Source organism: Halopenitus persicus (assembly GCF_900107205.1).
In the GTDB taxonomy this organism is placed as follows: Archaea; Halobacteriota; Halobacteria; order Halobacteriales; family Haloferacaceae; genus Halopenitus; species Halopenitus persicus.
In genome coordinates this window covers 139402-194560 of the sequence record NZ_FNPC01000001.1, presented here as the reverse complement: position 1 = coordinate 194560, position 55159 = coordinate 139402, and the positions used below count along the sequence as shown (strand labels likewise).

At 66.9% G+C, this 55159-nt stretch carries 56 protein-coding genes, 1 tRNA gene and 4 pseudogenes (2 of these 61 running past the window's edge); 28 read left to right on the top strand and 33 right to left on the bottom strand.

Going from position 1 to position 55159, the window contains the following annotated elements; all coding sequences use genetic code 11:
* From BLV25_RS01040 to BLV25_RS16615, 3 genes are all read right to left on the bottom strand, one after another.
* Positions 1-1886: the 5' portion of an AAA family ATPase gene (locus BLV25_RS01040; protein ID WP_092730323.1), read on the bottom strand. Its footprint begins 556 nt before the window's first position; 1886 of the gene's 2442 nt are visible here — the first part of the coding sequence; the start codon lies at positions 1884-1886; the stop codon falls past the left edge of the window.
* On the bottom strand, positions 1864-2085 hold the full coding sequence (locus BLV25_RS01035; RefSeq protein WP_092730321.1) for a hypothetical protein: 222 nt from the start codon (positions 2083-2085) through the stop codon (positions 1864-1866). The genes BLV25_RS01040 and BLV25_RS01035 overlap by 23 nt, the downstream gene beginning before the upstream one ends.
* 259 nt (positions 2086-2344) lie before the next feature.
* Positions 2345-2650, bottom strand: coding sequence for a hypothetical protein (locus BLV25_RS16615; RefSeq protein ID WP_143114367.1), 306 nt, complete (start codon positions 2648-2650; stop codon positions 2345-2347).
* A gap of 521 nt (positions 2651-3171) precedes the next feature.
* Between BLV25_RS16615 and BLV25_RS01030 the strand changes: the two genes are divergently transcribed.
* The 3 genes and pseudogenes from BLV25_RS01030 to BLV25_RS17725 all read left to right on the top strand — a co-directional run bounded on the left by BLV25_RS01030 (position 3172) and on the right by BLV25_RS17725 (position 5810).
* Positions 3172-4434 carry a chloride channel protein gene (locus tag BLV25_RS01030; RefSeq protein ID WP_092730319.1) on the top strand — a complete coding sequence of 421 codons (1263 nt, stop codon included), beginning with the start codon at positions 3172-3174 and terminating at the stop codon, positions 4432-4434.
* Positions 4435-4577: 143 nt separating this feature from the next.
* A pseudogene (locus tag BLV25_RS17730) lies at positions 4578-5108 on the top strand (PAS domain-containing protein); the annotation flags it as partial.
* A gap of 129 nt (positions 5109-5237) precedes the next feature.
* Complete coding sequence (locus BLV25_RS17725) at positions 5238-5810, top strand: sensor histidine kinase (protein WP_256335637.1); 573 nt, start codon at positions 5238-5240, stop codon at positions 5808-5810.
* Positions 5811-5885: 75 nt separating this feature from the next.
* On the opposite strand, the gene BLV25_RS17190 is transcribed toward BLV25_RS17725, so the two are convergent.
* Complete coding sequence (locus BLV25_RS17190; protein WP_176819408.1) at positions 5886-6032, bottom strand: hypothetical protein; 147 nt, start codon at positions 6030-6032, stop codon at positions 5886-5888.
* Between the two features lie 191 nt (positions 6033-6223).
* Here BLV25_RS17190 and BLV25_RS01020 point away from each other — a divergent pair, with 191 nt between their 5' ends.
* Entirely contained in the window at positions 6224-6547 is a 324-nt protein-coding gene (locus tag BLV25_RS01020) for a DMT family transporter (protein ID WP_021073517.1), read from the top strand.
* A gap of 67 nt (positions 6548-6614) precedes the next feature.
* Here BLV25_RS01020 and BLV25_RS01015 read toward each other — a convergent pair whose 3' ends face one another.
* From BLV25_RS01015 to BLV25_RS01005, 3 genes are read right to left on the bottom strand one after another with little or no spacing between them, the layout of a single operon-like run.
* A complete protein-coding gene (locus BLV25_RS01015) occupies positions 6615-7379 on the bottom strand; it encodes an amino acid ABC transporter ATP-binding protein (RefSeq protein ID WP_021073516.1) in 765 nt (254 codons plus the stop codon).
* Positions 7379-8095, bottom strand: a complete 717-nt coding sequence (locus BLV25_RS01010) for an ABC transporter permease (RefSeq protein ID WP_039402062.1) — start codon at positions 8093-8095, stop codon at positions 7379-7381. Before BLV25_RS01010 ends, BLV25_RS01015 begins: the two co-directional genes overlap by 1 nt.
* Before the next feature lie 2 nt (positions 8096-8097).
* A complete protein-coding gene (locus BLV25_RS01005; protein WP_021073514.1) occupies positions 8098-9024 on the bottom strand; it encodes a substrate-binding domain-containing protein in 927 nt (308 codons plus the stop codon).
* Between the two features lie 327 nt (positions 9025-9351).
* Here BLV25_RS01005 and BLV25_RS01000 point away from each other — a divergent pair, with 327 nt between their 5' ends.
* Positions 9352-9759 (top strand): GIY-YIG nuclease family protein, encoded by a 408-nt coding sequence (locus BLV25_RS01000; RefSeq protein ID WP_092730315.1) that lies wholly within the window; start codon positions 9352-9354, stop codon positions 9757-9759.
* Between the two features lie 141 nt (positions 9760-9900).
* Here BLV25_RS01000 and BLV25_RS00995 read toward each other — a convergent pair whose 3' ends face one another.
* The 3 genes and pseudogenes from BLV25_RS00995 to BLV25_RS00985 all read right to left on the bottom strand — a co-directional run bounded on the left by BLV25_RS00995 (position 9901) and on the right by BLV25_RS00985 (position 12011).
* On the bottom strand, positions 9901-10338 hold the full coding sequence (locus tag BLV25_RS00995) for an acyl-CoA thioesterase (RefSeq protein ID WP_021073512.1): 438 nt from the start codon (positions 10336-10338) through the stop codon (positions 9901-9903).
* A gap of 310 nt (positions 10339-10648) precedes the next feature.
* Positions 10649-11098, bottom strand: a pseudogene (locus tag BLV25_RS17720) (bifunctional nuclease family protein); the annotation flags it as partial.
* 82 nt (positions 11099-11180) lie between these two features.
* Positions 11181-12011, bottom strand: a complete 831-nt coding sequence (locus tag BLV25_RS00985) for an ArsR/SmtB family transcription factor (RefSeq protein WP_092730311.1) — start codon at positions 12009-12011, stop codon at positions 11181-11183.
* A 139-nt stretch (positions 12012-12150) separates the two neighbouring features.
* Here BLV25_RS00985 and aroC point away from each other — a divergent pair, with 139 nt between their 5' ends.
* Positions 12151-13335 (top strand): chorismate synthase, encoded by a 1185-nt coding sequence (gene aroC / locus BLV25_RS00980; RefSeq protein WP_021073509.1) that lies wholly within the window; start codon positions 12151-12153, stop codon positions 13333-13335.
* Between the two features lie 15 nt (positions 13336-13350).
* Here the strand turns inward: aroC and BLV25_RS00975 are convergent, their stop codons facing one another.
* The 4 genes and pseudogenes from BLV25_RS00975 to BLV25_RS00960 all read right to left on the bottom strand — a co-directional run.
* Positions 13351-15450, bottom strand: coding sequence for a class I adenylate-forming enzyme family protein (locus tag BLV25_RS00975; RefSeq protein ID WP_092730309.1), 2100 nt, complete (start codon positions 15448-15450; stop codon positions 13351-13353).
* Positions 15451-15533: 83 nt separating this feature from the next.
* Complete coding sequence (locus tag BLV25_RS00970; protein ID WP_021073507.1) at positions 15534-15968, bottom strand: universal stress protein; 435 nt, start codon at positions 15966-15968, stop codon at positions 15534-15536.
* A 54-nt stretch (positions 15969-16022) separates the two neighbouring features.
* A complete protein-coding gene (locus tag BLV25_RS00965; RefSeq protein ID WP_021073506.1) occupies positions 16023-16373 on the bottom strand; it encodes a hypothetical protein in 351 nt (116 codons plus the stop codon).
* Between the two features lie 48 nt (positions 16374-16421).
* Positions 16422-17243 (bottom strand): annotated as a pseudogene (locus tag BLV25_RS00960) (polymer-forming cytoskeletal protein); the annotation flags it as partial.
* A 240-nt stretch (positions 17244-17483) separates the two neighbouring features.
* Between BLV25_RS00960 and BLV25_RS00955 the strand changes: the two are divergent.
* Positions 17484-18806 carry a UbiA family prenyltransferase gene (locus BLV25_RS00955; protein ID WP_256335619.1) on the top strand — a complete coding sequence of 441 codons (1323 nt, stop codon included), beginning with the start codon at positions 17484-17486 and terminating at the stop codon, positions 18804-18806.
* Between the two features lie 31 nt (positions 18807-18837).
* Positions 18838-19515, top strand: coding sequence for a phosphoglycolate phosphatase (locus BLV25_RS00950; RefSeq protein WP_021073503.1), 678 nt, complete (start codon positions 18838-18840; stop codon positions 19513-19515).
* A gap of 18 nt (positions 19516-19533) precedes the next feature.
* Here BLV25_RS00950 and BLV25_RS00945 read toward each other — a convergent pair whose 3' ends face one another.
* Genes BLV25_RS00945 through BLV25_RS00935 form a run of 3 tightly spaced genes read right to left on the bottom strand, consistent with a single transcriptional unit; the run spans position 19534 to position 21825 of the window.
* A complete protein-coding gene (locus BLV25_RS00945) occupies positions 19534-21063 on the bottom strand; it encodes a cryptochrome/photolyase family protein (protein WP_092730305.1) in 1530 nt (509 codons plus the stop codon).
* A 37-nt stretch (positions 21064-21100) separates the two neighbouring features.
* Positions 21101-21457 (bottom strand): growth inhibitor, encoded by a 357-nt coding sequence (locus tag BLV25_RS00940; RefSeq protein ID WP_092730303.1) that lies wholly within the window; start codon positions 21455-21457, stop codon positions 21101-21103.
* Entirely contained in the window at positions 21454-21825 is a 372-nt protein-coding gene (locus BLV25_RS00935; protein ID WP_021073500.1) for a MarR family transcriptional regulator, read from the bottom strand. The genes BLV25_RS00940 and BLV25_RS00935 overlap by 4 nt, the downstream gene beginning before the upstream one ends.
* Before the next feature lie 141 nt (positions 21826-21966).
* On the opposite strand from BLV25_RS00935, the gene BLV25_RS00930 reads away from it, so the two are divergent.
* From BLV25_RS00930 to BLV25_RS00920, 3 genes are all read left to right on the top strand, one after another.
* Positions 21967-22959, top strand: coding sequence for an alpha/beta hydrolase (locus tag BLV25_RS00930; RefSeq protein WP_092730302.1), 993 nt, complete (start codon positions 21967-21969; stop codon positions 22957-22959).
* 170 nt (positions 22960-23129) lie between these two features.
* Positions 23130-24152, top strand: a complete 1023-nt coding sequence (thyA, locus tag BLV25_RS00925) for a thymidylate synthase (protein ID WP_092730300.1) — start codon at positions 23130-23132, stop codon at positions 24150-24152.
* A 7-nt stretch (positions 24153-24159) separates the two neighbouring features.
* The gene (locus tag BLV25_RS00920; RefSeq protein WP_092730298.1) at positions 24160-24717 is read left to right on the top strand and encodes a dihydrofolate reductase; all 558 of its coding nucleotides are present in this window, start codon (positions 24160-24162) and stop codon (positions 24715-24717) included.
* Positions 24718-24841: 124 nt separating this feature from the next.
* Here the strand turns inward: BLV25_RS00920 and BLV25_RS00915 are convergent, their stop codons facing one another.
* From BLV25_RS00915 to BLV25_RS00905, 3 genes are all read right to left on the bottom strand, one after another.
* The gene (locus BLV25_RS00915; protein WP_256335618.1) at positions 24842-25861 is read right to left on the bottom strand and encodes a hypothetical protein; all 1020 of its coding nucleotides are present in this window, start codon (positions 25859-25861) and stop codon (positions 24842-24844) included.
* 94 nt (positions 25862-25955) lie between these two features.
* On the bottom strand, positions 25956-26258 hold the full coding sequence (locus tag BLV25_RS00910) for a DUF7521 family protein (protein WP_039402049.1): 303 nt from the start codon (positions 26256-26258) through the stop codon (positions 25956-25958).
* A gap of 2 nt (positions 26259-26260) precedes the next feature.
* Positions 26261-26659: a winged helix-turn-helix domain-containing protein gene (locus BLV25_RS00905; RefSeq protein WP_256335617.1), complete on the bottom strand. Its 399-nt coding sequence runs from the start codon at positions 26657-26659 to the stop codon at positions 26261-26263.
* 504 nt (positions 26660-27163) lie between these two features.
* Between BLV25_RS00905 and psmA the strand changes: the two genes are divergently transcribed.
* From psmA to BLV25_RS00880, 5 genes and pseudogenes are all read left to right on the top strand, one after another.
* Positions 27164-28024 (top strand): archaeal proteasome endopeptidase complex subunit alpha, encoded by an 861-nt coding sequence (psmA, locus tag BLV25_RS00900; RefSeq protein WP_092730296.1) that lies wholly within the window; start codon positions 27164-27166, stop codon positions 28022-28024.
* Positions 28025-28059: 35 nt separating this feature from the next.
* Positions 28060-29667 carry a DUF7343 domain-containing protein gene (locus BLV25_RS00895; RefSeq protein ID WP_143114366.1) on the top strand — a complete coding sequence of 536 codons (1608 nt, stop codon included), beginning with the start codon at positions 28060-28062 and terminating at the stop codon, positions 29665-29667.
* 121 nt (positions 29668-29788) lie between these two features.
* On the top strand, positions 29789-30991 hold the full coding sequence (locus BLV25_RS00890) for a redox-regulated ATPase YchF (protein ID WP_021073491.1): 1203 nt from the start codon (positions 29789-29791) through the stop codon (positions 30989-30991).
* Between the two features lie 109 nt (positions 30992-31100).
* Positions 31101-31334: pseudogene (locus BLV25_RS00885) on the top strand (DUF5822 domain-containing protein); the annotation flags it as partial.
* Positions 31335-31467: 133 nt separating this feature from the next.
* The gene (locus BLV25_RS00880) at positions 31468-33384 is read left to right on the top strand and encodes an acetyl-CoA carboxylase biotin carboxylase subunit (RefSeq protein WP_092730292.1); all 1917 of its coding nucleotides are present in this window, start codon (positions 31468-31470) and stop codon (positions 33382-33384) included.
* 70 nt (positions 33385-33454) lie between these two features.
* Here the strand turns inward: BLV25_RS00880 and BLV25_RS00875 are convergent, their stop codons facing one another.
* The 4 genes from BLV25_RS00875 to BLV25_RS00860 all read right to left on the bottom strand — a co-directional run bounded on the left by BLV25_RS00875 (position 33455) and on the right by BLV25_RS00860 (position 36768).
* On the bottom strand, positions 33455-33865 hold the full coding sequence (locus BLV25_RS00875) for a DUF5820 family protein (RefSeq protein ID WP_092730290.1): 411 nt from the start codon (positions 33863-33865) through the stop codon (positions 33455-33457).
* A 51-nt stretch (positions 33866-33916) separates the two neighbouring features.
* Positions 33917-34351, bottom strand: a complete 435-nt coding sequence (locus tag BLV25_RS00870) for a disulfide bond formation protein B (RefSeq protein ID WP_092730288.1) — start codon at positions 34349-34351, stop codon at positions 33917-33919.
* Between the two features lie 174 nt (positions 34352-34525).
* Positions 34526-34600: transfer RNA gene (locus BLV25_RS00865), tRNA-Glu, on the bottom strand.
* Positions 34601-34770: 170 nt separating this feature from the next.
* Complete coding sequence (locus BLV25_RS00860; protein WP_092730286.1) at positions 34771-36768, bottom strand: 3-hydroxyacyl-CoA dehydrogenase/enoyl-CoA hydratase family protein; 1998 nt, start codon at positions 36766-36768, stop codon at positions 34771-34773.
* A 205-nt stretch (positions 36769-36973) separates the two neighbouring features.
* Between BLV25_RS00860 and BLV25_RS00855 the strand changes: the two genes are divergently transcribed.
* Complete coding sequence (locus tag BLV25_RS00855) at positions 36974-37576, top strand: DNA-3-methyladenine glycosylase family protein (protein WP_256335616.1); 603 nt, start codon at positions 36974-36976, stop codon at positions 37574-37576.
* Positions 37577-37759: 183 nt separating this feature from the next.
* Here the strand turns inward: BLV25_RS00855 and BLV25_RS00850 are convergent, their stop codons facing one another.
* The gene (locus BLV25_RS00850; protein WP_092730283.1) at positions 37760-39109 is read right to left on the bottom strand and encodes a RimK family alpha-L-glutamate ligase; all 1350 of its coding nucleotides are present in this window, start codon (positions 39107-39109) and stop codon (positions 37760-37762) included.
* A gap of 182 nt (positions 39110-39291) precedes the next feature.
* On the opposite strand from BLV25_RS00850, the gene BLV25_RS00845 reads away from it, so the two are divergent.
* Together BLV25_RS00845 and BLV25_RS00840 are read left to right on the top strand one after the other, a co-directional pair.
* Positions 39292-40317, top strand: coding sequence for a succinylglutamate desuccinylase/aspartoacylase family protein (locus tag BLV25_RS00845; RefSeq protein WP_021073483.1), 1026 nt, complete (start codon positions 39292-39294; stop codon positions 40315-40317).
* A gap of 59 nt (positions 40318-40376) precedes the next feature.
* Positions 40377-41519: a site-2 protease family protein gene (locus tag BLV25_RS00840; protein ID WP_021073482.1), complete on the top strand. Its 1143-nt coding sequence runs from the start codon at positions 40377-40379 to the stop codon at positions 41517-41519.
* Between the two features lie 78 nt (positions 41520-41597).
* Here BLV25_RS00840 and thiL read toward each other — a convergent pair whose 3' ends face one another.
* Positions 41598-42554: a thiamine-phosphate kinase gene (gene thiL / locus BLV25_RS00835; RefSeq protein ID WP_092730726.1), complete on the bottom strand. Its 957-nt coding sequence runs from the start codon at positions 42552-42554 to the stop codon at positions 41598-41600.
* Between the two features lie 252 nt (positions 42555-42806).
* Between thiL and BLV25_RS00830 the strand changes: the two genes are divergently transcribed.
* The gene (locus BLV25_RS00830; protein WP_039402041.1) at positions 42807-43262 is read left to right on the top strand and encodes a 30S ribosomal protein S19e; all 456 of its coding nucleotides are present in this window, start codon (positions 42807-42809) and stop codon (positions 43260-43262) included.
* Positions 43263-43661: 399 nt separating this feature from the next.
* Here the strand turns inward: BLV25_RS00830 and glnA are convergent, their stop codons facing one another.
* A complete protein-coding gene (gene glnA, locus BLV25_RS00825; RefSeq protein ID WP_021073476.1) occupies positions 43662-45029 on the bottom strand; it encodes a type I glutamate--ammonia ligase in 1368 nt (455 codons plus the stop codon).
* Positions 45030-45155: 126 nt separating this feature from the next.
* On the opposite strand from glnA, the gene lrp reads away from it, so the two are divergent.
* Positions 45156-45617, top strand: a complete 462-nt coding sequence (lrp, locus tag BLV25_RS00820; protein ID WP_021073475.1) for an HTH-type transcriptional regulator Lrp — start codon at positions 45156-45158, stop codon at positions 45615-45617.
* A gap of 110 nt (positions 45618-45727) precedes the next feature.
* Here lrp and BLV25_RS00815 read toward each other — a convergent pair whose 3' ends face one another.
* Together BLV25_RS00815 and uppS are read right to left on the bottom strand one after the other, a co-directional pair.
* On the bottom strand, positions 45728-46813 hold the full coding sequence (locus tag BLV25_RS00815; RefSeq protein ID WP_092730281.1) for an aminopeptidase: 1086 nt from the start codon (positions 46811-46813) through the stop codon (positions 45728-45730).
* Between the two features lie 86 nt (positions 46814-46899).
* Positions 46900-47829 carry a polyprenyl diphosphate synthase gene (uppS, locus tag BLV25_RS00810; protein WP_021073473.1) on the bottom strand — a complete coding sequence of 310 codons (930 nt, stop codon included), beginning with the start codon at positions 47827-47829 and terminating at the stop codon, positions 46900-46902.
* Between the two features lie 86 nt (positions 47830-47915).
* Here uppS and BLV25_RS00805 point away from each other — a divergent pair, with 86 nt between their 5' ends.
* The 3 genes from BLV25_RS00805 to BLV25_RS00795 all read left to right on the top strand — a co-directional run bounded on the left by BLV25_RS00805 (position 47916) and on the right by BLV25_RS00795 (position 49710).
* Positions 47916-48191: a 4a-hydroxytetrahydrobiopterin dehydratase gene (locus BLV25_RS00805; RefSeq protein WP_021073472.1), complete on the top strand. Its 276-nt coding sequence runs from the start codon at positions 47916-47918 to the stop codon at positions 48189-48191.
* 26 nt (positions 48192-48217) lie between these two features.
* Positions 48218-48670 (top strand): LWR-salt protein, encoded by a 453-nt coding sequence (gene lwrS / locus BLV25_RS00800; RefSeq protein ID WP_176819407.1) that lies wholly within the window; start codon positions 48218-48220, stop codon positions 48668-48670.
* Between the two features lie 155 nt (positions 48671-48825).
* Positions 48826-49710: a hypothetical protein gene (locus tag BLV25_RS00795; RefSeq protein WP_039402034.1), complete on the top strand. Its 885-nt coding sequence runs from the start codon at positions 48826-48828 to the stop codon at positions 49708-49710.
* 55 nt (positions 49711-49765) lie between these two features.
* Here BLV25_RS00795 and BLV25_RS00790 read toward each other — a convergent pair whose 3' ends face one another.
* The 3 genes from BLV25_RS00790 to sfnG all read right to left on the bottom strand — a co-directional run bounded on the left by BLV25_RS00790 (position 49766) and on the right by sfnG (position 52323).
* A complete protein-coding gene (locus BLV25_RS00790) occupies positions 49766-50386 on the bottom strand; it encodes a CinA family protein (protein ID WP_081758178.1) in 621 nt (206 codons plus the stop codon).
* Between the two features lie 134 nt (positions 50387-50520).
* The gene (locus BLV25_RS00785) at positions 50521-51168 is read right to left on the bottom strand and encodes an NADPH-dependent FMN reductase (RefSeq protein WP_092730279.1); all 648 of its coding nucleotides are present in this window, start codon (positions 51166-51168) and stop codon (positions 50521-50523) included.
* On the bottom strand, positions 51169-52323 hold the full coding sequence (gene sfnG, locus BLV25_RS00780) for a dimethylsulfone monooxygenase SfnG (protein WP_092730277.1): 1155 nt from the start codon (positions 52321-52323) through the stop codon (positions 51169-51171).
* 157 nt (positions 52324-52480) lie between these two features.
* On the opposite strand from sfnG, the gene BLV25_RS00775 reads away from it, so the two are divergent.
* From BLV25_RS00775 to BLV25_RS00765, 3 genes are all read left to right on the top strand, one after another.
* Positions 52481-52780, top strand: a complete 300-nt coding sequence (locus tag BLV25_RS00775) for a ubiquitin-like small modifier protein 1 (RefSeq protein WP_092730275.1) — start codon at positions 52481-52483, stop codon at positions 52778-52780.
* Between the two features lie 171 nt (positions 52781-52951).
* Positions 52952-53197 carry a hypothetical protein gene (locus BLV25_RS00770; protein ID WP_021073465.1) on the top strand — a complete coding sequence of 82 codons (246 nt, stop codon included), beginning with the start codon at positions 52952-52954 and terminating at the stop codon, positions 53195-53197.
* 109 nt (positions 53198-53306) lie between these two features.
* Positions 53307-53867 carry a hypothetical protein gene (locus tag BLV25_RS00765; RefSeq protein ID WP_155982166.1) on the top strand — a complete coding sequence of 187 codons (561 nt, stop codon included), beginning with the start codon at positions 53307-53309 and terminating at the stop codon, positions 53865-53867.
* Between the two features lie 28 nt (positions 53868-53895).
* Here the strand turns inward: BLV25_RS00765 and BLV25_RS00760 are convergent, their stop codons facing one another.
* Positions 53896-54618 carry a triose-phosphate isomerase gene (locus BLV25_RS00760; protein WP_092730273.1) on the bottom strand — a complete coding sequence of 241 codons (723 nt, stop codon included), beginning with the start codon at positions 54616-54618 and terminating at the stop codon, positions 53896-53898.
* A 166-nt stretch (positions 54619-54784) separates the two neighbouring features.
* Here BLV25_RS00760 and BLV25_RS00755 point away from each other — a divergent pair, with 166 nt between their 5' ends.
* Positions 54785-55159: the 5' end (the start) of an aspartate aminotransferase family protein gene (locus tag BLV25_RS00755; RefSeq protein WP_092730271.1), read on the top strand. Its footprint extends 987 nt past the window's final position; 375 of the gene's 1362 nt are visible here — the first part of the coding sequence; the start codon lies at positions 54785-54787; its stop codon lies off the right edge, out of view.

Here is a 55159-nt window from a genome sequence, read left to right as displayed (position 1 = left end):
AAGCGAACCTGTTTATCGAACTCTTTCGTGAGTTGGAGGTGACGGTCCCACGTCTTGTCGTGCGTAGTCAGTAGAATCTGGTAGCGATTGGAGATGTCCCCAGCGAGGAGATTCGCGATGTTCGATCGATGACCAGAGTCAATCGACATCATCACGTCGTCGAGTAACAGAATATCGATCGCCTCGCCACCAACGTCCGACATTGCCAAGAACAGCGCCAATCCCATACTGTCCCGATGTCCTTCGCTATGGACTGCACTGGGATGGTGATGGCCTTGGTCGTAGAATTCGGGCTCGAACTTAACACCGGTGTCTGTCGGTTCGAGAATTGCTGAGAAGTCTTTAGCTTCGTCGTCTTGGTGCATCTCCTCGTAGTACTTCTCAAATTTCTCCCGAATATCACCAAATGCGTCCGTTAGAACCCGACTACGGGCATCCAGGAAATGCTGTTTAATGCTCCCGAGTACCTCTTGAACTCCTTCTGCTTCTTCCAGTTCCCTCTCTCTGATCACCAAGTCGTCATATCGGTCGTCGGCTCTCGCTAGTAGGTCGACATTCTTGGTTGTCGATTTTAATTCGGGCTTCTCCTCCGCAATATTCGCTAATCGATGAATCTCATCTTCGAGAGCACCAGTGAAAATCGCATCCTGAACGTCAATCCCCTCAACCAGATTGGTTAGTGGTCCTTTGTTGAGTTGCGATTTCCATGACTGTGCTCTCTCAATTTCCTCGGAAATTTTGTCTTCGACTTCGGGATATTCCTCTTGCAGTTCATCCTTGAGACTCCCTAAGCTATCGGTGTATCCGACGACCAGTTCGTTCACCTCATCATAGAGCGACTCCAAATTCTCTTTTCGATCCTTCAGGCCGGTAGCCTGTTCCCTCCGCTCTTCCAGACGCTCAAGCAAACGCTCGTCCTCCCAATCAGTCAAACAGAGAGGACACTGGTCATTGTAATGATCGAAGACTGAAAGACCGTTATCCACCAATTCCAGGGTTTCTAACTCTCGTTCGAGATGCTCTGCTGCTTGTAACTCCGAGGTCAACTCTTGCAACTGATCGTATTTGCCTTGGAGCTGGTTTTGACGCCCTTCGAACTGATCTGAGACCTGTTTGAGAAGAGATACAGTAGCCTCACTCTGAAGTGGATCAACGGAGATCTCCACGTCTAAATCAATTCCCTCGGTGAAGTCTTCATCGAGGGACTCACGCTTCTTGGCACCGTGTTCTGCCCTCAACTCGTTCACTCGCTCCAGTGCTCCCGAACGAGTAGAAACACCTTGCTCAAATAAATCGAAGAACCGCTGATCTGCTTGGCTCTTCTCCTTTTTTAGGGCCTCAATTTCCTCTTTTCGATGCTTGCGCTCGGCGTGCTTCACCGATTTTCGTTTCTCGTCGACATCCTCAAGCCCGAACAGTTCGTCGATTCGGTCACCCCGCTTCCCCTCCGGGGCAGTCACGAAACGTAACAACCGGTCCCGGTCGAGAATAGAATGCCCAAGTTCTGCAGCGGCCATTTGATCATCCAACCAGTCTGGAATTTTGTTCAGGCCTGTCGGTTCGATCACCTCTAGATCGGTGGGCTCGGACACCACTCGCTTTACCGCCACGTCCTGTTCCCCCTCGTGAGCGAACGTCGCCTCAACCCAGGCGTCATAGGGTTCTGATTCCATATGTGAGGCGTACTCAGGAAAAGGGATGCCCTGTGTCCCGCTCCCACGAAGTCTTGAGATATCTCCAGTGAGAACGAATTCGACGGATTGTATCACTGAGCTTTTGCCAGAACCATTCGGGCCTAAGATACGAACGTTCTCATTCTCAAACTCTTCCTCCCAGTGCGTTATCCCTCGGATGTTCTTGATCTCAATCTTCCGAATGTGCAACATTCATCACCTCCTTCGCATTCTCGATTACTTCGGTTGCCTCGCTCAGTTCACCCCTCCGTTCAAGTTGTTCCAAGTCCTCAACGAGGTCGTCCGGAATGGAATCATCGTTAGATAGCTTCTCAAAGAACGATTCCAAAATCTCATTTTCCAAATCCCTACCGCCATTAACCATGTCCTCGGCGATGACCAGAATGTACAAAAAACCTACTACCGATGACTATCCCCTTTGATCAATCAGTCCTTTGCCAAGCACTACTTCGAGAATTTTAAGGCGTAGCAAGCGACAGATCGGCAGTTCAAGCCACGCTTATTCAAGAAAATGCAGTCCGAGGCTCTGAGAGCGGCTAGATCCTAAAAACGATAGGCCCAACCAGCACCTTTTTGGGAATTTGCACAAAGCGATTCTTGTGGCTTTTTGAGTCCTTCAGAATTGGAATTGCGTGTTTACTACAGGTGTCCTACTGACTGCACCCTTCGAACGCCGAATCGGACGGCATATCCCTGAATCGTCCGTCCGTCCCAACACGAACGGTCACCGAATAACAGTCTCCGCCCTTCGTTGGATACGTCCTCGATATCGAATCTTCCCCTCCATCAAGCGTCGCAGAAACCGTGTATTTTCGGAGTTCAGTCGGCAGCCCATCATCAGGAGTAATAACTGGCTGTTCTTCGTCTTCGCCGGGAGGTATCTCCTTGCTTGTGTCGTAGAGCGTCTCACCTGAAGACAGAACCTGCACTCGAACTGTATGGCTCCTGTCGTCCATATTCAAGAGAACGATTTCACCGATACGCGTTCGAGATTGCTGGAAGGGGGAGGCACACCCTGCGATAGCGAGTAAGCCGGGACTCAAACCGGTGAGGAAAGTACGACGAGAGGGGGACACACCTATGCAAACAGTGGTGACAGTGAAACACTTCTGGTGTGGGACAGCGCTTGGGACTATCGATAGATACGCAGTGGGCGTACAACGAACCCATCCGTCTCGTCAAGGAGGGCGTGGACTGGGATGCAATCCCCGACCGTGACCGTAGGATTTCAACACCTATGAAAGCCTGCGAGCGCAACAACCCACGTCCGCGAGACGACGTTTTTCGCCGGGATCGATCCGAGCTCGGTCACGAGAGAGAAACGACACGCAGGCACCGCGAGAGTGCAGGAATCAGTCGGCAGGCGGTCAGAACGTGAATCCGCGGAAGCAAAGATGATATCGTCGCTCCGAAGGCGGATCGTGGTCAAAGCGACATTGATTACCTACTCCATCCCGTTAGTGGAGCCTACACGGCGATGGTTGGGCTATCGAAGGACGGCTACCACGGACGCACCGTCTCACTCGCGGTTCGTAACCTCTCCCGCGTCGTCCTTCTCGCGGTCTGTTTCGCCACCGTCATCGGGCTCGTGACGGGAACGTTCCTTCGCGTTCTCCAGTGGGTTACGTTCCTCCTCTGGGAAACGGTTCCAGCGGCGATCGCAGTGGTGCCGAATCACCCGCTGTATACCGTGATCGTCTGTACCGTCGGCGGGATTACGCTCGGGCTCGGACGTCTCCATCTCGGCGATCATCCGGGTGACGTCGAGGAATTGCTGGCCGAAATACGTGCTGGAGAGACCGTTGATCACGATGAAATCTCGAAAGGGGCGATACACTCGCTGGTCTCGCTCGCCTTCGGGGCGAGTCTCGGTCCCGAACTCGCGTTACTGGCGATCGGCGGCGGAATGAGCTCACACGCTCTCGTGAGGCTGCAATATGCGATGCGTACTGCGTGGACCGGGACGATCGCAGGGACGAGCACGTCGTTCAGCGATCTCCGTTTTCATGCGACCGGCGGGCTCGATCACCCCGTCGAAAGGAACGACATCCCCCCGGTTCCCCGATGGTGGCGGTGGATACCGGGGCTTGCCGCGATCGTTCTCGGGGTCACGGCTCTCAAAGTAGCCGCTGGAAGCGGGCTACATTTCGGGTACGCCGTCCCCGAGTTTGGTTCGACGAATCCGACACGGCGTCTGGCCGCGGCGGCTCTCTTTGGGGCACTCGGAGGGTTCGTTTCCGTGCTGTACCTCCGGTTTCGACGTCGGTTGCAAGCCCATCGGGGGACGGGCGATCACCTTATGAGATCAACGGTTGGAGGGCTCGCCCTGGGGTTCGCCGGAGCCGTTACGCCCGGATTACTGTTCTCAGGACAGGAAGCCATCGGTGCGCTCTTTGCCGGGCTTCCGCTCCCGGCCGAGGCGTTGCTCGTGGCCGGGGTCGCCAAAATCATGCTGGTGGGCCTGATGCTGGAGACGGGCTGGAAAGGCGGTCCAATATTTCCGCTGCTGGCGGGCGGTGCGGCCACCGGGGCGGCACTCGCCCAAATAGTCCCCGGAGTCGGTTCTGTGGTCGGATTGACTGCAATGATGGCTGGCGTACCGGTTGGTGAATTGCCGCGGCCACTACTCATCGCCGGAACGGTAGCGTTGTTTTACTCGGGATCGCTGTTCATCGTTGCAGGTATCGGTGCCGTCGCTGGAACGATCGTCGTTCGAACGGTACGGAAAGTCGGAAAGTAGCTCGCCACGTTCCAGCGACACCCGCAACGAAGCGAGCGGGGTCTGAAACGCATCGAGCGGTCGCCAAAGGGGGACAATTCCACACTCCACCGTGACGGCGGAAAGGATCCCTTATCCCGACCAATGATTTAGGCTAGCCTAAAATGGTGGACCATACGGATCAGCTCGTCGGTACGTTGTTCCGGATCCTCTCCGAAAAAGGCCATACTGAGGCGCAACAGGCGCTTCTGAGGACCTACGAATCCCAAGCGACGGCTGACCGGAAAGATCTCACCGAGGAGCTCTTTTCGGAATTCATCACCGTGCTGCACGAACGGATCGACACGCAACTGGAGGTGGATATCCTTACGACGTCGGTCGAGCGACTGCTCAATCGGTTCGCCGCAGTCGTCGAAACCGCACCCGTCGCGATTCTCGTCGTCAACGACGACGGCGGCATACAGGTCTGGAACGACGGTGCGGAGAGGATTTTTGGGTGGCAAGACACCGAAGTTCGTCGACGGCCGTATCCGCGAGTCCTGAGCGAGCAGCCCGAGACCATCGAGGAGTTCCTCAAGCGGCTCCGGAACGGCGAGAAGCTCCACGGGATCGAGACACAACACACCCACAAAAACGGAGCCGTGCTCGACGTGCGGATCTGGGCTGCGCCGATTCACACGCGGGAGGACGCGTTCACCGGCGGCGTGTTCGTTATAAGTGACATTACGGAGCCAAAACAACGTGAGCAGCGTCTCGCCGTCCTCAACCGAGTGTTGCGACACAACATCCGGAACGACATCAACATCATTCACGGCCATCTCGAGATGCTTGCCGAGGAACATCCGGAGGAGAACGAACACATTCGGATAATGGACGATCGGCTCTCGAACATCGTCGAGTTGAGTCGGACGGCCCGAAACATCGAACAACTCCAAGACGACGAGGAGACGGACCGCACGACGATCGAGTTAGGTGTGCTGCTGCGAGAGCGGCTGAACCGACTCCGGGCCGAGTCACGGGATGCGCACATCTCGAGCGATCTGCCGGACTCGCTCACCGTGATCGCACACGAGCTGTTGCCGTACGCGTTCGACAACATCCTGGATAACGCGATCGAGCACAACGATTCGGAGACGCCACGAGTGGCGGTCCGGTCAACGGTTGACGACTCCCGAAGCCACGTGGTCGTGAGCATTGCGGATAACGGCCCGGGTATCCCCCAAGCGGAACGCGAGGTGCTCACCTCCCGAACCGAAACGCCGCTCACCCATAGTAGTGGATTGGGATTGTGGTTGACCCGCTGGATCGTTCGAAGTTCGAAGGGGTCGATAACCGTGCACGAAAGTGAGCTCGGCGGAACGTGCGTCTCGATTCGTCTCCGAGCGCGATCGGACTGAGACACTCCGTGCGTCGGGCCTCCCCTCGCTCTCGACGTTGCCTCGTGTACGGCGTCATAACGCTCGTTTTCGCCGTCAGCGAAGCCCGACCGGGCCGGATTGCTTCGGGTCACTTCCGGGGTGGTCGGCTTCTCCGGTGGCGATCGTGATTGCGCCGCCCTCGGGGCCTCCAATGTCGAGATCCGTGAACCATCCCGTGGGTTCGGGATGTGAGCCGCTCATCGGGGCCTTTGAATGCGGACTCGTCCATGTATTCGCGAACTGGTCCCGTGGACGACGTCAACCCGCATCCTCCGCGCTGCCCTCACTGCACTATTCACCGATCACGAGGATTGATTTCGACCAAAATCCACCCTCTGAGCCGGTTGACATCGGAAGGCCTAGTTCGACCGTCCGAGTAGATGAGCGTCAGGATGTCGTGGCCCCTTTTGATACTGGCTGGCGTCTTCGAGATCGGATGGGCGATCGGGCTCGAATACTCGGACGGACTCTCGAAACCGGTGCCGACGCTTGGCACCGCCATCGCCCTCATCTGTAGCATGGTTCTGTTGGCACGGGCGATCCAGGACCTTCCCATCGGCACGGCGTACGCCGTCTGGACCGGCATCGGCGCCGTCGGGACGGCTTCGCTCGGGATCGTTCTGTTCGATGAACCCGCAACCCTTGCTCGAATGGGGTTCATCAGCGTGATCCTCGTCGGCATCGTCGGCCTCCATTTCGTTTCCGGCGGCCACTAGCGAGGCGCAACGGCGCTCGCGGATCGGTCGCATCACTACCGTCCTCAGCCAGGACCGACCGACGTGGTCAGTAGACCAGCTCCCCCGAGATGAACTTCCGGGTCCGGTCGTCGTCGGGGTCGTCGAATATCTCCGCCGTCGGTCCGATCTCCGTGATCCGGTCGTCGAGCAGCACCGCGACCCGGTCGGCGATCCGCTCGGCCTGGTGCATGTCGTGCGTCGCCACGACGACGCCGATCCCGCGGTCGCGCGCCGCGGCGATCGCCTCCTCGATGACCGCGGTGTTTCGCGGGTCCAGGTCCGACGTCGGCTCGTCGAGCAGCAGGACGTCCGGGTCGTAGGCCACGGCGCGGGCGAACGACACGCGCTGGGCCTCGCCGCCCGACAACGACGCCGCGTGCTGGTCCATCTTGTCGGTCAACCCGACGATGTCGAGCGAGTCGCGGACGGCGTCGGCGGTCCCGTTCGAGCTCACGACCGAGCGGAGCTCGTGTCGCAGCCGGTCGGTCCACGAGCGACGGATCCGCAGCCCGTATTCGACGTTGCGCTCGACCGGGGCGTCGAAGAGGCTCGCCTCCTGGAAGACCATCCCGATGCGCCGCCGCAGCGAGAGGCGCTCGTCGGGGTCGACGGCCCACGCGTCCGTGCCGTCGACGGTGACGGTCCCGTCGTCCGGCTCGAACGACAGCGCGAGCAGCCGGAGCAGCGTCGTCTTGCCGACGCCCGAGGGGCCGATGACCGCGAGGACCTCGCCGGTGTCGACGTCGATCGAGAGGTCACGGAACACCGGGTCCTCGCCGTACGCGTGTGAGACGTCAGTCGCCCGGATCATCAGGGCTTCACCCCCCGGTCGCCGAAGCGAACGACGACGGCGTTGACCGTCAACACGAGCGCGACCAGGACCGCACCCAGCACCATCGCGGTCTCGTACTGGCCCTGTCTGGCCTCGAGCTGGATGGCGGTCGTCAGCGTTCGCGTCTTGGAGATGCCCGACGCGCTCGTGATGTTGCCGCCGACGATGAGCACCGACCCGACTTCGCTGATGGCGCGGCCGAAGCCGGCCAGGATCGCCGTCGCGATCCCGTACCGGGCCTCCTTGAGGACCACCAGCGCCACGTCGAACCGCGTCCCGCCGAGGGCGTGGGCGGCGTCGCGAACGGGCTCGTCCACGCCGGCGATGGCCGCGAGGCTGATCGCCGTGATCGGCGGCGTCGCGAGCACGAACTGCGACATGATCATCGCCTCCTTGGTGAAGACGAGCTCCAGCGATCCGAGCGGCCCCTGGTTGGAGACCGCGAACAGCACGACGAGGCCGACGACCACGCTGGGAAAGCCCATTCCCGTGTTGATGACCGACTTCACGAACTGCTTGCCGGGGAAGTCGGCGAGTCCCAACAGGATGGCCACGGGAACGCTGAACGCCGTGCTCAGCGCCACGGCGGCGAGGCTCACGTACAGCGAGACGTAGATGATGCTCGAGACGTACCCGTCTCTGAACGGAAGGTCGACGACGGCCGGCAACAACTGTGCGGCTGGTTCGATCGGCACGGTTACGCGTCGGACGAGCCGCTACTCCACCCTTCCGGTACGTACTGCTGGAAGTTGGGATCCTCCGAGACGGCCTCCGGGAAGAACAGCTGCTCCCCGTTCATCTCGTAGCTCGAGATGGCGTCCTGGGCTTCGGGGCTGGTGATCCACCCGATGTAGGCCATCGCGAGGTCGTAGTTGGCGTTCTCGTGGACGCCGGGATTGACCGCCATGATCCCGTAGGGGTTCGAGAGGATCTCCGGACCGCCCTCGATCGGTCCCTGCACCAGAATGGTGAGGTCGACCTCCGAGCGCTGCGAGATGAACGTTCCGCGGTCCGAGAGCGTGTACGCGCCCTGCTGGTTCGCGATGTTCAGCGCCTCGCCCATCCCGGTGCCGGTCTCCTGATACCAGTCGCCGCCGGGTTCGGTTCCGGCGGCCTCCCAGAGGTTGAGCTCCTTGGTGTGGGTCCCCGAGTTGTCCCCGCGGGAGACGAACGTCGCCCCTGCCTCCGCGATGGCGGTGAGCGCCTCGGTCGCCGAGTCCATCCCCTGGATGCCCGCCGGGTCGCTTTCGGGACCCACGATGACGAAGTCGTTGAACATGAGGTCCCGGCGGTTGACCCCGTAGCCGTTGCGCATGAACTCGTCCTCGAGGCCGCGGGCGTGAACCATCACGACGTCGGAGTCCCCGTTGCGGGCCGACTCGAGGGCCGCGCCCGTTCCCTGCGCGACCGCGTCGACGGAGACGCCGTACAGCTCCTCGAAGTCCGGGTGGATCGCGTCGAGCAGTCCCGTGTCGTACGTGCTCGTCGTCGTCGTCAGCGTCAACGTTTCGCCGGCCACCGCTGCCGTCTGTTCGTCGCCGCCGCCGAGCTGGGAACAGCCGGCCGTGCTCGCGATGGCTCCCGCGCCGACTGCCGTAATGAACTTCCGTCGATGTATCGCCATAGAAACACCGTTGAACTGATATCAAATATATATTCCGTTTCCGTACAAACGGAATCGGTTACGTGGTGAAACGGGCATCGTCGGGACGTCCGCCCGTGAATCGGAACGGAGCGCCGGGGTGACGGGACGAACCAGGACGTTGGATTCGTGATGAACGGAAACCGCGATCGACAACACGATGGCAGTTGAGCCGTCGACGTCGCGCTACCGATGAGAACCCACGCGATTTGACGTTCCTCCGCAACGACCGCGTTTTCCGACCGCGATCGCGACGGACGCGTTCGGGCTTCCGAAGCCGTATATTCGATCACCCCGTTCCCCCGATCGATGGCCGGAGGGACCTACACGCTCGTGCTTTCGGTGCCGGAACCGATCGCGATCACGGTCGGCGCGCTGGGTAGCCACCGACTGCCGAGCGGCGGCTACGCGTACACGGGCAGCGCGCTCGGAAGGGGCGGGTTCGCTCGCGTGGACCGCCACCGGGAGCTGGCCGCCGGCGAGCGCGACACGCGCCACTGGCATATCGATTACCTGCTCGGACATCCGACGGTCGGGATCGACGACGTCGTCCGGACCGACGAGCGGGACGTCGAGTGTGCGGTCGCAAAGCGACTGGGCGAGGGACCGGTTCCCGGATTCGGCGCCTCCGACTGCGGGTGTGCGAGCCACCTCGCTCGAAGAGGCGACGTTGAAGCAATGCGAGCCGCGGTCGAGAGCGCGCACGCGGCCGTCTAACCAGCTACGGAACGCTCTCGCAGCTACGGAACGCTCTCGCAGCTACGGAACGCTCTCGCAGCTACGGAACGCTCTCGCAGCTACGGAACGCTCTCGCAGCTACGGAACGCTCTCGCAGCTACGGAACGCTCTCGAAACCAGCTACGGCGCGCTCTCGAGGGCAGCATCGAGCAGCTCCTGCCCGCGGTCGGAGGAGACGGTGAGATCGGGCACCGGGATCGGGTTCCGGTCGTCGTCGATCGCGACGAAGACCATATACGACTCGGCCGTGAGCTCCTCCGTGCCGGTTTCGGGATCCTCCCGGAAGACGCGCGTTCGGATCTTGATGCTCGTCTCGCCGGTTCCGTAGACGTACGCCTTCACGACCGCGATCCCGCCGACCGGGACGGGGCGTCTGAAGTTCACCTCGTCCATATGGGCGGTGACGCAGGTCTCGCCGGAGAAGCGCATCGAGCACATCGCGCCGAGCTCGTCCATCCACTTGAGGACGTGCCCGCCGTGGGCGGTCTCCAGGTTGTTCGCCTGGTCGGGCTGGACGAACCACCGGTTTTCCAGGTAGGTGTCCATCAGGTCTGGCATACGCCGACGCACTCCCCCGAGCCGGTTGAACCGTTCGGTTCGGCGGGCGCTACTCGCGGTCGTCGCCGTCGTCCGCGTCGTCGGTCCACTCGGTCGGCAGGTCGTCCGGGCCCGCGGCGGCGTCGCCGCCGTCGTCGCCGTCCTCGCGATCCGCGGGATCGTGATCGGCGGGGGTGTCAGGGTCGCCGAACGGGCCGGCATCGCCGGAGTTGTCAGGGTCGCCGAACGGGTCAGCGTCGCCGGACTGGCCGGGATCGCCGAACGGGCCGGCATCGCCGGAGTTGCCGGGGTCGCCGAACGGGTCCTCGGTCTCCCCGGCCGGCTCGACGTCGAAGCCGAACGCCTCGGCCGGCTGGCCGGCCTCGTCGACCACGGCGTCGGCGACGACGATCGGGCACTCGACGCGGACGCCGACCGCGAGCGCGTCGGAGGGCCGGGCGTCGAAGACGAACCGCTCCGCCTCGCCGTCGTCGTACCGCTCGACGTCGACCTTCGCGTAGAAGGTGCCCTCGCTTATGTCGTCGATGCGCACGCGGTCGACCGCGCCGCCGAACTCGGTGAGCACGTCCACGAGCAGGTCGTGAGTGAGCGGTCGCTCGAAGGGCTCGCCCTCGAGGGTCATCCCGATCGAGTTCGCCTGGTCCGGCGTGACGAAGATGGGGACGATCTCCCCGCGGGCCGCGAGGAGGACCGCCGGGACCTCCTCGCCGCCGGCGCCGGTCCCGGCGCCGATCGCGACGACCTCAGCCTGATGGTTCATACCGGGGATACGTCCCCCGCCGGTTTGTACCTACCCCTGTCCGCACCGGAACCGGGGACGCGGCGGCCGGGCCTGGAGAGTGCTACTCGTCCTCGAAGTATCCCATATTGTAGTGCCAGTAGGCCCACGCGAGCGTGAAGACGAGCGCCGCTCCCAGAAAGAAGACGATGCCGGGTTCCAGCAGCGAGACGGCGTGCTCGGCGGCCGCCTCGGCGCGCTCGGCGGCGGCGCCGTCGAACATCACCTCGACGACGTCACTGCCGCCGGAGCCGCCGTCGGTCATGGTCATCGGGCCGCCCGTCGCCTCCGGGGCCTCGGTCTGCATCACGCCGACGTCCCCGCCGCCGTCGGCGGACTCGACGTCCGCGGTGCCGCCGCCATCGCTCCCGCCACCGCCATCGCCCCCGGCGCCGTTCCCGCCGGTCCCGGAGTCGGAGACCGTGTAGCCGTCGGTGCCCGGGCCGCCGGTCGGGACGGTGACCGACAGCAGCCGTTGGACCGCCAGTGCCGAGAGCCCGAGGATCCCGTACCCGCCGAGCAGCCGCTTGAGCGCGGTCTTGATCCCGTCGCTGTGGCCCGACTCGCCGGCGAACAGGACGAGCGGGTCGCTCGTGGGGGCATAGACGTTCATCTCGCGACCCTTCTCGGAGTAGACCGTGTCGGCGACCTCGACGAGCTCGGCCTCCGAGAGGTTGCTGAGGTGATACTGGACGTTCTGCAGGGACGTGTCGGTGGCCTCGGCGAGCTCGGAGGTCGTCGCCGGCTCCTCGTGGAGCTGGGAGAGCAGGGACCGGGCGGTCTCGGAGGAGAGCGCCGCGAACAGCTCGTCGGCGTTCTCGTCGTCGACGTCGACGACCCGCGGTTCCCGGTCGCCGAGGGAGACGTCGGGAGGGGAGGGCAACAGCCGGGACATACCCGACACTCATACAGCGGCCTACAAATCCCTTGTGTCGTCCGCGGACGCGCCCTTCGTTCGGGAGGGCGACCCGCGTTCGTTGCACCGCTGTGTCGAGATACAACGTATATATGCCCCCGAGCCACACGTGTGCGTAATGAACGGCAACCGGTTCGGTCGCCTCTTTCAGGTGACCACTTACGGCGAGAGTCACGGCGAGGCGATGGGCGTCACGGTCTCGGGCTGCCCCGCCGGCGTCGAGCTCGACGAGGACCTGATCCAGCGCGACCTCGACCGGCGCAAGCCCGGCCAGTCGATGATCACCACCTCCCGCGGGGAGCCGGACGAGGTGACGATCAACTCCGGGGTGCAGGACGGCTACACCACGGGGACGCCGGTCGGGATGGTGATCCAGAACAAGGACGCGCGCTCGGGCAAATACGAGCCGTACGTCACCGCGCCGCGCCCCTCACACGGCGATTACACCTACTCGGCGAAGTTCGGGACGCGCAACTGGGGCGGCGGCGGCCGCTCCTCGGCCCGGGAGACGGTGAACTGGGTGGCGGCCGGCGCGGTCGCGAAGGCCGTCCTCGACGCCTCCGACCACGACGTCGCGATCAAGGCCCACGTCAACCGGATCGACGACATCGAGGCGCCCGAGGTCTCCTTCGAGCAGCTCCTCGAGCACTCGGAGGAGAACGACGTCAGGTGCGCGGACCCCGAGACCGCCGACCGGATGCAGGAGCGCATCGAGGAGTACCAGGCCGAGGGCGACTCGATCGGCGGCTCGATCTACTTCGAGGCGCGCGGGGTGCCCCGCGGACTGGGCGCGCCCCGATTCGACGGCGTTCCGGCCCGACTGGGGCAGGCGATGATGTCGATCCCCGCGACCACGGCCTTCGAGTTCGGACTCGGAACCGGCGCGACCGAGGTGACCGGCAAGGAGCGCAACGAGGACTGGGAGTTCGACGAGGGCGACCATCCCGAGACGGTCAGCGAGGCCGGCGACCCGGTTCCGGTCGGCAACGACCACGGCGGCCTTCAGGGCGGGATCACGACCGGCGAACCGATCTACGGCGAGGTGACCTGGCACGCGCCGACCTCCATCCCCAAAAAGCAGCGCACCGTCGACTGGGAGACCGGCGAGGCGAAGGAGATCCAGGTCGTCGGCCGTCACGACCCCGTCCTCCCGCCGCGGGCCGTCCCCGTGGTCGAGGCGATGCTCTACGTCACCGTCCTCGACTTCATGCTACTCGGCGGGCGGATCAACCCCGACCGGATCGACGATCGACCCGGCGAGTACGACACCGACTACCATCCGAGCAGTCCTCACAACGAATAGGCGTCTCCGGGTCGGTCACCGGTCGTCGTCCGTGCCGTCCGTCGGTTCGTCGACGCCGGCGCCGGTTCCGATCCCGTTCGTGCCGTTCTCGGTACCGTCCTCGATCGCCGCCTCGGAACCATCACCGCGTTCCTCGCCGTCGTTCGATTCCGACCCCTCGCGGTCGGCCGCTCCCGACTCCTCGCGGTCGGCCGGCTCCGGGTCGGCCGGCTCGAACCCGGCACGGTCGAACTCGACGCTCGGGACGGACGGCTCGACGCCCTCCTCGATCAGCCGGTCGCGTGCCGCCTCCCGGTCGACCGTTCCCGAGACGGTGCGCGGAAGCTCCTCGACGTAGGCGACGGTTCGGGGCATCTTGAATCCGGACAGCCGCTCGCGGGCGTACTCGAGGAGGGCCCGTTCGTCGATCGGCGGGTCGCGCTCTCCGTCAGTCTCGGCAGCCGCTTCGCGGGTCACGTTCGATTCGGCCGCTTCGGGGATCGCGTCCGCTTCTGCCGCGTCCGCTTCTGCCGCGTCCGGTTGGGCCACGTCGGCGACCTCGTCGCCGATCGCCCCGTTCGTCTCCGCCGGTTCGTTCCCCACGTCGGTCGCGTCGACGGTACTCCCGTTCGCGTCCGCCCCGGGATCGGCCGCTTCCGCGTCCGCAACCTCGGCCGCGACCGACTCGTCGTGATCTCCATCCCCATCGGCTCCCTCGTCGCCGTCGTCGGCCGACGATTCCTCCGATGCGTCGGTTTGCTCGGCGGGGACGATCAGCGCGCCGACGCGCTCGCCCCACGTCTCGTCGGGGAGTCCGAGAACGGCCGCCTCGTGCACGGCGTCGTGGTCGGCGAGGACGTCGGCGACCTCTCCCGGATCGACGTTCTCCCCGCCGGTGACGATCCGGTCGTCGAGCCGGTTGACCACGTGGACGCGACCGTTCTCGTCGATCCGTCCGACGTCACCCGTGTGAAGGCCGTGGTCGTCGGTTGCGGCCGCGGTCGCCTCCGGATCGCCGTAATAGCCCGGCGAGACGGTCGGTCCGGAGACGACGAGCTCGCCGGTCTCGCCGCGGTCGACCGGGTCGCCGGCGTCGTCGACGACCGTCAGGTCGGTCAGGAAGATCGGCCGACCGACGGTGTCGGGATCCTTGAAAGCCTCCGCGGGCGTCGCGGTCGCGATCTGGGAGGCGGTCTCGGTCATCCCGTAGGTCGGATACACCGGGACCGAGTAGTTCTCGCACCGCTCGATCAGGCGCTCGGAGGCGGGCGCGCCGCCGAGCAGGACCGTCCGCAGCGAGTCCGACAGCGTCCCGCGGCGGTCGAGCATCCGGGTGAGCATCGTCGGGACGAGCGAGACGCCGGTGACGTCGTAGCGGTCGACGTCGTCGGCCGCCTCGCCCGGTTCGAAGTCCTCCCGGAGCACGATGGCGGTCCCGGCGAGGACCGACCGATAGACGGGCGAGAGGCCGCCGGCGTGGTGCAGCGGCAGCGTCACGAGCCACCGGTCGTCGGGGTGGACGCCGAGCCGGAACGCGGAGGCGACCGCGGAGAAGAGGACGTTTCCGGCGGTGATCTCGACCGCCTTCGGCCGGCCGCTCGTCCCGGAGGTGAACAGTACGCAGAGCCGCTCCTCGAGGTTCCACGTCGAGTCGGGGATCGGTTCCGGGTCGGAGTCGTGGAGGGCGGCGACGTCCGAGTCCTCGATGTCGGTCGGGGCGTCCGACCCGTGTGAGTCGTCGGAGTCGGTCGGTTCGTCCACCGAAAGGATCGGGATCCCGGAGCCTGCGGCGCCCTCGATCGCGGTTCGCTCCGTGTCGGCGCCGCAGACGAGCACGTCGACGTCCGCCCGGTCGAGCCGGACGCCGATCTCTCGGGGGGTGAGCCGATGACCGACCGGCACGAGCGTCGCCCCGAGCCGCATCGCGGCGTGGACGAGGCCGACGTACCCGACCCGCGGCGAGAGATGGACGCCGAGGTGCGTCCCCGCGTCGACTCCGTGGGCGGCCAGCCGGCCCGCGGTCTCCTCGACGAGCCTGTCGAGGTCCGCGTACGTCCACGCCTCGCCGTCCTCGGCCCGCACGAGCGCGGTCGCGTCCGGCGCGGCGGCGACGCGGTGGGAGAGCCAATCGCGCATACGCCGGGTATGTAACGGGGGTGACTACTGTCTTGTGATCGGTGGGGTACGGCCACAACCGACGGCCTGCCCGGAATCGGGACTCAGTCGTCGTCGTTCTTGTGAACCGTCAAAACGGGCACGTCGGCCGTGCGGACGACGCGTTCGGTCACCGACCCGAGGAGGTATCGGTCGATCCCCTGGCGGCCGTGGGTCCCCATCACGATCAGGTCGATCGCGTTGTCGTCGACGTACTCGGTGATCGTCCGGTACGCGGTTCCGTTGACGACGCTCGTGACCGTCTCGACGCCGGCCTCGGCCGCCGCCTCGGCGACGCGGTCGGTGGCCTCCTCGCCCTCCGACTCCAGGGCCTCGAGGACGATCTCCGAGCCGGCCTCCAGCGTCGAGTAGGCCGACCCGTCGACGACGTACAGCGCGTGGATCCGCGCGTCGTATCGCTTCGCGAGGTCGATCGCGTGATCGATCGCCGCGTTGGCTGCCGGGCTACCGTCGGTCGGAACGAGGATCTGATCGTACATTCCGATCGCCGATACGGGGAGGACCGTGTAAAAACTCCCCCTTGCGGGCGGTGGTCACGGCGAGGCGACGATCGCGTCGACCGCGTCGGCGACGGTCCCGTGCTCCCGGCAGGTACGCGCGACCTCGTGGATCGAGTAGGTGTTCTCGATCGACCGGCCCAGGCAGCCGGCGTAGGCGGCGAGCCAGTCGTTCAACACGCCCTCGAGCAGGGACCGCTCGACCGCCGACAGCGTCACGCCGTCGCGACGCGCGCGGGCGTACACCGCGACGATCGGCCGGATACCCTCGTCGATCGCGGTCGCGGCGGCGTCGTCGGCCGGATCGAACCGCTCGTGGCGACGGCGGGCACGCTCGACGACGGCGGCGACCGTCTCCCAGTACGCCGAGCGCGTCCCGCCACACATACCCCGAAACGGCTCGGGCAGGGATTATAAATCATCCGCCGCTCGGCGGAGCTTCAGCTCGCCGCGGGCACGAAGCGCTCCGTCGACGGTCGCGTCCTCGTGGACGTCGATGTCCCGCGCCGAGACGTCGCCGCGCACGTGGGCGCCGGCCGCGATCGTGGCCGTCCCGCCGCGGGTCGTCACGTCGCCGTGGATCGTCGTGTCGGCGCCGACGGAGACGTCCTCGCGGGCGCGAAGCGACCCGAAGATCGTGTTCCCGGTCCCGACCGCGATCGATTCCGCCCGGACGTTGCCGTGGAGCCGACAGTCGTCGCCGATGGTCGCCGGCGTCGAGACGCGCCAGGCGTCGTCGGAGACGGTGGCGCCGCGGGGAATCACCAGCGGATCCTCGACGTCCTCGTCGTCGGCGAGCGCGGCGGCGAGCTCGTCCGCCGCCTCCCGATCGCCGGCCCGCAGCAGCTGTGAGAGCACGATGAAGTAGAAGACGAGCGTGGGGACCGGGTTGCGGACGACGATCCAGCCGTTCGCGTCGAACCCCTCGTCGACCTCGACGTCGTCGCCGATGTCCAGGTCGCCGGAGACCATCAGCCGGCCGGCGACGTGCACGCGCTCGCCGAGATAGGCGTCCTCGCCGACCAGCACGTTGCCGTCGATATCACAGAGCATGTCGAGCCGGCAGTCGCCCGCCGCCTCGATGTCCCCGGCGACGGTCACGCGCTCGCCGGCGGCGACGGTCCGGCCACGGATCCCGAGTTCCACGGTCGCCTGCCCGCCGATCAGGACGTCCCCGTCGGTCACGAGGTCGTGTTCCTCGACCGTCGTCCCGTCGGGGACGGCGAGCTCGTCGAGCGGGTCCGGTCCCAGTGACACGTCCGGTCACAGACCGCGCGACGGTATAAGTTGACCGGGGCGTCCGACGATCGGCTGACGCCGCGACGGTCACGGGGTCGGCGATGGCACGGGGCGTGGCGATGTCACGGGGTATGGCGATGGCGGGAGGACGCTGCGGTGAGTGGAGGTTCGAACGTCCGGGGACCGATCGCCGACGGGGGAGGAGAGCGACGGCCGCTGCCAAACACTAAGGTCGAGTGTCACGTGATCACACACGGAATGGTGTTCGCCAGAACGGCGACCGGGATCCGGGCCGACGTCGGGGCGCTCGCCTCCCAGATCCATCCCGTCTTCATGCTGCCGCCGATCGCGGCCTCGTGGTTCGGCGCGATCGTCGCCGGCGCGCCGTCGATCCCGGCCGGCGCGGTCCACGCGCTCGCCGCCTTCTTCGCCGTGTACACCGCCCACGTGAAGGACGGCTACGTCGACTTCCACCTGCGCGGCGAGGACGACGACCATCCGATGACGGCGGACGGCTGTCGGATCGCCCTCCTCGGGGCGAGCCTGGGGTTTTGCGGCTGTCTGGTCGGCGTCTGGCTCCTGGCCGGTCCGGCGGCGGCCGCGCTCGTCCTGCCGATGTGGGTCATCGGCTACCTGCACGCGCCGCAGCTCGACACCACCCCGGTCGGCGCGACGATGGGCTATCCGACCGGCATCGCGGTCGCGATGGTCGGCGGCTACGTCGTTCAGACCGGCGCCGTCGCGAGCGTCGGGAGCGGCGGCGGGAGCGGTGGAGTGGGCGGCATCGCCGATCTCGGCGGCACCGGCGGTCCGACGACGATCCTCGCGTTCGCGGCCGTCTTTCTGGTCGTTCTCACCGGCGTGAAGGTCGTCGACGACGAGTCCGACCACGCCTACGACGCGAGCATCGACAAGCGGACCGTCGCGGTCCTTCTGGGCCCCGAGCGGGCCCGTCGGCTCGCCTACGGGCTCTTCGCGCTCGGCGGGACGATGGTTCTGTGGGGGACCGTCTCCGGCGTCTTTTCCCCGTCGGCGCCGGCCGCCGTGGCGGTCTTCGCGACGGTCGCGGTCGTCGCGTACCGGGCGCCGTCCGATCTGGCGACGATGCTGTTGATCCGCGGGACGTATCTGTTCCTCGCGCTGTTGGTCGTCGCGACGTGGTACCGCCCGCTGGATCCGGTCGGCCTGCCGGACGTCACGGCGCTGGGACCGGTCACGTATCTCGCCACGGAAGCGGTCTTCGGGACCGTGGCCTTCGGGCTCTTATACCGGGCGAACGCTCTGCGACGGGCGAGGGTCACGATCGCCGCGATCTATCCGGTCGCGTACGTCTGGGACTGGTACACCCTCGAGGTCGGCGTCTTCGCGATCGTGACCCGGACCGGCTACGACCTGTTCGGGATCCCGATCGAGGAGCACCTCTTCATGGTGGTCGTCCCCGCGTTCGTCCTCGGCGTCCACGAGACGATCCGGTCGATGCACGGACCCGCGGAAGCGGGAGGCGAGCCCGGCTCGGAAGCGGAGGCTGACGACGGAACCGACGGCGGGGCCGGATCGGAAGGACGGCGGGACGGATCGTAAGGTCGTTGTCCCGCGCGTTCGGGGTGTCGGTATGGTGCCGCCGCTCGTCCTCGACATCGACGGGACGCTGACCACGGCCGACCACCGGATCGACCCCCGTGCCTTCGAGCTGCTGCCGAGTTGGGAGGCGCCGGTCGTGTTCGCGACCGGGAAGGCGTTCCCGTACCCGGTCGCGCTCGCGCACTTTCTTGGGCTCCCCGAACACGTGATCGCGGAGAACGGCGGCGTCGTCTACGCCGACGGCGAGACCAGGTTTACCGGCGACCCGGACGCCTGCTGGGCGGTCGCCGAGGAGTTCATCGAACGCGGCGGCGATCTGGGCTGGGGCGGCCGGACGACGGTCAACCGGTGGCGCGAGACCGAGGTCGCGATCTCGATGGACGCCGACGAGGAGCTGCTCCGGGCGGTCGCCGCCGAGCACGGCCAGGCGGTCGTCGACACGGGCTACGCCTACCACGTCACCTCGCCGGACGTCTCGAAGGGCGACGCCTTCGAGGAACTCTGCTCGATCCTGGAGTACGATCCCGACGCGTTCGTCGCGGTCGGCGACAGCGAGAACGACGCCTCGACGTTCGCGGTCGCCGGCGAGTCGTACGCCGTTGCCAACGCCGACGACGCCGCGCGCGAGGCCGCCGACACGGTGCTCGCGGACGCATATATGGACGGCACCGCAACCGTGCTCGAGGCGCTGATCGCCGCGGACCGGTGACCGAACGGTATCGTCGGATCAGTCCGCCTCCCCGCGTGCCGCCTCGAAGGTCGCCAGGGCTTCCTCACGGCGCTGGGCGTGGTCGACGATCGGCTCCGGGTACTCGGGCGCGACCGCCTCGCGGCGCTCCGGGTCGAGTTCGTGCCACGAATGGATGGGGTCGGGGTCGACGCCCCGGAGCTCGGGGACGTACGTCGTGATGTACTCGGCATCGGGGTCGTAGCGTTCGCCCTGCGTCATCGGGTTGAAGATCCGGAAGTAGGGCTGCGCGTCGGTTCCGGTGGAGGCGGCCCACTGCCAGCCGCCGACGTCGTTGGCGGTGTCGTGGTCCCGCAGGTGCTCGCGGAAGTGGGCGTAGCCCGCGCGCCAGTCGAGCAGCAGGTCCTTCGTGAGGAAGGACGCGACGATCATCCGGACCCGGTTGTGCATGAACGCCTCCGCGCGAAGCTGGCGCATCCCGGCGTCGACGATGGGGTACCCGGTCTCGCCGCGTTTCCAGGCGGCAAGCGCGTCCGGGTCCTCGCGCCAGTCGATCGAGTTCTCGTACGTTTTGTAGTTCCGCGAGACCGTCTCGGGATTGTGAAACAGAACCTGGAGGTAGAACTCCCGCCAGGCGAGCTGGCTCCGGAACTCCGTGACGCTCGAGACCGGGTCGGCGTCCTCCAGGTCCGAGACGATCCCGTCGGCGCCGCCGGCTTCGGCGCGTGCCATCGCGTCCTCGGTGGCGGCGTACACCTCGCGGGGGCCGATCGTGCCGAACGAGAGGTCCTGTGAGAGCTCGGAGGTAACCGACGCCGCGGGCACGTCCCGGAGCGCCTCGTAGCGAAAGATATCGCTCTCGAGGAACGATTCCAGCCGATCGCGTGCGCCGGGCGTGCCGGCGGGTATCGGATCGGCCTCCGGCTCCGCGACCCCGAGGTCCGTGATCGTTGGGAGGGTTCCGGCGGCGATCGTCGCATCGCCCGACTGGAGATCCGACGTCACGTCGGCGACGACGTCCGCGATCGTCTCGGCATCACACAGCGTCTCCTCGGAGGGTGTCGTCTCCGGAGCCCCTTTCTCCCGATCGCGCCATTTCTTCCAGTAGTAGGTGAACACGGAGTAGGGATCCCCCTTGTTGGTCCGGATCGAGTCCGGGTCGTGCAGGACCGCGTCGTGATACGTCTCGACGTCGATCGCCTCGGGTGCGGCCGCGGCGGCGCCGTCGCCTGCCGCCAGCGACTCCTCGACCCGGGCGTCACGCTCGCGCGCCAGCCCGGAGTACCCCCGGTTCCAGACGACCCGATCGGCGTCGACCGCGTCCGCGAGCCGCGGGAGGATCTCCGCCGGGTCGCCGCGGCCGACGATCAGGTCGCTCCCGCGCTCCCGGTAGGCGTCCCGGAGCTCCGCGAGGGACGCGAGCAGGTACCGGACGCGGGGCGGGCCGGCGTGTTCGAGGACGGCGTCGTCGAGAACGAAACACGGGACGACCGGTCCACGGTCGGCGGCCGCCGACAGGCCGACGTTGTCCGTGACACGGAGGTCGCGTCGGTGCCAGAACGGGTCCATACGTCGGGCACGGACCCGATGTCCCTGAAGGTTTGTGCTACGACCGTAGCTCCTCGACGAGTCCGGAAATCGCTTCGTCGACGAGATCGCCGTCAAGACGGCCCTGCCAGAAATCGATGTCCTCGTGGTCGATCGATTGGACGCCCCACGGGACGATCCGGCTCTCAGCCGGCGTTCCACCACGAAGCCAGCTTTCCTCCGGGATGTCGATCAAGCCATCCAGCCACGACCTCGACGTGAGAGTCAGCGCGATGTACTGGTCGCCGTGGAACGGACGTCCCTCGTGGTTCGAACAAACGAGCCACGGTCGGGCATCTACATCGCGCTTGAACGGATCGTCGCCGTATACGACGTCGCCACGCTCGAAGATCGGAGCAGCCCGTTCGTCGGTCACTGACCGTCCTCCGTACTCGGATGTGGCTCGCTGGGTGCGTGTTCACGCCAGGCGTCCGCCTCCTCCGTGCCGAGTTGTTCGTTGAAGAGGGCCGTCGCTCGTTCGTACCCACTGTATCCGGCGAGTCGATCGGCATCGTCAGTCGCCGCCCAGTACGTCGCCTTGTGTTCGACGAGGTCGCGGTCCTTTAACCGCGAGAGTGCGGTACTGACTGCGCCTTCGTCGAGTCCGGTTTGGGAGGCGATCTCGCGCGCCTTGAACGCCCGATCCGTGTGCGCAACGAGAAATCCGAGAACCCGGTCCGGGACGGAGAGATCCTCGAGTTCCTCGGCACTCGTGTTTTCGAAGGTTTCCCGATCGATGGACATCGCTGCGTAGACGTATCGTATCCGCAGTTATAAGTGTTAGAGATGAAAGCAATGAAAACAGCGAGAACATATAAATAGGGTGGGATACCGCGTGAACTCCCGCACGAACGCTTATCCCGTCGGTCGAACGATCGGTTCCCCATGGCAACCGACCTGGATCCGCAAGCGAAGGCCGTACTCGACGAGCGAAGCGACGAGACGGTTCCTCGATCTCATACCCTCTCGGTAGCGACGTACCGTGAGCGGTTTCGCGACCTGTTCGCCCACCAGTCGAACGAGCCGGTGGGGCGGATCCAGGATTTCGCCATTCCCGGACCGGATTCGGACGTCCCCATCCGGACGTACCATCCCGACCGTGATCAGATCGACGGCGAGAAGCAGCTCGACGGCGAGGGGCAGCCCCCGGTCGTGGTGTTCTTCCACGGCGGCGGTTGGGTGCTCGGCGATCTCGACTGCTTCGACAACCTCTGTACGCGGGTGACGAACGAGTCGGGATGCATCGTCGTCTCGGTCGGATATCGGCGGGCGCCCGAACACCCGTTTCCGGCCGCCGTGACGGACTGCTACGCCGCCACGGAGTGGGTCGCCGAGAACGCGGCGGACTTCGGCGGCGACCCCGACCGGCTCGCGGTCGTCGGGAATTCGGCGGGCGGCACCCTCGCGACGGTCGTCTCGCTTATGGCCCGCGACCGGGACGGCCCGGACATCGACCAGCAGGTGCTTTTATACCCCGTCGTGAACGCGGAACGCCTCCGAACGTTCGAGAGCTACGAGACGGTCGGCAGCGGCTACTGGCTCACGATGGGGAGCATGCGGCTGTTCTACGAGGCGTACATCGAGGACCCGGTCGACTACCGGAACGTGTACGCGTTCCCGCTGCAGGCGGACGACCTGTCCGGGCTCCCGCCCGCGACGATACTCACCGCGGGATACGATCCCCTCCGTGACGAGGGGAGCGCGTACGCCGACGCGCTCGAGGCGGACGGCGTCCCCGTCGTCCGGCGCCACTACGGGGGACAGATCCACGATTTCCTGAGCCTGACCGACGACCTCGACGCCGCGGAGGGGGCGATCGCGACGATCGCTGACGACCTCACGGACGCCTTCACCGCGGCGTCGGGCGGAGGTGAGTGAGCCTCGCGGGTCGAGGCGGTGACGGCCAGCGACCCGACGACCTTTTTATAATCGGCGACGCTGTTGGAAACGACGACCGCCGACCGGTCGGACTCACGGGACACGCCCGGACACACCCGGAACGTGCCGGACCACGCCGCCGGTCGACGACGGACCGACCTCGATCCACCATGCAACAGTACCTCGATCTCGTCGACGAGACCCTCTCGGAGGGCGTTTATAAGCCGAACCGCACGGGCGTGGACACGATCGCGAGCTTCAGCGGCCAGTACACGGTCGACCTGGCCGAGGGATTCCCCCTGCTGACCACGAAGCGGCTCGACGGCTACCGGTGGAACTCGCTCATCCACGAGGTGCTGTGGTACCTCTCCGGGGAGGAACACGTCCGGAACCTCCGGGACCACACCGCGATCTGGGACGCGTGGGCCGACGAGGAGGGACGGCTCGACACGGCCTACGGTCGTTTCTGGCGACGGTATCCGGTTCCCGAAGGGGGTCTGGAGGGCGAGAGCTGGCCCGCGGACGCCCACCGCTGGGTGACCGTCGAGGAGGACGCCGACGGGACTCGCCGCCGGACGTTCGACCAGATCCAGTACGTCCTCGACCAGCTGGCGGAGAACCCGCGCTCCCGGCGGATGGTCGTGAACGCCTGGCACCCCGCCAACGCGGCCGTCTCCACGCTGCCGCCGTGCCACTACACGTTCGTCGTGAACGTCCAGGGCGGCCGACTCAACCTCCATCTCACCCAGCGCTCCGGCGACATCGCGCTCGGCGTGCCGTTCAACATCGCCGCCTACTCGCTTCTGGCCACCGCGATCGCCCAGCGGACGGGCTTCGAGGTGGGGGAGTTCGGCCACAGCATCGTCGACGCGCACGTCTACTGCGGGGAGGGCGACCGCGGCGCGTGGTACGCGGACAACCTCGACCGGCTGCAGGACCGACTCGCGGACGTGGAGACGACGGCCGACTACCGCGACGTCAAGGCGTGGCTCGAGCGGGCGGCGCCCGCCGAGCCCGCCGACCGGGAGGGATACGACCACGTCCCCGGACTCCTCGAGCAGCTCTCGCGGGAGCCGCGGTCGCGACCCCGCATCGAGATCGCCGACAAGCCGCTCGACGAGCTCACCTTCGACGACATCGAGCTCCACGACTACGACTCCGCGGACGGGATCACGTTCGCGGTCGCGGAGTGACCGTCGAATGGAGGACCGAACCGACCGCGATGTCCCGGCCGATCGAACCGACGTCGACGTGCCGGACGATCTCACGGTCTCGCTCATCGCCGCGGTGGCCGAGAACGGCGTGATCGGCGATTCCGGCGGGATGCCCTGGCACTATCCGGCGGACCTCGAGCACTTCAAACGGACGACGACGGGCCACCCCGTGATCCTCGGCCGGCGGACCTACGAGAGCATCGCGGCCCAGCTCGGCGGCCCGCTCCCCGACCGAGTCTCCGTCGTGCTCTCGCGGTCGGACCTCGATCTCCCGGACGGCGCCGTCGGTGCGGACGGAATCGAAGCAGCGCTCGATCGCGCCGCCGCGGCCGCCGCCGACCTGGGCGTCGGGACCGTCTACGTCGCCGGCGGCGCGACGATCTACGAGGCGTTCCTCCCGCTGGCGGACGAACTGGTTCTCACGGAGATCCACGAGTCCTACGCCGGGGACACGCGCTTTCCCGAGCGAGACGCCGACGAGTGGACGGAAACGGACCGGGACGAGCGTGACGAGCTCACGTTCCGGACGTATCGCCGCCGGTGAGCCGGATCCGGTGCGGACCGCGACTCTCTCGACGAATTCACTGCCGGAGCATCTCCGAAAAGACGGTCCGATCAACGCCCGTTGCGGATGTCCCGCTCCCGATCGAATTGATGGGCGATGTCGATCAGCGCCGACGCCGGACGACGTATCCACCCACGGCGGCAATACCGACCACGATCGCGGCTATCGACTGATAGACCGTTGATGCGGGATTCTGCCGCGAGTTCCAGTCCTCCATCCATCTCCCTTCGAGCGAGTCGGCCCGATTCTGGACTCCGTTGAAATCGAAGGCGTCGAGGCCGAGCGTCGCCGTTTGGTTTGCGGCGACGGCCGACTCGTTGTGGACGCTCCGGAAGTGCCGTGCCGTTTCGTTTCCGCGTTCGGGAACGGACGAGACGTTCATCGCGATGGCCTCGCTCGTGTTTGCCGTTTGCGCGAGCTGCTCATTGACGCCGCCGAATCCGAAATGATCCGAAACGTCGTTTTTCGCCTCGAGCGTCGTTTCGTACTGGGCGTAGAGCCGCTGGGGATCGACGTCGGTTCCGTTCTCCCGCCGTTCGAGCAGTTCGACGAGATCCGTCGCGTTCGATCGGTATGCGGTCGACGCGTTCACGAAGGAGCGAAGTTCCGGGTGCAGTTCGCGTGCGCTTTCGTTGAATTCGGGGATCCGGGGTGCCGCCTCGACCGAGGCGTTATAGACGGTCGTTCCGTTTTCACGGACCGTTTTCGTTTGCTCCAGATACACGAGCGTCTCGTTAACGGCCGTGGCCGTTGCCGAGACGTTGGATGCGGCCGTACTGACGTTCCGTGACGTCGTGCGAAGTGGAGCGGCGCTCTCCGCTTCGAGGTCTCGGACCGCCCGTCGTTTCGCGAGTGCCGTAAGAACCGTTTCGGCGGTTGACTCCGAGGTGACGCGGCCACCGTTCGTATAGATGTCGATGCCGCTGGCCCAGGAGAAGACGTTCTCGTGTTCGTAGACGCTGTACTGTTGTCCGTCGACCGTGACGTCCGCGATGTGGGTCGTGTCTTGGTCCAGCAGTACCGGCTGCGGATCCGAAGCCCCCTGTGCAATGGCGGTCGTGGGGGTTGTGCCCACCAGGAGCAGTATGACGACGAGACCAGTGGCGAGTTTCCGTCCGTTCATCGTCCGCGTGTGAGGTCACGTCGTGCGGATAAGGAAGGGGATGGAGAGTTACAACTGGCGAAACTGTCGGGAGCAACCGGAAAGCCGGCTCCCGTCAGTATCGGGACAGGGCATAGAAGATGACGACGAGTCCCGCAGTAATGAGCAGGCTATCAACCGTTTGCAGCGCGAGGGATTCACGCCCGCCAAGATGGTAATCCCGACGAATGCCGAGCTGATAGATGATGTCGAGGAGTCCTCCGAACGTGATGAGCGCGAAGCCTCCCGATGCGAGACGGAGGCTGCGTTCCTGGATGCGAAGGTAGGCTCGATAGCTGAGCGCCGTTAAGGCCCCCCCGGCGATGAACAAGAGGGAATTGGCGACGAGAAAACTCCAGAACTCCGGCGGCTCAGCCATCTTCATCCACCACTGATATCCGACGATGAACTCGTATCCGGACGGGAGTCCGCGCTTGCATCGTTCGAGACGTCCTTTGCACCCTTTTCGAGGTCGTTCCAGAAATCCGTGAACTTGTCGGAGTAGTCCTTCTTGAGCTGGATGTCGATGCTGAATTGTCCGTCCTCAATCCGGAACCGTGCCTCCTCGAGGTTCGTTCTGAACCGCTTGTAGTGGTGGCCGTCATCGTCGATTTCCATCTGCTCGTCCAGCATATCGTATTCCTGGAGCGCGTGGATCCGTCGATAGATCGTTGGCTCCGAGACGTCACAGTGTTCGGCGAGTTTGGTTGCCGAGAGGGGTTGATGGCTGGCTAACGCAAGGATCTGTCGAGCGATCTCGCTTCCGAGCACGTCGAACACGTTCTCGGGCTCCCATTCCTTGCTCACAGTTCATCCCTCCGCTGTGTCTCTGCCTCACGTACTACGAGTGCCGAATCGAGTGCCGAACCGAGTTCGAAATCCGATAGCAGGTCCCAAGCATTCGTATCGAGTTCTTGCCGCCGTCGTCGTATCAATCTTTTCCGACTATTTTTTCCGCCGACCTGTGGGATCCCGTGATGTCCGCTCCCCGTCCTGGATACCGGGAACCCATCGCTACCAACCGGACCATTGGGTTCGCTTCTTATTAATGGTGTTTCGAGCTTCGCGCTCCGAAACCGCGCCTAACGGTCATACCTTGGCGAACATATCGCGGTAGCTTTCGTCCAAGACGGCGTATCGAACCCGTCGTTTCCTCGTTGATCGCGTCGAGTGTGTCCGCTTGGTGTTTGCGTCAGTGCATCCCAATAAGGAGGGTTTTTCCCCGCCGAGACGCTATCGAGAGGTAATGATCGACGACGGAGTGCGGCGACGAGGTGGAGACCGATGAGGGGTAACGACCAGCAGGCGTACGACCGCGGGACGTCGTTGTTCTCCCCCGACGGCCGGATCTACCAGGTCGAGTACGCCCGCGAGGCGGTCTCGCGCGGCGCGCCGAGCGTGGGAATCCGAACCGCCGATGGAGTCGTCCTGGCGGCGATGAGCCGGACCTCCTCGCCGCTGATGGAGGCCGAAAGCATCGAGAAGCTCCACAAGCTCGACGACCACGTCGCGACGGCCTCCGCCGGCCACGTCGCCGACGCCCGCAAGCTGATCGACCTGGCCCGACGGCAAACCCAGGTCAACCAGCTGCGGTACGGCGAGCCGATCGGCATCGAGACGCTCACCAAACACGTCACCGACCACATCCAGGAGAACACGCAGCTCGGCGGCACGCGCCCCTACGGGGCCGCGCTGCTCATCGGCGGGATCGAGAACGGCGAGCCGCGCCTGTTCGGCGCCGACCCCTCGGGAACGCCCCACGAGTGGAAGGCGACCGTGATCGGCGACGGTCGCGACGAGATCCAGTCGACGCTCGAGGCGGAGTGGTCGGACTCGCTGACCGTCGAGGAGGGCGTCGAACTCGCGGTCACGGCGCTGAGCGAGTACGCCGACGACCTGACGGCGGCTGATCTCTCGATCGCGACCATCACCGCGGCGGACGGCTACCGGATGCTGTCGGACGAGGACGTCGCGGACGTCGTGCCGGACCTTCCGGTCGACGGGACCGAGACCGCGGACGATGACGAGACGGCCGGCGAGGAGGCTACTGACGGGGAGACGGACGGCGACGAGGAGGAAGCCGACGACGCCACCGGCGACGACGGCGATACGACCGACGACGGCGACGCGACCGACGACGAATAGCGTCGCCGGGCTCGACCGGACGTCGGCCGACGACGATGCGACCGGACGTCGGCCGACCGACCTGGGGACGCAAGCGCTTTTACTCGCCGGCGAACCCTTCCGAACGGATGCGGGGATCGACATCGGTCAGGATCGGCTGCTGTCTCGTCGTGCTCCTCGCGGGGCTTGCGGGAGCCGTCGCTCCCGCCGCCGCAGGGCCGGGAGCCGTCGGGAGCGCCGATCTCGAGGCTATCGGACCGATCCCCTACGAGCCGCAGGCGGAGTCGGGCGGCTTCGACCGAAGCGTGTTCGAGATAACGGTCCACCGCGACGGACGCGGCGTCTGGACGCTGCGCTACGAGCGCGTGCTCGAGTCGGCGGACGAACGGGACAGCTTCGAGGAGTTCGCGGCGCGATTCCGCGAGGAGGAGACCGACCTCTATCGGGGGTTCCGTACTGACGCGGGCGCGCTCGTCGCGGCCGGCGAGAACGCGACCGGTCGGGAGATGGCCGCGGACGGCTTCGCCCGCGACGCGTTCGTCCGGTCGACGATCGGCAACGACATCGGCGTCGTCGAGCTGCGGTTCACCTGGCGCGGGTTCGGCGTGGTCGCGGACGGGACCGTCACCGTCGGGGACGTCTTCGAGGGCGGCTTCTACGTCGGCCCCGGCCAGGAGCTCGTGTTCCGGCCCGGCGAGTCGCTCACCTTCCGGTCGGTCGAGCCGCCGGGAACGCGGTCGAACCCTGACTCGTTGGCCGACAGCGCGTCTGTCACCTGGGAGGGCGAACGCCAGTTCACCGACCGGCGACCGTGGGCGGTCTTCGGGCCGGCGAACGCGACCGAAGCGAACGGAACGAACGCCTCGGGCGGAACGGGCTCCGCGACCGAAACGGAGCAGTTCGGAACCGGTTCGGGGACCGTCACGCCGACCGGACCGACGAACGGCGCCGGGGAAACGGACGCCGCCGACGACGGCCCGCTCCCGTTCGTGGTCCTCGGCGCGGTGGTGCTGCTCGCCGGCGTCGTCGCGTGGCGTCGTCTCGGCGCCGGGAGTGCCGGGACGTCGGCTGGGCCCGGTGACGGTGGAACCGCCGCCGGCGAGACGCACGGCGACGGAGACGGAGCCGACGAAGTGACAGCCCGCAGCTCGACGAGGGGAAGCGGGCCGGACGGCGATGCGACGGCGGCCGGCTCGGCCGTCCCGGGGGACGGTGACGGCGCGGACGAGGCGCTCGAGGACACGGGACCCGATCGCGACGGAACGCCGCCCGATCACCGTGACGGACCTGCGGCGACCGGCGAGACGGGCGCTGCGGCGCCGGCACCGTCGATCCCCGACGAGGAGCTGCTCTCCGACGAGGACCGGGTCGTCCGGATCCTCCGGGAACACGGGGGTCGGGTGAAACAGTCCCGGATCGTCGACCGGACGGAGTGGTCGAAATCGAAGGTGAGCGTCCTGCTCTCCGAGATGACCGACGAGGGAACGGTCTCGAAGCTCCGCGTCGGCCGCGAGAACGTCGTCAGCCTCGAGGGCCACGAGCCCGACATCGCGGGGTCGCCGTTCGACGACGAGGCGGGGACTGACGACGAGGCGGGAACTGACGACGAAGGGGAGTCGGACGACTCGGACGACTCGGACGACGAAGAGTCCGTCGAGGAGTGAGGTCGTCGGGCCTGCTTGCGGCGGTCGATTCCGGCGGTCGTGGCGTTCGATCCATGCCCGCAGATCCCACACCACGAGCCGTCTCGCGCCGCTTTTAGTCCCCGAGCGTCCACCGTGGATAATGAGTTATCGGATCGGCCTGGTCGGCAAGCCCTCGGTGGGCAAATCGACCTTCTTCAACGCGGCGACGATGAACGACGTGCCCGAGGGGGCCTACCCGTTCACGACGATCGACCCGAGCGTGGGCGAGGCGTACGTCAGGGTGCCGTGTGCGGCGCCGGAGTTCGACGAGACGTGCACGCCGAACGTCGGCGTCTGTCGGTCCGGAACGCGGTTCGTCCCCGTCCGACTCGTCGACGTCGCCGGGCTCGTGCCGGGGGCACACGAGGGACGCGGCCTCGGGAACCAGTTCCTCACCGACCTGAACGAGACGGACGTGCTGGTCCACGTCGTCGACTTCTCGGGGACGACCGACATCGAAGGGGAAGCGACCGAGGGCCACGACCCGCGCGAGGACATCGACTTCCTCGAGGAGGAACTCGACCAGTGGTATCTCGACGTCCTCGAGAAGGGGATCGACAAATACGAGACCAGGTACCACGGGTCGGAGGCGGCCATCGAGGTCGAACTCGCCGAGCAGCTCTCCGCGTTCGGCATCTCGAAGGACGGGGTGAAGCAGGTCATCCTCGCCGAGGGCCTCGAGCTCGACCCCGCGACGTGGGACGACGCCGACCGCCAGGAGCTCGCCAGGGAGATCCGCAAGCGCACCAAGCCGATGATCGTCGCGGCCAACAAGATGGACACGCCGGCGGCCCGGGAGAACTGGGAGGCGATCACGACCGACCCCGACTACGAACACCTCACGTTCGTGTCCACCAGCGCTCACGCGGAGAAGGCGCTCAAGAACGCCGACGCGGCCGGCGCGATCGACTACACCGCCGGCGCGGACGAGTTCGAGGTCCGCCAGGACCTCCCCGAGGAGCAGGCCGCCGGCCTGGACCGGATCGAGGAGTTCCTCGACGAGTACGGCGGGACCGGCGTCCAGGAGTCGCTCGAGGCCGCGGTCTTCGACGTGCTCGGCTGCATCGCGGTCTTCCCGGGATCCGCAAACGGCCCGAGCGACGAGAAGGGCGTCTTCCGCGACTGCTTCATCCTTCCGGAGGGGTCGACCACCGAGGACTTCGCCTTCCACATCCACTCGGACATCGGCGAGGGGCTCCTCCACGGGATCGACTGTCGGGCGGACAGACAGGTGTCGAAGGACCACGATCTCGATCACCGCGACGTGATCGAGCTGGTCTCCACGAAGCAGGCAGCACCCTGACCCGCGAGCGGTCGAGCGAACCACGACGCGGACGTCCCCGATGCGACGGGAGCCGGGCCGCAATGTCCGTCCCGGGAGGTTCTTAACCGGCGGGACCGAACGCCGCGGCGTGCAACCGGTCGAACGGACCGAGGTCGAGGGCGTCGATTACGGCTGGGTGATGCAGACGACGTTCGTCGTGACCATCCTCGTCGGCGCTCCGCTCGTCGCGCTGGCGTCCACGCAGGTCACGCTGCCGTCGTGGGGCGCCCGCGTCGCCTTCGCGATCCGGGTCGGCGCGCCGGTCTGGTTCCTCACCGCGATCCTCGTCTTCGCGTACGCGAAACGGACGAACGCCGGCGACGTCGTCGACGCCGACTGAACGGTCCGCCGTTTCGATACGGCTTCGCGATCGTTTTCATTCGACGATCGTCGATCCGAGATTCCACGATGAACCGATAGAATGAGGTATCGGCTGGGGAAATGGCCGGACAAGGATGTTCGACAGGGTTCTCGTGGCGAACCGCGGCGAGATCGCGGTTCGGGTGATGCGCGCGTGCGAGGAGCTGGGGATCGAGACCGTCGCGGTCTACAGCGAGGCCGACGCGGACGCCGGACACGTCCGGTACGCCGACGTCGCCTACACCGTCGGGCCCGCTCGGGCGGCCGACTCCTACCTCGACCAGGAGGCGATCCTCGAGGCGGCACGCGCGGCCGACGCGGACGCGATCCACCCCGGATACGGCTTCCTGGCGGAGAACGCGTCCTTCGCCGAGCGCGTCCAGGCGGCCGACGGGATCACGTGGATCGGCCCCTCGGCGGCCGCGATGGAGCGGCTCGGCGAGAAGACCCACGCCCGTCGCGTGATGCGGGACGCCGACGTTCCGATCGTCCCCGGAACCACCGAGCCGGTCGCCGACGCGGACGCGGTCCGCGCGTTCGGCGAGGAACACGGCTACCCCGTCGCGATCAAGGCCGAGGGCGGCGGCGGCGGCCGCGGGATGAAGGTGGTCGCGAGCGCCGACGAGGCCGACGATCAGCTGGAATCGGCCAAACGGGAGGGCGAGGCCTACTTCTCGAACGACTCCGTCTACCTCGAGCGCTACCTCGACTCCCCGCGGCACGTCGAGGTACAGGTCATCGCCGACCGCGACGGGACCGTCGTCCACCTCGGGGAGCGGGACTGTTCGCTCCAGCGCCGCCACCAGAAGGTGGTCGAGGAGGGGCCTTCCCCAGCGCTCTCGCCCGAGCTCCGGGAAGCGATCGCCGAGGCGGCCCGGCGGGGCGTCGCCGCCGCCGACTACACCAACGCGGGCACCGTCGAGTTCCTCGTCGAGGAGGACCCCGACCGGGATCCCGCGGAACCGCTGGGTCCGGAGACGGACTTCTACTTCCTCGAGGTGAACACCCGGATCCAGGTCGAACACACCGTCACCGAGGCGCTCACGGGGATCGACATCGTGGCCGAGCAGATCCGCGTCGCCGCCGGCGAGGGGCTCTCCGTCGACCAGGCCGACGTCGACCTCGACGGCCACGCGGTCGAGTTCCGGATCAACGCGGAGAACGCCGCCGCGGAGTTCGCGCCGGCCAGCGGCGGCCGCCTCGAGACCTACGACCCGCCGGGCGGCATCGGCGTCCGCGTCGACGACGCGCTCAGGCAGGGCGACGAGCTGGTCACCGACTACGACTCGATGGTCGCGAAGCTGATCGTCTGGGGGAACGACCGCGAGGAATGCCTCGACCGCTCGCGGCGTGCGCTCGCCGAGTACGACGTCGAGGGCGTCACCACGATCATCCCGTTTCACCGGCTGATGATCGACGACGACCGGTTCCGCGACGGGACCCACACCACCACCTATCTCGACGAGGACCTCGAACCCGACCGGATCGAGGCCGCACAGGATCGATGGGGAGACGCGACCGACGGGACCGACGGTGGGAACGACGAGGACGGCGCGGACGGCGCCGAGACCAGCGAGCGCGAGTTCACGGTCGAGGTGAACGGCAAGCGCTTCGAGGTCTCCCTTGAGGAGCGAGGGGCTCCGACGATCCCCGCGATCGAGGACTTCGGCGCCGCCGGGAGCTCCGGTGCCGCCGGAACGCCCGGGGAAGACGGTCGCCCCCCACACGTCGGGGGCGGTGACGCCGACGGCACGGCCGGGTCGGATGGAGCCGAGGAGACGGTCGAGATCGCGGAGGGCGGCGAGGCGATCGACGCCGAGATGCAGGGGACGATCCTCTCGGTCGACGTGACGGAGGGCCAGGAGGTCGCGGCGGGCGAGGTCGTCTGCGTGCTGGAGGCGATGAAGATGGAGAACGACGTCGTCGCCGAGCGCGGCGGCACGGTCGCGAGCGTCCACGTCGCCGAGGGGGACAGCGTCGATATGGGCGACCCGCTCGTCGTCCTCGAGTGAGACGCTCGCGCTCGAGTGACACGATCTCACTCGAGTGAGTCGTTCGCCCGGCGGGATCGGGCGGGACCTCCTACTCGTCGACGACGTGATCGTCAGCAGCCGGATCTCCGGTGAGTCGGTCGAGTTCCGCGAGATATGCCTCGCGGGGAACCTGATACGGCTCGCGGTAATCGACCGCGCCGTCGGCGAACTGTGAGGCCAGATCGAGAAGCGCCTCGACGGCCGCCTCGCGCTCGTCGTACGTCCGGGTGGTGACCTCGACCTCCGGCTCGAGGAACAGGACGACGTGCCACTCGTCCGTTCGGTACTGGCCCGCGCCGGGACGAGCGGCACGCGAGCCGTTCGTCAGGTAGATCGTCGGCAGGCACGCGGCCGGAAAGTCGTCCTCGGTGAAGACGTCGGGACGGAACGCCACGATCGCGCGTCCGTTCGGCTCCTCGTTCCAGACGCGCCAGCCGTCGGGGAGGTCGGGAAGACTCATACCGGTCGTTGATCGCGAACGGTTGAAAGGTCCGCGCTCGTCGTCGCCGTCTCAGCGGCCGACGTCGCTCCGGACCGCGTCGACGATTCCGCGCTCGGCCAGCGCGAGGACGAGCAGTCCGATCGTCACGAGGAGGAAGGCGGTCAGCGAGAGTCGCGGGATCGTGAAGATGCCGAGCCCCCGCCACTGGACCGCGGTACAGGCCCCGTCGAGGCCACACGTTGCCCCCGGCGAGAGCTGGATCGCGACGTGGTACGTCGCAACGCCGACCCCGAGGCCGGCGAGCGGAAGCGCGGTTCGCCACGTCCCGATCCGGTCCTCGAGGGCTCCCACGCCGAGGACCACGACGAGCGGGTACATCAGGATTCGCTGGTACCAGCAGAGCTCGCAGGGGACCAGTCCGAGCCCCTCGCTGAACCAGAGGCTGCCGGCCGTGGCGACCGCGGCCACGACCGTGCAGGCGCCGAGGACGGAACGGGTACGCATGGCCGCCTATCGATCCGGTGGAGGGATAAAAGCTCCAGAACGACGGCGGACCGTGGCGACGATCGGGTATCGCACCGGCGGCCCGCCGAGCGGCTGACGGGTCGTCTGGGGTGGCAAGTCGGCGGCTCGGCGGATGATGGGATACCGGCGGCTCGGCGGTCGGAGAGTGGAGAATGCTCGGTCAGGGATTTGAACCCTGGTCGTCGGCTCGAAAGGCCAACATGATTGGCCGGACTACACCAACCGAGCGTCGGCGTTCGGATGGAATGCGGGGATCGTAATAAATCCCTTCACTCGCGTACGCCGTGTGGGTCGGGCACACTGCCGCGACGTCCGTGGTGGTGACGTTTGCCGGCCTCGAGCGCGTCGGCGACCACGCCGTCAACGCCGCGGCCCGGTCGCTTCGGCCTCAAGGGATCTCACTTGCCCTCGAACTCGGGCTCCTCGTCGCTCATAAAGGCGGTCAACCCGGTCATCACGTCCTCCGTGCTCATCAGCTGGCCGAACGCCTGCGACTCGACGGCCAGCCCGGCCTCGGAGTCCGTGCGCCCCGCGTGGATCGCCCGCTTCGTGTAGCGCTGGGCGATCGGCGGGCCGGCGGCGAGGTCGGCGGCGAACGAGAGCGCCCGGTCCTCGAGCTCCCCGGTCTCGGTGACCTCGTTGAGGAAGCCGTACTCCGCCATCGTCTCGGCGTCGTACCGGTCCGCCGTGAAGATGATCTCCTTCGCACGACCCTCGCCGACGATCCGCGGGAGTCGCTGGGTGCCGCCCCAGCCGGGCATGATCCCGAGGTTGTGTTCGGTCTGCCCGAACTCCGACCCCGCCGCCGCGATCCGGAAGTCCGCGGCGGCGGCCAGCTCCATTCCGCCGCCGAGACAGTAGCCGTCGATCCCGGCCACGACCGGCATGTCGAGTCGCTCGAGCGTGCCGAACGTCTCCTGGCCCGTTTTCGAGAGTTCCGTGATCGCGACCGGGTCGGCCCCGCCCGCGGCGATGCTCTGGACGTCCGCGCCGGCCGAGAAGGCGCGGTCGCCGCCGCCCGTGATGAGGACCGCTCGCGCCGACTCGTCCGCGGCGAGCGCGTCGATCGCCGCCTCGAGCTCCGCGAGCAGTTCCTCGGTGATCGTGTTCATTCGATGGGAACGGTCGAGCGTGATCCGGCCGACTCCCTCCTCGGTGACCTGTACGTCGAGCGTCTCGTAGCTTGGTTCCGAACCGGAACCGGTCGCGTCGTCCTCGTCAGGGTCGCCGACGTGGGCGTAGAACCCGCCCTGATCGGCGATCGCGACCAGCGCGTCCCGGGGCCGGTACCGTTCGGCGTCGGTGTCCGCGTACAGGTCCCGCAGCGTCTCGAGGAGGACGTCGACGCCCGCCGCGTCGGCCAGCCGTCCCGGCCCCTCGGGAAAGCCGGCGCCGAGGGTCACGGCCTCGTCGATCGCCTCGATATCGGCGACGTCCTGGTCGAGGAGGCCGGCGACCTCGTTGGCCATCACCGCGAGCAGCCGGCGACGAACCGCCTCGTCGCCGGCGTCGCTCGGGATCGTCGCCCCGCCGTCCTCGTAGTCGTAGAATCCGACGTCCGACTTTCGGCCGAGCTCGTCGGCCTCCACCTTCTCCACGATCAGCGGACACGGCCGATACGCGTCGCCGAGCTCCTCCTGGAGGTATTCGAGGACGTGATACCCGACGTCGATGCCGATCTGGTCGGCCAGTTCGAAGGCGCCCATCGGGAGTCCGACGTCGAACTTCGCCGTCGAGTCGACCGTCTCGATCGACGCGTCGCCCTCGTTCACGATCCACGCGGCCTCGTTCAGCAGCGGAACGAGGATCCGGTTCACGATGAATCCAGGGACGTCCTTCCTGACGCGGACCGGCGTCTTCCCGAACTCCTCCGCGAGGTCCTCGATCAACTCGAGGACGTCCGGTTCGGTGTGGGCGCCGGCGATGACCTCGACGAGCTGCATCCGGACGGGCGGGTTGAAGAAGTGCATTCCGCAGAACCGCTCCGGGCGGTCGGTCAGCTCCGAGAGCGCGGTGATCGAGAGGCTGGACGTGTTCGAGGCGAAGATCGCGTCGTCGGGCGCGTGCCGCTCGAGTTCGCTGTAAACGTCCTTCTTGATCTCCATCCGTTCGGGAACGGCCTCGATCACGACGTCGGTCCCCTCGACGGCCGCCTCGAGATCGACCAGCGGCGTGAGCCGGTCGAGTGCGGCGTCGGCGTCGGCCTCGTCGATCCGGCCCTTCTCGGCCAGCTTCTCGAGCGACCACTCGACGCGGTCGTACCCGTTTTGGACGAACTCCTCGTTGATGTCACGCATCCGCACCTCATACCCTGCGAGCGCGGCCAACTCGGCGATCCCGTGTCCCATATTCCCCGCACCGAGGACTGTCACTCGGTCGACGTCGGTTATCGACATACTCGACCGGTTGCGCCGCCTCCGGTTCAACGTTTCCCCGGCCCGGTGTTGTGGCGGCAGACCGAATCGCGTGTGGCGACGGTCCGGTTCGCGTGTGGCGGGGATTCGAGAGCACGTGCCGACGGTCGGAGACGCGTCCGGTACGGTTCGAACCGGCGGACGAGAGCACGAAACGGTCATTGCGGTTCGACCCCAACGGTCCCCCGTGAACACGGATCCACTCCCGCCGGCGGTCGAGGAGACGCTCCGGTCGGACCCGGTCGTGAGCCCGCTCATCGACCGGCACGGACCCCTCCACGTCACGCCCGCCGAGGAGCCCTTCCGGCGGCTCTGTACGTCGATCATCAACCAGCAGCTCTCGACGGCGTCGGCCGACGCCATCCGAACGCGGACGTTCGACGTGCTCGACGACGTCACCCCGGAAGCGGTGCTGGCGGCCGACCACGACCGGCTTCGGGAGGCGGGACTGAGCCGCACGAAGGTCGAGTACCTCCGGTCGGCGGCCGAGGCGTTCCGCGACCGGGACCTCACGCCGGCGGGACTGGCGGACGCGTCCGACGAGGCGGCGATCGAGGAGCTCACCCGGATCCGCGGCGTCGGGGACTGGACCGCCCGAATGTACCTCATCTTCGTGCTCGGCCGCGAGGACGTATTGCCGCTCGGAGACCTGGCCGTTCGGAAGGGGATCGAGCAACTGTACGCGGACGGGGACGACCTCTCGCGTGGGGAAATGCGGGAGATCGCTGACGCGTGGCGACCGTACCGGAGCTACGGGACGCGGTACGTGTGGGCCGCCTACGAACGATGAAGCGAACAGCCGGTATCGAACGGCCGCGGCGTCGTCGGGACGAGGGTCACGGTGAAACGCCGGGCCGGTGCGGACACGCGACGGGGATACCGGACACCCGCGAACCGCCGCGCGGTCGTGGTTAGATCACGCGGCGGGGTGGGTCGGTATCCGGAATAAACCTCGGGGAACGGAGGTGGAGGGCTACTCCTCGAGGAGTTCGGGATCGTCGGCGTCGGGTCGGTCCTCGTCGACGCGCTTGCGGACGTCAACGCGGTAGTGCTCCAGAATGTCGCGGCCGAGCAGCAGCGGGTACTCCATATGACCGCGGTCCTCGACGCTGGCGGTCACGGTGTGTTGGGTTCCGCCGATCCCGATCACCAGATCGACGACCGGCCGCGCCTTGCCGGACTTGACGCTCCCGGATTTGACCCGCGTCATGCTCTTTATCGGACCGGCCCCGATCTCCGCGGCGAGCTGGGTGTCGATGCTCGTCCGCGTGGCGCCGGTGTCGGACTTCGCGAGCGCCTGGACGGAGCCGGAGGTGCCCGTCGCGACGACCTCCTCGACGTAGCCGATGATCGGCGTCTCCTCGAAGGGTGATTTCGACAGCGGCGGCGCACACGAGGGGCGCGAATCGTCGAGCGTGCCGGCGAGCGTCTCGACGCGATCGTCGTCGACGGTCCCGCCGGCCTCCTCGATCGCGAGCTTGGCGATGTGAGGGGCCGGGGAGACGCCGGTCGCCTTGAACAGCCCCTTGAACCCCGCGGTCGGGTTGACCTCGAGGACGTACCAGCCGTCGTATCCCTCGATGAGGTCGACGCCGGCGTAATCGAGCCCCATCACCTCGGCCGCATAGAGGGCCATATCCGCCGCCTTCTCGGGCATATCGTCGATGGCGTTCTCGACGTCGCCGCCGAGGGCGACGTTCGTCCGCCAGTCGCCCTCCGGCGCGTAGCGGTACATCGCGCCGACGATCTCCTCGCCGACGACGTAGACGCGGAGGTCCCGGTGTCGCTCGTCGTCGCGCTCGATCAGCCGCTGGAGGAACGCCTGCCGGTTGCCGACCTTGGGGTTGACCGGCTCGGTGAGATCGACCTTCCAGGTTCCGCCTCCGTGGGTCCCGATCGCGGTCTTGTAGACGCCGACGTCGCCGAATCGCTCGCGACCCTGGTTGAGCCGCTCGTTCGAGAGCGCGAGCAGGGCGTCGGGAACCGGGACGTTCCAGTCGGCGAGGGTCGCCGCTGCCGCGAACTTGTGGATCGCGGCGAGGACGGCGTCGGGCTCGTTCAGCATCGGCCGGATCCGCTCGAAGGTGGTCGCGAGTCCCAGGTGTTCGGCGGGCTGGTCGGTGTTCGAGAGGAGCAGCCGGTTGAGCACCACGTCGACGTCGGGTTCGATGCTGACGCGTCCGTCAGTGACCTCGATCGCGGTGTTCTCCTTGCGCAGCCAGGCCGGCTCGTGGCCGAGGTCCTCGACGGCGTTCAGGATCGCCTTCGTCTCCTTGCTGTTGTGTAGCGACAGTACCCCGACACGAGCGGTATCCCCGGTCATCGATCGACCGGTCGACGGGGTCCGGGTAAAAACGTCCGGTATCGACTCCGGTATCAGTGCTGATATTTTGACGGCTCGCGGAACCGTGACATCGAGGCGTTCTGCGGAAATACGCCGGCGGAGGCTGCACGACGACGTTCCCACGACGGCATATATATACCGCCGCCGGCGCTCGGGAACGTATGAGCGACGACGAGGCCTTCACCTATAACGGAGGGCGGGTCGGGCCGGGCGAGCGGCAGAACATCCGGTACGGGATCAGCGAGACCTACCTCGGGGACCCGGTTCGGATCCCCGTGACCATCATCAACGGCGAGCGGCCCGGAACCACGGCGTTCCTCTCGGCCGCCGCCCACGGGGACGAGCTCAACGGCATCGAGGTCGTCCGCGAGGTCGCCAGCGAGTGGGACCTCTCGGAACTGGCCGGGACGCTGGTGTGTCTCCCCGTGTTGAACGTGCCGGGCTTTCTCGCCCAACAGCGGTACCTTCCCGTTTACGACCGCGATCTCAACCGGTCGTTCCCGGGCAAGGAGGGGTCGACCAGTTCGAAACGGATGGCCCACCGGATCTTCACCAACTTCATCGAGCCCTGCGACGTCGGGCTCGACTTTCACACCTCGACCCGCGGACGGACGAACATGCTCCACGTGCGCGCGGATATGGCCGATCCGGACGTCCACCGGCTCGCGCTCTCGTTCGGTTCGAACGTCGTCATCGACAGCGAGGGGCCGAGCGGAACGCTCCGCGGGGAGGCGACCGCGGCCGGCGTCCCGACGATCACGATCGAGATGGGCGAAGCCCATCGATTCCAGCGGGGTCTGATCGACGAGGCTCTCGCGGGCGTCGACTCGACGTTCGCCGAGTACGGGCTCCGCGAGCGAGCGTCGGTTCGGTGGCCGGGCTGGCGAACGATCATCTCGGGGTCCGACGAGAAGACGTGGATCCGGGCGGACACGGGCGGGATCGTGGACATGCATTACGAGCGCGGGTCGTTGGTCCACGAGGGGGACCGGATCGCGACGATCACGAACCCGTTCAAGAACGACGACGCCACCGTCGAAGCACCGTTCACCGGCCTGCTCGTCGGCATCCTCGAGAACCCCGTCGTCTATCCGGGCAATCCGCTGTGCCACCTCGTGGAGCTCGACGCGGGCGTCCGCCGGATCATCGAACGGAACCAATCGAACGACGACGCGACGAAGTCGTGACCGGCGGCGTCGTGGCTGCGACGCGGGGTTTTTACGATCGGATGACGTACCGCGGGTCAATGGCAGACAGCGAGGGCGTGGACCCGGATCCCGTCCCGCGCCCGGAGGAACTCGAGTCGTTCTTTCATCTGGTCGACGTTCGCCGCGACGGCGAGACGATCCAGTACGTCGGCGAGTCCCTCGTTCCGGAACGGGCGCTCCTCGACCGGGTGGCGCCGGCGTTCTACGAGGCGGGCTACGAGGTCGACCTCCGGGAGGTCGAGGGCGGCCACGTCCTCCTCGCGAGGCCGATCGGGACGCGGCCGGACGGAATCCCGTGGGCCAACCTCGGCCTGCTGCTCGCGACGATACTCACGACGCTGTTCGTCGGGGCCTACGGCTGGTACTACGTCCCGCTTTCGACGATCCGGTCGAACCCGCTGACGATCCTGCAGGCGTGGCCGTTCACCGCGGCGGTCCTGGGAGTCCTGTTGACCCACGAGCTCGGCCACTACGCCGTCGGCCGGTATTACGGCGTCAACGTCTCGCTGCCGTACGTGATCCCGTTCGTTTTCCCCTTCGGAACGCTCGGGGCGATCATTCGAATGAAGGGGCGGATCCCCTCGCGGCGGGTCCTGTTCGACATCGGCGCCGCCGGGCCGATCGCGGGGCTGCTCGCGACGGTCGTCGTGACGGCGATCGGCCTCTCGCTCGACCCGATCGCGGTTCCCGAGCGGGTGTTACAGCGATCCGGAGAGGTGATCATCTTCAACGATCCGCCGCTGCTGACGTGGATCGCCGACGCGCTCGGGCGGCCGACGGGATACGAGGACTCCGCAAAGGCGGTTCACCCGGTCGTCATCGGCGGCTGGGTTGGGATGTTCTTCACGCTGTTGAACCTCCTCCCCGTCGGGCAGCTCGACGGCGGCCATATGACGCGTGCGATGCTCGGCGAGCGGCAGGAGACGCTCGCCGCGCTGGTGCCCGGGGCCTTGTTCTCGATCGCGGCGTACCTCCACCTCGTCCTCGACTACGGGATCAACGAGTCCGTCGGACTCTGGGCCTTCTGGGGGCTGTTCGCGACGGTCATCGCCGTGTCCGGCTCCGCGACCCCGCTCGACGAGTCGGAGCTGGGATGGCCGCGGCTGCTCGTCGGGATCGCCACGTTCCTCGTCGGCGCGACGTGTTTCATGCTCGTGCCGATACAGGTCGTCGCGGCCTGAGCACGCGGCGGCGCCACCTCGCCCGGTCGATCGCCGGCCGATGTCGCGCGGACCGGAGACGCGGCCACGAGGTCCACGCTAGGCATCCTCGTCGACGTCCCCGTGGGTATAGCCGCGGTCCGGAAGCGGGTCGCCGCCGACCGTGACGCCCTGGTCGGCGGGCACGACCGACCCGATACGGGTCAGATCGACCGGACATCGGTCGACGGCCCGCTCCAGAGCCGCCTCCGGGATCGTACAGACGAGCTCGAAGTCCTCGCCGAACCGCGTGGCCAGCCGCCAGCGGTCCGCGGCCGTCCCCGCGACGTCGTCGACCGCGGGATCGATCGGGACGGCTGCCCGATCGAGCGCGAACCCCACGTCGCTGGCTTCGGCAAGCTGATGGACCGATCGGGCCAGCCCGTCCGAGGAGTCCATCATCGCCGTCGCGTGACCGGCGAGGGCGCGACCGGCACCGACTCGCGGCGGGAACCGGAACAGCTCGTTCGCGCGGTCGAGACGGTCGGAAGCCACTTCCTCGTCGGCGCCCCTCACGCTCCCGTCCGCCGTGTCGGCCTCCCTTGCGGCGTCGAACAGCTCGACCGCGGCCGCGCTGCGGCCGAGCGTCCCGGTAACGCAGACCGCCTCGCCGGAGGTCGCTCCGGACCGTCGCACCGGATCGTCGGTCTCGCCGATGGCGGTCGTGGCAGTGGTGAACTCCGAATGCCGGTCGAGGTCACCCCCGACGTATCGCGCGTCGACGGACGCACAGACGTCGGCGGCGCCGTCGACGAACGCCGAAAGCGCCGCGGGGTCGAACTCGACGTCGGCGTACACGGCGACCGCCGCCGTCGCGTCCGCGCCCATCGCCGCGACGTCCGACAGGGAGGCGCCGACCGCCCGCCAGCCCGCCGTGTATCGCGTCGTTCCCGCCGGGAAGTCGGTCCGGTCGTGGAGCATATCCGTGGTTATCACGGTGGAGCCGACAACGGCGGCGTCGTCGCCTGCGTCCGGCAGCGTCGCGGCGATGCGGGCCAGCGCCTCGCGCTCGTCGATCGGCCCCCCGTCCGTGTGGTCGGCCTCGCCCGTGTGGTCGTTCGAGTCTCCGTCCGCGCGTTCGTCCATCGGTCGTTTCTCCGTCACCGTCGCGTAAAAAGCTTCGACGCCGTCGGTGATGAACCGCTTCGACGCCGTCGACCGCGGCTGCGTTGCCCTCGGCCCCGCGCCCCGAATCGGGCGTGAAACCGCTTCACACGGCGCCTCCGCGAGACGATGCCTTTAACCTTGGCAGGGCAGAATCACTCCCCAATGGTAAGTCTCTACGACGTCCCGGCGGACGCCCTCATCGAGGAGGCGGCCGACCGGCTCGCCGACCGCATCGACGAGCCGGAGTGGGTCCAGTTCACGAAGTCCGGCGCCAACCGCGAACTCCCGCCCGAGCAGGAGGACTTCTGGTTCGTCCGCTCGGCGAGCCTGCTCCGGAAGGTCGCGACGAACGAGCCGATCGGCATCGAGCGGCTCGCGACCGAGTACGGCGGGAAAAAGCGCGGATCGAACCGCTACGTGGTCGCGCCCGGCACGCACGCCGGCGGGTCCCGAAAGATCATCCGCGCGTCGCTGCAGGCACTCGAGGAGGAGGGGCTCGTCGAGACCGCCCAGGGCGAGGGACGCCGCGTCACCGACGAGGGCCACACCTTCCTCAACGAGGTCGCCGACTCGGTCCTCGAGGACCTCGACCGCCCCGAGCTCGAGCGCTACGCGTAGTCGATTCCCTTCTCGACGCCGTCTTCCCGCTACCGGTGACCGCCGCGTCCGGGCAACGAACCCGCCGTTCGAACCGCCGCGTCCGGGCAACGAACCCGAAGTCCGGTCTCCGTCGACCGCGATTCTCAGAGACTGGGAATCCCCGTCATCTTTCAACCCCGTCGGGCCGAACCGTTCGGGCAATGAACGTCGGAAAGGTGCTCGAAGGTGAATCGCTCACGCCCCGACAGATGGGAATCATCTGTGTCGGCTGGCTGGCGCTGGTCATCGTGACTGCCGTCGGACTCGCGTTCTTCGTCTAGTCGCGCGTCCCGTCAAACTGGACCCCGTCAGCACTCGGGACCGGACGGCGAGACGGATCGAATCGGGATGAAAACGAGCGTCGGTGAGCGGCCGGACTCAGAACGTCTCGAGGTACCGGTCCTCTTCCCACTGCGAGACCTGGGTCAGGTACTCGCTGAACTCCTGATTCTTGGCCTCGGGGAACTTCTCCGCGGTGTGGGGTCCGAGGGCGTCGAGGACCACGTCGTCGGCCTCCAGCGCCTCGACGGCTCTGCCGAGGTTCGGCGGAAGCGTCTCGATGCCGTACTCCTCGCGCTTCTCGTCGTCGAACTCGTAGATGTCCTCGCGGACCGGGTCACCCGGGTCGGCGTCGTTTTTGATCCCGTCGAGTCCGGACGCGATGAGCGCCGCGAGCGCCAGATAGGGGTTACACGAGGGGTCGGGACTGCGAACCTCGAAGCGCGCGGAGACGCCGGCGGCGTCCGGGACGCGGATCAGCGCCGACCGGTTGGTGTCGGACCACGCGACGTAGATCGGGGCCTCATAGCCCGGAACGAGCCGCTTGTAGGAGTTCACGGTCGGATTCGTGACGGCCGTGAACGCGGGTGCGTGGTTCAGGAGGCCGCCCATGAACTGGTAGGCCGTCTCGCTCAGGTTAAACTCGTCGTCGTCGTCCGCGAAGGCGTTGTTCCCGTCCTCGTCGAACAGCGAGATGTGGCTGTGCATCCCGGAGCCGTTGATCTCGGCGATCGGCTTCGGCATGAACGTCGCGTGCAGGTCGTGCTGTTCGGCGACCGCGCGAACGACGGCGCGGAACGTGACGATGTTGTCGGCCGTCGAGAGCGCGTCGTCGTACTTGAAGTTGATCTCGTGTTGCCCCTCGGCGACCTCGTGGTGGCTCGCCTCGATCTCGAAGCCCATCTTCTCGAGCGTGAAGATGATCTCCTTGCGGACGTCCGAGGCGAGGTCCTTGGGCGCGAGATCGAAGTAGCCCCCGTTGTCGTGGGGGATCGTCGTCGCGTTGCCGTCCTCGTCCTTCTCGAAGAGGAAGAACTCCGGCTCGGGGCCGATGGAAACGCTGTACCCCATCTCCTCCGCCTCCTCGAGGACCGACTTGAGGACCTGACGCGGGCCGCCGACGAACGGTTCCCCGTCGGTGTCGACGATGTCACAGACGAGCCGTGCGGCGCCGCCGTCGTCGTCGCTGCGCCAGGGCAGGACCGCGAACGTCTCGGGGTCGGGAACGAGACGCATATCGGACTCCTGGATCCGGACGAACCCCTCGATCGAGGAGCCGTCGAAGTAGATGCCCTCGGTCAGCGCCTTCTCGGCCTGATGGGCCGGGATGGAGACGTTCTTCACGACGCCGAGGATGTCGGTGAACTGGAGCCGGAGGAAGTCGATGTTCTCCTCCTCGATGCGGTCGAGGACTGCCTGGTCGTCGGCGGAGAGGCCGCCGTCCGAAATGGTGTGTTCGTCCGTCATTTTCTGGACATCCCAACCGAATATCCCTAGTATAAAGGTCTTGTCGATTGATGCATATCCCGCCGAGCCCCGAACGAAACTGTATATTCGTAAAGTTCTAAACCCCCTGGAACGTGATCCGGTGTAATGACGTACGAAAACCTCGATGCCAAGCTGATAAACGAACTCCTGGGGAACGGCCGAGCGAGCCTGCGGAGCCTCGGCGAGGAGCTCGACGTCTCGGTGACGACCGTCTCGAACCACCTCAACGACCTCGAGGACGAGGGCGTCATCGAGGGGTACACACCCATCGTCGACTACGGAAACCTCGGCTACGACGTCACCGCGATCCTCCAGCTCAAGGTCGAGGGGGATGCGCTCCCGGAGATCACGGACCGGCTCCGCGAGGAGAAACGGATGATCACCGTCTACGAGGTCACCGGCGATTACGACGTCATCGCCGTCGGGAAGTTCGAGGACACCGACGGAATGAACGACCAGATCAAGTCGCTGCTCACGGACGCGAACATCCGCGAGTCGAACACCTCCGTCGTGCTCAACGCGGTCACGGAGAACGAGCAGTTCGAGCTCGACCTCAACGAGGAGTGACGCCCGACCTCCGGGATCGGTGATGTCGGACCAGCCGGAACCGGCGATGTCGGACCAGCCGGAACCGGCGATGTCGGACCAGCCGGAACCGGCACCGCGAGCGGTTCCGGCTACTCCTCGAAGCCGTCCTCGAAGACGAACGTCCCGTCCCGCTGGATCACCTCGCCGTCCACCTCGAGCACCGATTCCTCGCTCATATCGACGATCATGTCGACGTGTTCGGCCGACTCGTTGGCCTCGTTCCCCTCGCCGACGCAGTCGTCGTAGGCCGACCCGACCGCCATATGGACGGTGTCGCCCATCTTCTCGTCGAAGAGCATGTTGTACGTGAACCGGTCGATCTGCCGGTTCATTCCGATGCCGAGCTCGCCGAGGTACCGTGAGCCATCGTCGGTCTCGAGGATCGCGGTCAAGAGGTCCTCGTTGCGGCCCGCGGAGTGGTCGACGACGCGGCCGTCCTCGAAGGTGAGCCTGACGTCCTCGATCTCGCGGCCGTACCGGTATAGCGGGAGGTCGAAGTGGACGCGTCCCTCGACGCTGTCCCGAACCGGCGCGGTGAAGACCTCCCCGCCGGGAAGGTTCGCCTCGCCGAAGTCGTTCAGCGCCGTGTTGCCGGCGATCGACATCGTGAGGTCGGTCTCCTCGCCGGAGCGGATCCGCACCTCGGACGCGTCGTCGAGGATCTCCACGAGGTTCGACTGGAACTCCCGTTGGGCGTCCCAATCGAGCGAGACCGCGTCGAAGACGAAGTTCTCGTAGGCCTCGGTGCTCATCCCGGCCAGCTGGGCGTGGCCCGAGGTCGGCACCTGCGTGAGACACCACGTCTTCGAGAGCCGTTCCTCCTTGATCGCCTTCCGGGCGCGGTTGTAGGCCGCGTTGGTCTCCGGATCGACGTCGGCGCCCTCGGTGACGTTCGCGCCGCCGCGGGCGATGACGAAGACGTCCGTCTCCTCGTACATTGCGAGCTCGTGGGCGGCCTCCTCGAATCCCTCGGCCGCCCGCTTGAAGGCCCGACTGAATCGATCGGAGTTCGAGATCCAGACCGGCTGTGCCCCGCGGTCCCCACACAGCTCGGCGAGCGCGACCGCGAGGTCCTCCGCCTCGGGCGGCAGCTGGATGACGACGGTGTCACCCGACTCGATCCCCGTCGAGTGGTCGACGATCGTCTCGGCGTGGTCGCGGATCCGTGGGTCCATACCCTCGATGACCGCTCCGATCGAATACCGGTTTCGGGTCCGCCGAGCAGTACGATCGAACCGGTGAGCCGGGAGGTGCGGCCGTATCAGTCGGCCGACTCGGGATCGGTCCCGGACAGCTCGGCCGTCAGATCGCTGGCCGCTCCGCCGGGGAGATGGTCCCGAAGGCGACGGGCGACCGAGCGCGCCTCCGCGACCTCGATCTCGGCGACCGCACGCACGAGCGCCGTCGCGCGGTCGGTCCGAGTTCGTTGCCAGGACTCCTCGCGCGACTCGTAGGTCCGGACGGCACGGAGGAAGTCAACCCGGGAGAACTCAGGCCAGTAGGGCGCACAGAAGTAGACCGCCGCCTCGTTGCCGTTGGCGTGCCACGGCAGGAAGTTCGAGGTGCGCTCGTCGCCGCCGGTGCGCACGATGAGGTCGACGTCGCGGACCGGCTCGCGGTAGAGCCGGGATTCGACCTCGGTCACGTCGACGTCGTCGGGATCGAGCGCTCCCGTGGCGACGTCCGCCGCGACGTCGCGGGCCGCCCTGAGCAGCTCGTTCCGGCCGCCGTAGGCGATCGCGACGTTGAGACGGAAGCCGTCGTTCGCCGCGGTCCGCGTCTCGGCGTAGCGGACCGCCTCACGGACGCGGTCGGGAAGTCGGTCGACGTCGCCGATCGCGTGGATCCGGACGCCTTCCTCGTGAACGCGGTCCGAGTCGGCGAACTCGCGGAGCTTCTCCGCGAGCAGGTCGAACAGCGGCTCGAGCTCCTCGTCGGGCCGGTCGAAGTTCTCCGTCGAGAACGCGTATAGGGTCAGCTCCTCGATCCCGAGGTCGCCGCACCACTCGAGCACGCGCTCGGTCGTCGAGGCGCCGGCGCGGTGTCCCTCCGGTGCCGCCTCGCCGCGCTCGCGGGCGTACCGTCGATTCCCGTCCTGAATGATGGCGACGTGCGTCGGGGGGGAACCGATCTCGCGGCGGAGCAACCGCTCGTAAGCCGACTCGAACCACGATCGACAGCGATCCAGCACGGGTTCAAGAACGGGAGCGGATGATATGTGTCTTTTGAGTGACGAACGCGGGAACACTTAACAGAGCGGAGACCGAGACGTCGAGTATGTCGAACGTCCTGTCCGACGAGGAAATCGAGCGGGGACTCCCTGACGGGTGGGAGCGCGACGGCGACGAGATCCGCCGCGTCTACGAGTTCGACGACTATCTCGACGGGATCGCCTTCGCCGCGAACGTCGGGGAAGTCGCCGAGGAGGAGTTCCACCACCCGGAGATCCGGATCGGCTACGGGGAGGTCGAGGTTCGGTTTACCACCCACGAGGCCGACGGGATCACCGACAGCGACCTCCGGCTCGCCGACCTCGTGAACGACGAGTTCTGACCGCCTCGCACGGAACCACGACCGAGATGCCGACCGACGCACCGGAAGACGCGCCGACGACCACCGACGGCGGGGACGACGGCGGGCCCGACCGCAGGAGTGCTGCCTACGTGTTCCGAGTGACGCTTCGGCTCGACCCCTCCGCCGCCGAGGTCTCCCCCGATCGCTTCGAGACGACGGTCCGGGCGCCCGCCCCGGAGCCCGGAACGGACGGCTGGCTGCTCTTTCGCGACCGGCTCTGGCGCGGCGAGCTCGGCGACCCGGAGCGGTTCCACCCGGTCGTCCGGGAGCTGCTCGGACTCGGGGATGCGCCGGGAATCGCGGTCGTCGACGTCGATTTCCGGGAGCTTCGAACCGACGAGTCGTACCTGCGATCCCTTCGAACGGCGATCGAGTCCGACCCGAGCCCGTTCGCGGCCACGGACGCGGACACGGTCCTCCACCAGTACCTCGGATCGTCGATTCACGTCCGGGACTGACCCGCCTGCGGTCGACTCGTCCGCGTCCGGCTCGCCGTAGATCGGCTCGTCCGCGTCCGGCGAGCTCAACGACCCGCCACGGCTGACCTGTCAACCGACCGATCCGACCACAATACTGATGCCGGTCCGTGTCGATCGACGATCCGTCCCTCCGTATGAACCTCCAGATCGACGGCGGCAAGGTCCTCTACGCGCTCGGCGTGCTGTTCGCGCTCGGCGCGTTCGTCTACTTCATCCGTGACGTGGTGTTCGGGCTCTCGATCACGGTGAAAGCGGCCCTCCTGTTCCTGACGTTCCTGGCGTTCCTGCTCGTCGGGCTGTGGATCGACCGTGACGCGCTCGACGTGGTGGCGTACGCGATCGCGTCGCTCGCGTATGCCGTCTTCCTCGGGTACGTCATCAGCCGGTACGACCCCTCCGAGACCGGCATCTTCCTGCTGTTCGTCGTCTCCGCGGCCCTGTTCGTCGGACTCGGCTACGTGGTCCGACAGGGGGGAGTCGCGATTCCGGACCGGACGGTTCGGTACGCGCTCGTCGGGATCGTCGGCGTCGGCGTCCTCCTGGTGGGGGCCGACGTCGCCAGCGCCGAGGTCGACTACACCGCGGAGCTGGACGAGGAGGCGACGCTCACGGTTCCGGACCGGGTCGCCGCCGACGCCGAGGCGTCCGACATCGTTCCGCTCCGGGGGCAGATCGGGACGCTGACCGTTCGGAACGGCGGCCCCTTCACGCGCCCCGTCGATCTGCCCTCGATGCGCGGCTGCGTCGTGGGGACGAACGCAACCCCGTCGGACCGCGGCACCTCGATCCGATACGAGCAGCGGAGCTACGAGCGGTCCGACCGGATCGGCGGCGGCGCCGAGCGGACTCACGCCGTCACCGCCGAGCTCCCCGTTCGCGCGAACGCGACCGACGACGGGTCGCTGACGTTCGCGGTCGAGCGCGGCACGGACTGTGACGTCTCGCGCGAGGAGCCGACGATCGTCGTGATCGTCGGCGCCGAGGGGACGACGACCCGACCGCCGCTCGTCGCGGACTGACCGCGGCCGACGGACACGTCGCTCGGAGTCACTCGGGGCGACTCGTCGGGGCGTCTTAGGCGGTCTCGGCGCCATCCTCCTCGATCGTCGCCGCGAGGGTCGCGAGCGCGGACTCGACCGACTTCCGCTTGATCGTCGCCCGGTCCCCGTCGAAGGTGAACCGTCGGGACCGGACGAACGACGCCTCGGTTCCCCACGGGGCCGCGTACGCCACGCCCACGTAGACGAGCCCGACCGGCTTCTCGTCCCGGCCGCCGCCGGGACCGGCGACCCCCGTCGCCGACAAGCCCCACGACGTGTCCGCACGGTCGCGCGCGCCGCGCGCCATCGCCTCGGCGACCGGCTCGCTGACCGCGCCGTGGGCGTCGAGCGCTTCCCGGGGGACGGCCAGCTCCGCCCGCTTGGCGTCGTAGGCGTAGGTCACGAAGCCGCGATCGAAGTAGTCGCTCGAGCCCGGCACGTCGGTGACCGTCGACCCGATCAGCCCGCCGGTCAGCGACTCCGCTGTGGCGAGCGTTTCGTTTCGATCGCGGAGCACGTCGCCGACGATGGCCTCGACCGACTTCTCGCCGGTCCATCGACCGTCGTCGAGCGCGCCGGTGACGTCCTGCGGTAACGCGCCGTTTCCCGTCGTCGCTTCGCCGTCCTCCGTCACCGCTTCGCCGCCGTCCGTCATCGCTTCGCCACTATCCGTCGTCCTCCCGTTCGACTCCCGACTCATACCCGTCGGTCGCTCGCGATCGGACTTAAACCTCGGCGTCGGAACGACGTCGGCCGCGGACCGAGAAGCGACCGGGACCTGCTGGTCAACTAGAACTGCGGGCCCAGACCGGTGAGGGCGTCGGCGTCCGCCAGCGCGGCGTCGAGCTCCACGGTGGCACGCCCGAGGTCGGCGAGTCGTTCGCCCAGGGCGTCGTCGGCGACCGCATAGCCGCCGGCGCCGCCGGCGTCATCGGTGCCGTCCCCGCCGTCAGCGAGCGACTCGAAGTGGTCGTCGGTCGCGTAGACGCTCCCGCCGACCGTGTGGGCGCCGAAGAAGCCGAAGATCGGGCGCAGCTCCTGGTCGATCGCGAGGTAGTGGTGGTTCGTCGCGCCGGTCGCGACGAGCCCGACGGCGGCGTCCTCGAAGGGAGCGACGTCGGCCTGCCACATCCCCCGCGGGACCATATCGAACAGGTTCTTCAGCGCGCCCGAGAGGGACCCGCGGTAGATCGGCGTTCCGACGACGTAGGCGTCCGCCTCCACGATCGCCTCGAGGGCCGCGGCGGTGTCGCCCTCGTAGGCGTCGAGCGTCCGCCCGTCGGCGGTGACGAGGTCGTGGTCGGATAGTCGGAGCGTCTCGGTGGTGACCCCGTCTCGTTCCGCAGCCGCCTCGAGCGCGGTCTCGACCGCGGTGGCCGTCTTGGAGGGATCCGACACGCTGCCGACGATCCCGAGGAGGGTTCGGTCAGCGGCCATCTATCGGGCGACCTCCGCGCCGCCGATCGACTCGACGTCCTCGTCGATCACGTCGTCGACGTCGTCGACCTCGATGGGGTCGGCCTCCCGGACGGCCGGGATGATCTCCTCGCCGAACTGCTCGAGCTCGGTGTCGTAGTGGAGGAACCCGGCGAGCACGATGTCGACGCCGATCGCGTCGAGCTTGCGGATCCGCTCGACGATCTGCTCTTTCGTCCCGATGAGGCCGGTCTTGAACCCGTCGTTGTACTGAACCAGGTCCTCGAAGTCGGAGTCGTCCCACATCCCCTCGCCCTCGGCGGAGGACTGGCCGGCCTGTTTGACCTGCTCGCGGAACGCCTCGACGGCCTCGTCGGTGGCGTTCTCGATGATCCCCTCCAGCGTCTCCTTGGCCTCGGCCTCGGTGTCGCGCTGGATGACGAAGCCGTTGGCGGCGAACCGCGGCGGCTCGGTCCCGAACTCCTCGGCGTAGGACTCGACGTCCTCGATGATCCCGCGGATCGTCTCGAGGCTGCCGCCGTTGATGAACAGGACGTCGGCCTGCCGCGCCGCCATCTTCCGCGCGGCCTTCGAGTTCCCGCCCTGGAAGACCTGCGGATACGGATCCTGGACCGGCTTCGGCTGCATCGGCGCGCCCTCGAAGCCGTCGATGTCCTTCCCGATCGTGTAAAAGCGTCCGTCGTAGGTGGCGTACTCCTCGGACCACAGTCGCTTCAGCACCTCGATGAACTCCTCCGAGCGCGCGTAGCGCTCGTCGTGTGCGAGCCACGGCTGCCCGAAGCCGGTGAACTCCCCTTTAAACCAGCCGCTGACGACGTTGATCGAGAACCGGCCGTTGCTGATCCGGTCGGCCGTCGAGATGAAGTTCGCGAGCGGCCCGGGCTCCCAGAGGCCGGGGTGGACCGCGCCGATGACGTGCAGCTCCTCGGTCTGTGCGGCCAGCGCGTTGGCGACCGAAAGCGCCTCCAGCTGTCGGTCCGCGCCGTAGCTCCCGAAGAACCGCGCCTGCGCGAGCGCGTACTCGAACCCGACCTCCTCGGCGGTGCGGGCCAGTTCGAGGTTGTACTCGTAGGTCCAGTCCGTGTCCATGTCCCAATCGGAGACCACGAGGCCTCCGCTGACGTTCGGCACCCAGTAGGCGAACTCCGTGTCCATAACGGGTGCTAATATAGACTCCACATCTTTATGCAGGTTGATTATGGCGATTCCTGTCTCCGCTCGATCTCATCGGCAATACCTGTCGGCACCGATGACGTGATCACGTATCCCCCGATCGACGGGTAAAAGCCGGTCACCGCCGTATCCGTCCCTCGTGCAGATCGAATGTCGCTTCTTCGGGCCGTTCCGGGAGGACGTCGGCGAGCGGTCGATCGAGATCGAGACCGCCGCCGAGACGTACGGCGACCTTCTCGCGGAGCTGGAGGACCGATATCCGGAGCTGTCGGGACGACTGATCGACGGCGGATCGCTGGTCGGCGAGGTCGCCGTCACCCGGAACACGAAGAACATCCGGCACCTCGAGGGGCCCGAGACGCCGCTGCGGGACGGCGACGTGATCCGGCTCACGCCCTCGGTGTACGGCGGGTGTGTGACCACCGGATCGAAGCGGTGATTCCTTCCGGTATCCGGGGGACGGGGATCCGGGTGCCGAGGTCGGGCCGCCGGTGCGTGAACGGCGGCCGCCGGTGCGTGAACGAAACCACTGAAACGAAAACCACCGGTGCGTGAACGGAAACGAGTCGGAGCCGCGCGCTTTTTGTCCGCCGGCCGCGTATCGAGACGTATGCGCCGCCACATCGAGCTCCTGATCGGACTGTTCGGACTGGTCGAACTCCTCTGTCCCCGCGCCGTCGTCGCCGCCGCGACCCGGTTGGCGTATCGGACGCCGGACGACCTCGAGACTCGGGAGTGGGTGTACACGGCCGCACGGGTCGAGGGTGCGATCTTCGTCCTGCTGGCGCTTGCCGGCCTGTACACGTCCGCGGGCCCGACGGGCGACGACGAGGCGGCTGCAGCGATCGAGCCGTAGAAGAGACGGCCCAGCGGTCGCTCTCCACCACATCGTCTTTGTCCGCCCGTATGTCTTTGTCCGCCGCCGTATGTCTTTGTCCGCCGAATTCCGCTCGCGAGAGCCGCCTGTGGACGGCGACGACGGCAGCACTCGCTCGATTCCTCCCATAACTTTACCAATTTTGTCGGATACCGGTCGTTTGATGGCCCGTCTCCGTTCGGAACATGCTCGCCGGATACGTGATTCAAACGCGATATTGATCTTGGTTTTCCTCGCGATGGCGATCTCGTTCGGGCCCTTCGTGGCGCTCGTGACGAACGGACCCTCCAGCCCAACCGAACCCGTTCTGTTGGTCTCGTGGTGGACGGGAGCGGTGACTCTCGTCGGATATGGCACGGTCCACCTGCTGGCCGCACTCGCGGACGCCGGGCGATTCCGTGACGACTACGGAACCGAATACGCGAGCGTGGCGGTCGTGTTCTGTCACGCGCTTGGGCAACGCCTACTCGTGGTTGTTTCCGTCGGCTTTGCGTTGGTTCTCCTCTCGATCCTCGGGACGGGGGTCGGGATTCCGTTCGTCCTGCTCGCTCCGCTCGGGTCGTTCGGAGCGGTGCTCCTCGGCCCCCCGACCGCGATCCCGATGAACCGTCGTGTGTCCGAAAGGCTGGGCGAGAACCGTCACGGGTGACTGTCCACGTTCGCCGTATAATCGGGAGCTACGACGGGTCCTCCGACAGCAGCGTTTCGAGACGGGCCGCCGGATCCGCGGCGGTGACGACGCTCGAGGCCGCGCCGACCGCGTCGACGCCGAGCTCGAAGGCGGCAGCCACGTCCGCGGGCCGCGAGATCCCGCCGCCGACCGCGATCGCGACGTCACGCCCGTGTGCCGCGGCCGCCGAGCGAACCCGCTCGACGAACGTTCGGACGCGATCCGGGTGACGCCGCACGAGCGGGTCCCCGGAGGCGACGTCCGTGGGCTTCTCGAGCAGGAGCCAGTCCGCGCCCAGCTCCACGGCCGCGATCCCCTCCTCCACGCCACGCACGCAGACGATCGCGTCCATCCCGGAGTCCGCACAACGCTCGATCAGCGTCCGCGTCGCGGGCAGCGACTGCTCGCGTTCCGGGTGGTTCACGAAGACGGCATCCGCCCCGGCATCGGCCAGCGTCTCGACGAGCACGTCACCGGTTCCCTCACCCGGATCCGCGGCGTCGGCCGCCTGCGCGATCACGGTGAGGTCGGTCTCCCGCGAGAGGAGACGAACGTCGGGCGTCTGCGGGGCGACGGCGAGTCGGATCGGCGACGACCGCTCCGATTCCGTTCGCTCCGCCGCATCGGTCGCGGCGCGTGAGAGCGACCGCGCCAGTTCGAGGCCGTCACGACCGGCGGTCCCCGGATACGTCTTGAAGCTACAGAGAAAAGCGGGGGTGGGAAGCGCCATATCGAGCGATCCGACCGCCGCCCTTATAAATAGACGTCGGATCCGAACGTCGCTCCGGATCCGAGGCCGAATCCCGTCCCGGTTCCGAACTCGAATTCAAAAATTGTGTACGCTAGTCCTATAATCCGTAGACAGATATTTATTGACGTCGTTCGTTACCGCATCCATGGCCGGACCACCGATCGAGGAGCTTCATTTCGACGACGCACCGTCAGTCGGGGACGTCCCCGGACCGCGCTCGCGGGAACTGCTGGAGAAACAGCGCGAGATCGATTCGAGCGCGGTGGCGTATCCCGAGGACATTCCCGTCGCCTTCGAGGAGGGAAAGGGCGCGACCGTTCGCGATCCGGACGGCAACACCTACATCGATCTCTTCGGCGGCATCGGCGTGTTGAACGTGGGGCACTCGAACCCCTACGTGCTCGAGGCCGTCCACGAGCAGGCCGACAAGCTCGTTCACACGATCGACTTCCCCACGGAGGCGCGCCTCGACCTCATCGAACGGCTCAACGAGATCGCGCCACCTGGTTTAAAAGACCAG

Excerpts from the sequence above, each read along its gene's own strand:
- BLV25_RS16615 (WP_143114367.1), bottom strand. The coding sequence starts at position 2,650 with ATGGACGACAGGAGCCATACAGTTCGAGTGCAGGTTCTGTCTTCAGGT.
- BLV25_RS01030 (WP_092730319.1), top strand. The coding sequence starts at position 3,172 with ATGGTTGGGCTATCGAAGGACGGCTACCACGGACGCACCGTCTCACTC.
- BLV25_RS17725 (WP_256335637.1), top strand. The coding sequence starts at position 5,238 with ATGCTTGCCGAGGAACATCCGGAGGAGAACGAACACATTCGGATAATG.
- BLV25_RS17190 (WP_176819408.1), bottom strand. The coding sequence starts at position 6,032 with ATGAGCGGCTCACATCCCGAACCCACGGGATGGTTCACGGATCTCGAC.
- BLV25_RS01020 (WP_021073517.1), top strand. The coding sequence starts at position 6,224 with ATGTCGTGGCCCCTTTTGATACTGGCTGGCGTCTTCGAGATCGGATGG.
- BLV25_RS01015 (WP_021073516.1), bottom strand. The coding sequence starts at position 7,379 with ATGATCCGGGCGACTGACGTCTCACACGCGTACGGCGAGGACCCGGTG.
- BLV25_RS01005 (WP_021073514.1), bottom strand. The coding sequence starts at position 9,024 with ATGGCGATACATCGACGGAAGTTCATTACGGCAGTCGGCGCGGGAGCC.
- BLV25_RS01000 (WP_092730315.1), top strand. The coding sequence starts at position 9,352 with ATGGCCGGAGGGACCTACACGCTCGTGCTTTCGGTGCCGGAACCGATC.
- BLV25_RS00995 (WP_021073512.1), bottom strand. The coding sequence starts at position 10,338 with ATGCCAGACCTGATGGACACCTACCTGGAAAACCGGTGGTTCGTCCAG.
- BLV25_RS00985 (WP_092730311.1), bottom strand. The coding sequence starts at position 12,011 with ATGTCCCGGCTGTTGCCCTCCCCTCCCGACGTCTCCCTCGGCGACCGG.
- aroC (WP_021073509.1), top strand. The coding sequence starts at position 12,151 with ATGAACGGCAACCGGTTCGGTCGCCTCTTTCAGGTGACCACTTACGGC.
- BLV25_RS00975 (WP_092730309.1), bottom strand. The coding sequence starts at position 15,450 with ATGCGCGATTGGCTCTCCCACCGCGTCGCCGCCGCGCCGGACGCGACC.
- BLV25_RS00970 (WP_021073507.1), bottom strand. The coding sequence starts at position 15,968 with ATGTACGATCAGATCCTCGTTCCGACCGACGGTAGCCCGGCAGCCAAC.
- BLV25_RS00965 (WP_021073506.1), bottom strand. The coding sequence starts at position 16,373 with ATGTGTGGCGGGACGCGCTCGGCGTACTGGGAGACGGTCGCCGCCGTC.
- BLV25_RS00955 (WP_256335619.1), top strand. The coding sequence starts at position 17,484 with ATGGTGTTCGCCAGAACGGCGACCGGGATCCGGGCCGACGTCGGGGCG.
- BLV25_RS00950 (WP_021073503.1), top strand. The coding sequence starts at position 18,838 with ATGGTGCCGCCGCTCGTCCTCGACATCGACGGGACGCTGACCACGGCC.
- BLV25_RS00945 (WP_092730305.1), bottom strand. The coding sequence starts at position 21,063 with ATGGACCCGTTCTGGCACCGACGCGACCTCCGTGTCACGGACAACGTC.
- BLV25_RS00935 (WP_021073500.1), bottom strand. The coding sequence starts at position 21,825 with ATGTCCATCGATCGGGAAACCTTCGAAAACACGAGTGCCGAGGAACTC.
- BLV25_RS00930 (WP_092730302.1), top strand. The coding sequence starts at position 21,967 with ATGGCAACCGACCTGGATCCGCAAGCGAAGGCCGTACTCGACGAGCGA.
- thyA (WP_092730300.1), top strand. The coding sequence starts at position 23,130 with ATGCAACAGTACCTCGATCTCGTCGACGAGACCCTCTCGGAGGGCGTT.
- BLV25_RS00920 (WP_092730298.1), top strand. The coding sequence starts at position 24,160 with ATGGAGGACCGAACCGACCGCGATGTCCCGGCCGATCGAACCGACGTC.
- BLV25_RS00915 (WP_256335618.1), bottom strand. The coding sequence starts at position 25,861 with ATGAACGGACGGAAACTCGCCACTGGTCTCGTCGTCATACTGCTCCTG.
- BLV25_RS00910 (WP_039402049.1), bottom strand. The coding sequence starts at position 26,258 with ATGGCTGAGCCGCCGGAGTTCTGGAGTTTTCTCGTCGCCAATTCCCTC.
- psmA (WP_092730296.1), top strand. The coding sequence starts at position 27,164 with ATGAGGGGTAACGACCAGCAGGCGTACGACCGCGGGACGTCGTTGTTC.
- BLV25_RS00895 (WP_143114366.1), top strand. The coding sequence starts at position 28,060 with ATGCGACCGGACGTCGGCCGACCGACCTGGGGACGCAAGCGCTTTTAC.
- BLV25_RS00890 (WP_021073491.1), top strand. The coding sequence starts at position 29,789 with ATGAGTTATCGGATCGGCCTGGTCGGCAAGCCCTCGGTGGGCAAATCG.
- BLV25_RS00880 (WP_092730292.1), top strand. The coding sequence starts at position 31,468 with ATGTTCGACAGGGTTCTCGTGGCGAACCGCGGCGAGATCGCGGTTCGG.
- BLV25_RS00875 (WP_092730290.1), bottom strand. The coding sequence starts at position 33,865 with ATGAGTCTTCCCGACCTCCCCGACGGCTGGCGCGTCTGGAACGAGGAG.
- BLV25_RS00870 (WP_092730288.1), bottom strand. The coding sequence starts at position 34,351 with ATGCGTACCCGTTCCGTCCTCGGCGCCTGCACGGTCGTGGCCGCGGTC.
- BLV25_RS00860 (WP_092730286.1), bottom strand. The coding sequence starts at position 36,768 with ATGTCGATAACCGACGTCGACCGAGTGACAGTCCTCGGTGCGGGGAAT.
- BLV25_RS00850 (WP_092730283.1), bottom strand. The coding sequence starts at position 39,109 with ATGACCGGGGATACCGCTCGTGTCGGGGTACTGTCGCTACACAACAGC.
- BLV25_RS00845 (WP_021073483.1), top strand. The coding sequence starts at position 39,292 with ATGAGCGACGACGAGGCCTTCACCTATAACGGAGGGCGGGTCGGGCCG.
- BLV25_RS00840 (WP_021073482.1), top strand. The coding sequence starts at position 40,377 with ATGGCAGACAGCGAGGGCGTGGACCCGGATCCCGTCCCGCGCCCGGAG.
- BLV25_RS00830 (WP_039402041.1), top strand. The coding sequence starts at position 42,807 with ATGGTAAGTCTCTACGACGTCCCGGCGGACGCCCTCATCGAGGAGGCG.
- glnA (WP_021073476.1), bottom strand. The coding sequence starts at position 45,029 with ATGACGGACGAACACACCATTTCGGACGGCGGCCTCTCCGCCGACGAC.
- lrp (WP_021073475.1), top strand. The coding sequence starts at position 45,156 with ATGACGTACGAAAACCTCGATGCCAAGCTGATAAACGAACTCCTGGGG.
- BLV25_RS00815 (WP_092730281.1), bottom strand. The coding sequence starts at position 46,813 with ATGGACCCACGGATCCGCGACCACGCCGAGACGATCGTCGACCACTCG.
- BLV25_RS00805 (WP_021073472.1), top strand. The coding sequence starts at position 47,916 with ATGTCGAACGTCCTGTCCGACGAGGAAATCGAGCGGGGACTCCCTGAC.
- lwrS (WP_176819407.1), top strand. The coding sequence starts at position 48,218 with ATGCCGACCGACGCACCGGAAGACGCGCCGACGACCACCGACGGCGGG.
- BLV25_RS00795 (WP_039402034.1), top strand. The coding sequence starts at position 48,826 with ATGAACCTCCAGATCGACGGCGGCAAGGTCCTCTACGCGCTCGGCGTG.
- BLV25_RS00790 (WP_081758178.1), bottom strand. The coding sequence starts at position 50,386 with ATGACGGACGGCGGCGAAGCGGTGACGGAGGACGGCGAAGCGACGACG.
- BLV25_RS00785 (WP_092730279.1), bottom strand. The coding sequence starts at position 51,168 with ATGGCCGCTGACCGAACCCTCCTCGGGATCGTCGGCAGCGTGTCGGAT.
- sfnG (WP_092730277.1), bottom strand. The coding sequence starts at position 52,323 with ATGGACACGGAGTTCGCCTACTGGGTGCCGAACGTCAGCGGAGGCCTC.
- BLV25_RS00770 (WP_021073465.1), top strand. The coding sequence starts at position 52,952 with ATGCGCCGCCACATCGAGCTCCTGATCGGACTGTTCGGACTGGTCGAA.
- BLV25_RS00760 (WP_092730273.1), bottom strand. The coding sequence starts at position 54,618 with ATGGCGCTTCCCACCCCCGCTTTTCTCTGTAGCTTCAAGACGTATCCG.